55 protein-coding genes and 2 pseudogenes (2 of these 57 running past the window's edge) are annotated in these 56048 nt (G+C 66.8%); 21 read left to right on the top strand and 36 right to left on the bottom strand.

Translation table 11 applies throughout. The features are described 5' to 3' along the window. The 4 genes from E6J58_09595 to E6J58_09580 all read left to right on the top strand — a co-directional run. Positions 1-1371 carry the 3' portion of a hypothetical protein gene (locus E6J58_09595; GenBank protein TMB38477.1) on the top strand. Its footprint begins 1197 nt before the window's first position, so the window shows 1371 of its 2568 coding nt (coding positions 1198-2568); the start codon falls outside the window, past its left edge; it ends in the stop codon at positions 1369-1371. Between the two features lie 206 nt (positions 1372-1577). Further along, on the top strand, positions 1578-2927 hold the full coding sequence (locus E6J58_09590) for a lysophospholipase (GenBank protein TMB38476.1): 1350 nt from the start codon (positions 1578-1580) through the stop codon (positions 2925-2927). A 47-nt stretch (positions 2928-2974) separates the two neighbouring features. Beyond that, positions 2975-3655 carry a hypothetical protein gene (locus tag E6J58_09585; GenBank protein TMB38475.1) on the top strand — a complete coding sequence of 227 codons (681 nt, stop codon included), beginning with the start codon at positions 2975-2977 and terminating at the stop codon, positions 3653-3655. Then, on the top strand, positions 3577-4971 hold the full coding sequence (locus E6J58_09580; protein ID TMB38474.1) for an FHA domain-containing protein: 1395 nt from the start codon (positions 3577-3579) through the stop codon (positions 4969-4971). Before E6J58_09585 ends, E6J58_09580 begins: the two co-directional genes overlap by 79 nt. Positions 4972-5241: 270 nt before the next feature. On the opposite strand, the gene E6J58_09575 is transcribed toward E6J58_09580, so the two are convergent. From E6J58_09575 to E6J58_09560, 4 genes and pseudogenes are all read right to left on the bottom strand, one after another. Further along, entirely contained in the window at positions 5242-5622 is a 381-nt protein-coding gene (locus E6J58_09575) for a hypothetical protein (GenBank protein TMB38473.1), read from the bottom strand. A 4-nt stretch (positions 5623-5626) separates the two neighbouring features. Then, complete coding sequence (locus E6J58_09570; protein TMB38472.1) at positions 5627-6232, bottom strand: hypothetical protein; 606 nt, start codon at positions 6230-6232, stop codon at positions 5627-5629. A gap of 87 nt (positions 6233-6319) precedes the next feature. Continuing rightward, positions 6320-8092 (bottom strand): ABC transporter ATP-binding protein, encoded by a 1773-nt coding sequence (locus E6J58_09565; protein ID TMB38471.1) that lies wholly within the window; start codon positions 8090-8092, stop codon positions 6320-6322. A gap of 132 nt (positions 8093-8224) precedes the next feature. Beyond that, positions 8225-8600: pseudogene (locus tag E6J58_09560) on the bottom strand (VOC family protein). 157 nt (positions 8601-8757) lie between these two features. On the opposite strand from E6J58_09560, the gene E6J58_09555 reads away from it, so the two are divergent. Continuing rightward, positions 8758-10068 carry a formamidase gene (locus tag E6J58_09555; protein ID TMB38470.1) on the top strand — a complete coding sequence of 437 codons (1311 nt, stop codon included), beginning with the start codon at positions 8758-8760 and terminating at the stop codon, positions 10066-10068. Beyond that, entirely contained in the window at positions 10065-10607 is a 543-nt protein-coding gene (locus E6J58_09550) for a hypothetical protein (GenBank protein TMB38469.1), read from the top strand. Before E6J58_09555 ends, E6J58_09550 begins: the two co-directional genes overlap by 4 nt. A 7-nt stretch (positions 10608-10614) precedes the next feature. Here E6J58_09550 and E6J58_09545 read toward each other — a convergent pair whose 3' ends face one another. Genes E6J58_09545 through E6J58_09530 form a run of 4 tightly spaced genes read right to left on the bottom strand, consistent with a single transcriptional unit; the run spans position 10615 to position 14811 of the window. Continuing rightward, positions 10615-12786, bottom strand: a complete 2172-nt coding sequence (locus E6J58_09545) for a hypothetical protein (protein ID TMB38468.1) — start codon at positions 12784-12786, stop codon at positions 10615-10617. Beyond that, positions 12787-13575, bottom strand: coding sequence for a hypothetical protein (locus E6J58_09540; GenBank protein ID TMB38467.1), 789 nt, complete (start codon positions 13573-13575; stop codon positions 12787-12789). Next, complete coding sequence (locus E6J58_09535) at positions 13572-14411, bottom strand: VWA domain-containing protein (GenBank protein TMB38466.1); 840 nt, start codon at positions 14409-14411, stop codon at positions 13572-13574. The genes E6J58_09540 and E6J58_09535 overlap by 4 nt, the downstream gene beginning before the upstream one ends. Beyond that, positions 14398-14811: a hypothetical protein gene (locus tag E6J58_09530; GenBank protein ID TMB38465.1), complete on the bottom strand. Its 414-nt coding sequence runs from the start codon at positions 14809-14811 to the stop codon at positions 14398-14400. Before E6J58_09530 ends, E6J58_09535 begins: the two co-directional genes overlap by 14 nt. A 229-nt stretch (positions 14812-15040) precedes the next feature. Here E6J58_09530 and E6J58_09525 point away from each other — a divergent pair, with 229 nt between their 5' ends. The 3 genes from E6J58_09525 to E6J58_09515 are packed head-to-tail and all read left to right on the top strand — an operon-like array spanning position 15041 to position 20788. After that, positions 15041-19567, top strand: a complete 4527-nt coding sequence (locus tag E6J58_09525; GenBank protein ID TMB38464.1) for a DUF559 domain-containing protein — start codon at positions 15041-15043, stop codon at positions 19565-19567. A 6-nt stretch (positions 19568-19573) separates the two neighbouring features. Continuing rightward, complete coding sequence (locus E6J58_09520; GenBank protein ID TMB38463.1) at positions 19574-20062, top strand: hypothetical protein; 489 nt, start codon at positions 19574-19576, stop codon at positions 20060-20062. Between the two features lie 6 nt (positions 20063-20068). Next, on the top strand, positions 20069-20788 hold the full coding sequence (locus E6J58_09515; GenBank protein TMB38462.1) for a 5-formyltetrahydrofolate cyclo-ligase: 720 nt from the start codon (positions 20069-20071) through the stop codon (positions 20786-20788). On the opposite strand, the gene E6J58_09510 is transcribed toward E6J58_09515, so the two are convergent. Continuing rightward, a complete protein-coding gene (locus E6J58_09510; GenBank protein TMB38461.1) occupies positions 20775-21614 on the bottom strand; it encodes a DMT family transporter in 840 nt (279 codons plus the stop codon). The two genes, E6J58_09515 and E6J58_09510, sit on opposite strands and share 14 nt — an antisense overlap. Positions 21615-21638: 24 nt before the next feature. Between E6J58_09510 and E6J58_09505 the strand changes: the two genes are divergently transcribed. Then, entirely contained in the window at positions 21639-22322 is a 684-nt protein-coding gene (locus tag E6J58_09505; GenBank protein ID TMB38460.1) for an SDR family oxidoreductase, read from the top strand. Between the two features lie 144 nt (positions 22323-22466). Here the strand turns inward: E6J58_09505 and E6J58_09500 are convergent. The 8 genes and pseudogenes from E6J58_09500 to E6J58_09465 all read right to left on the bottom strand — a co-directional run bounded on the left by E6J58_09500 (position 22467) and on the right by E6J58_09465 (position 29981). Beyond that, a pseudogene (locus E6J58_09500) lies at positions 22467-22748 on the bottom strand (MarR family transcriptional regulator). Beyond that, a complete protein-coding gene (locus E6J58_09495; GenBank protein ID TMB38459.1) occupies positions 22745-24565 on the bottom strand; it encodes an MBL fold metallo-hydrolase in 1821 nt (606 codons plus the stop codon). The pseudogene E6J58_09500 and the gene E6J58_09495 overlap by 4 nt, the downstream one beginning before the upstream one ends. Positions 24566-24704: 139 nt before the next feature. Continuing rightward, on the bottom strand, positions 24705-25628 hold the full coding sequence (locus tag E6J58_09490) for a cytochrome c (GenBank protein TMB38458.1): 924 nt from the start codon (positions 25626-25628) through the stop codon (positions 24705-24707). 17 nt (positions 25629-25645) lie between these two features. Continuing rightward, positions 25646-26281, bottom strand: coding sequence for a heme-copper oxidase subunit III (locus E6J58_09485; protein ID TMB38457.1), 636 nt, complete (start codon positions 26279-26281; stop codon positions 25646-25648). Positions 26282-26283: 2 nt separating this feature from the next. Next, on the bottom strand, positions 26284-28095 hold the full coding sequence (locus E6J58_09480) for a cytochrome-c oxidase (GenBank protein TMB38486.1): 1812 nt from the start codon (positions 28093-28095) through the stop codon (positions 26284-26286). Then, positions 28074-28841: a cytochrome C oxidase subunit II gene (locus E6J58_09475; protein ID TMB38456.1), complete on the bottom strand. Its 768-nt coding sequence runs from the start codon at positions 28839-28841 to the stop codon at positions 28074-28076. The genes E6J58_09480 and E6J58_09475 overlap by 22 nt, the downstream gene beginning before the upstream one ends. A 166-nt stretch (positions 28842-29007) precedes the next feature. Beyond that, positions 29008-29343, bottom strand: a complete 336-nt coding sequence (locus tag E6J58_09470; protein TMB38455.1) for a hypothetical protein — start codon at positions 29341-29343, stop codon at positions 29008-29010. Beyond that, on the bottom strand, positions 29340-29981 hold the full coding sequence (locus E6J58_09465) for a hypothetical protein (GenBank protein ID TMB38454.1): 642 nt from the start codon (positions 29979-29981) through the stop codon (positions 29340-29342). The genes E6J58_09470 and E6J58_09465 overlap by 4 nt, the downstream gene beginning before the upstream one ends. Before the next feature lie 71 nt (positions 29982-30052). Between E6J58_09465 and E6J58_09460 the strand changes: the two genes are divergently transcribed. Beyond that, positions 30053-30655, top strand: coding sequence for an SCO family protein (locus E6J58_09460; GenBank protein TMB38453.1), 603 nt, complete (start codon positions 30053-30055; stop codon positions 30653-30655). A gap of 48 nt (positions 30656-30703) precedes the next feature. Here the strand turns inward: E6J58_09460 and E6J58_09455 are convergent, their stop codons facing one another. From E6J58_09455 to E6J58_09430, 6 genes are all read right to left on the bottom strand, one after another. Then, a complete protein-coding gene (locus tag E6J58_09455; protein TMB38452.1) occupies positions 30704-31228 on the bottom strand; it encodes a rhodanese-like domain-containing protein in 525 nt (174 codons plus the stop codon). 18 nt (positions 31229-31246) lie between these two features. Then, positions 31247-32038, bottom strand: a complete 792-nt coding sequence (locus E6J58_09450; protein TMB38451.1) for a hypothetical protein — start codon at positions 32036-32038, stop codon at positions 31247-31249. Positions 32039-32048: 10 nt separating this feature from the next. Beyond that, a complete protein-coding gene (locus E6J58_09445) occupies positions 32049-32498 on the bottom strand; it encodes a hypothetical protein (protein ID TMB38450.1) in 450 nt (149 codons plus the stop codon). Between the two features lie 21 nt (positions 32499-32519). Next, positions 32520-33680 (bottom strand): metallophosphoesterase, encoded by a 1161-nt coding sequence (locus tag E6J58_09440; GenBank protein ID TMB38449.1) that lies wholly within the window; start codon positions 33678-33680, stop codon positions 32520-32522. A 49-nt stretch (positions 33681-33729) separates the two neighbouring features. After that, complete coding sequence (locus E6J58_09435) at positions 33730-34473, bottom strand: DUF2012 domain-containing protein (GenBank protein TMB38448.1); 744 nt, start codon at positions 34471-34473, stop codon at positions 33730-33732. Positions 34474-34628: 155 nt separating this feature from the next. Continuing rightward, the gene (locus E6J58_09430; protein ID TMB38447.1) at positions 34629-35873 is read right to left on the bottom strand and encodes an MFS transporter; all 1245 of its coding nucleotides are present in this window, start codon (positions 35871-35873) and stop codon (positions 34629-34631) included. A gap of 46 nt (positions 35874-35919) precedes the next feature. Between E6J58_09430 and E6J58_09425 the strand changes: the two genes are divergently transcribed. Further along, positions 35920-36144: a hypothetical protein gene (locus tag E6J58_09425; protein ID TMB38446.1), complete on the top strand. Its 225-nt coding sequence runs from the start codon at positions 35920-35922 to the stop codon at positions 36142-36144. An 83-nt stretch (positions 36145-36227) separates the two neighbouring features. Continuing rightward, positions 36228-37100, top strand: coding sequence for a hypothetical protein (locus tag E6J58_09420; GenBank protein ID TMB38445.1), 873 nt, complete (start codon positions 36228-36230; stop codon positions 37098-37100). A 3-nt stretch (positions 37101-37103) separates the two neighbouring features. Here the strand turns inward: E6J58_09420 and E6J58_09415 are convergent, their stop codons facing one another. The 5 genes from E6J58_09415 to E6J58_09395 all read right to left on the bottom strand — a co-directional run bounded on the left by E6J58_09415 (position 37104) and on the right by E6J58_09395 (position 40884). Beyond that, entirely contained in the window at positions 37104-38015 is a 912-nt protein-coding gene (locus tag E6J58_09415; protein TMB38485.1) for a hypothetical protein, read from the bottom strand. Between the two features lie 70 nt (positions 38016-38085). Next, on the bottom strand, positions 38086-38379 hold the full coding sequence (locus E6J58_09410) for a GYD domain-containing protein (protein TMB38444.1): 294 nt from the start codon (positions 38377-38379) through the stop codon (positions 38086-38088). Positions 38380-38439: 60 nt separating this feature from the next. Next, positions 38440-38790 (bottom strand): DUF427 domain-containing protein, encoded by a 351-nt coding sequence (locus E6J58_09405; protein ID TMB38443.1) that lies wholly within the window; start codon positions 38788-38790, stop codon positions 38440-38442. Next, the gene (locus tag E6J58_09400; GenBank protein ID TMB38442.1) at positions 38787-39581 is read right to left on the bottom strand and encodes an acyl-CoA desaturase; all 795 of its coding nucleotides are present in this window, start codon (positions 39579-39581) and stop codon (positions 38787-38789) included. Before E6J58_09400 ends, E6J58_09405 begins: the two co-directional genes overlap by 4 nt. 91 nt (positions 39582-39672) lie before the next feature. After that, complete coding sequence (locus tag E6J58_09395) at positions 39673-40884, bottom strand: VOC family protein (protein TMB38484.1); 1212 nt, start codon at positions 40882-40884, stop codon at positions 39673-39675. A 437-nt stretch (positions 40885-41321) separates the two neighbouring features. Here E6J58_09395 and E6J58_09390 point away from each other — a divergent pair, with 437 nt between their 5' ends. Beyond that, positions 41322-41762 (top strand): VOC family protein, encoded by a 441-nt coding sequence (locus tag E6J58_09390; GenBank protein TMB38441.1) that lies wholly within the window; start codon positions 41322-41324, stop codon positions 41760-41762. 29 nt (positions 41763-41791) lie between these two features. Here the strand turns inward: E6J58_09390 and E6J58_09385 are convergent, their stop codons facing one another. Then, entirely contained in the window at positions 41792-42355 is a 564-nt protein-coding gene (locus E6J58_09385) for a hypothetical protein (GenBank protein TMB38440.1), read from the bottom strand. A gap of 66 nt (positions 42356-42421) precedes the next feature. Between E6J58_09385 and E6J58_09380 the strand changes: the two genes are divergently transcribed. Beyond that, complete coding sequence (locus tag E6J58_09380; protein TMB38439.1) at positions 42422-44179, top strand: serine/threonine protein kinase; 1758 nt, start codon at positions 42422-42424, stop codon at positions 44177-44179. A 17-nt stretch (positions 44180-44196) separates the two neighbouring features. On the opposite strand, the gene E6J58_09375 is transcribed toward E6J58_09380, so the two are convergent. The 3 genes from E6J58_09375 to E6J58_09365 form a co-directional block, all read right to left on the bottom strand. Continuing rightward, the gene (locus tag E6J58_09375; GenBank protein ID TMB38438.1) at positions 44197-45243 is read right to left on the bottom strand and encodes an NAD(P)-dependent alcohol dehydrogenase; all 1047 of its coding nucleotides are present in this window, start codon (positions 45241-45243) and stop codon (positions 44197-44199) included. A gap of 63 nt (positions 45244-45306) precedes the next feature. Then, positions 45307-46260, bottom strand: a complete 954-nt coding sequence (locus tag E6J58_09370; GenBank protein ID TMB38437.1) for an ATP-dependent DNA ligase — start codon at positions 46258-46260, stop codon at positions 45307-45309. Beyond that, positions 46261-46740, bottom strand: a complete 480-nt coding sequence (locus E6J58_09365; protein ID TMB38436.1) for a MarR family transcriptional regulator — start codon at positions 46738-46740, stop codon at positions 46261-46263. A gap of 63 nt (positions 46741-46803) precedes the next feature. On the opposite strand from E6J58_09365, the gene E6J58_09360 reads away from it, so the two are divergent. After that, entirely contained in the window at positions 46804-47265 is a 462-nt protein-coding gene (locus E6J58_09360) for an NAD-dependent epimerase/dehydratase family protein (GenBank protein ID TMB38435.1), read from the top strand. A 14-nt stretch (positions 47266-47279) separates the two neighbouring features. Continuing rightward, complete coding sequence (locus E6J58_09355; protein TMB38434.1) at positions 47280-47792, top strand: DoxX family protein; 513 nt, start codon at positions 47280-47282, stop codon at positions 47790-47792. On the opposite strand, the gene E6J58_09350 is transcribed toward E6J58_09355, so the two are convergent. Beyond that, a complete protein-coding gene (locus E6J58_09350; protein ID TMB38433.1) occupies positions 47761-49704 on the bottom strand; it encodes a PAS domain-containing protein in 1944 nt (647 codons plus the stop codon). The two genes, E6J58_09355 and E6J58_09350, sit on opposite strands and share 32 nt — an antisense overlap. A 219-nt stretch (positions 49705-49923) precedes the next feature. Here E6J58_09350 and E6J58_09345 point away from each other — a divergent pair, with 219 nt between their 5' ends. Continuing rightward, a complete protein-coding gene (locus E6J58_09345) occupies positions 49924-50454 on the top strand; it encodes a hypothetical protein (protein ID TMB38432.1) in 531 nt (176 codons plus the stop codon). Between the two features lie 5 nt (positions 50455-50459). On the opposite strand, the gene E6J58_09340 is transcribed toward E6J58_09345, so the two are convergent. The 3 genes from E6J58_09340 to E6J58_09330 form a co-directional block, all read right to left on the bottom strand. Continuing rightward, entirely contained in the window at positions 50460-50732 is a 273-nt protein-coding gene (locus tag E6J58_09340) for a cytochrome c (GenBank protein ID TMB38483.1), read from the bottom strand. An 86-nt stretch (positions 50733-50818) separates the two neighbouring features. Beyond that, positions 50819-51187 (bottom strand): hypothetical protein, encoded by a 369-nt coding sequence (locus E6J58_09335; protein TMB38431.1) that lies wholly within the window; start codon positions 51185-51187, stop codon positions 50819-50821. After that, a complete protein-coding gene (locus E6J58_09330; GenBank protein ID TMB38430.1) occupies positions 51184-52332 on the bottom strand; it encodes a sulfite oxidase in 1149 nt (382 codons plus the stop codon). The genes E6J58_09335 and E6J58_09330 overlap by 4 nt, the downstream gene beginning before the upstream one ends. Positions 52333-52410: 78 nt before the next feature. On the opposite strand from E6J58_09330, the gene E6J58_09325 reads away from it, so the two are divergent. The 3 genes from E6J58_09325 to E6J58_09315 all read left to right on the top strand — a co-directional run. Beyond that, complete coding sequence (locus E6J58_09325) at positions 52411-53694, top strand: hypothetical protein (GenBank protein ID TMB38429.1); 1284 nt, start codon at positions 52411-52413, stop codon at positions 53692-53694. Positions 53695-53965: 271 nt separating this feature from the next. After that, positions 53966-55975, top strand: a complete 2010-nt coding sequence (locus tag E6J58_09320) for a hypothetical protein (GenBank protein ID TMB38428.1) — start codon at positions 53966-53968, stop codon at positions 55973-55975. A gap of 60 nt (positions 55976-56035) precedes the next feature. Further along, a protein-coding gene (locus tag E6J58_09315; protein TMB38427.1) for a zinc-binding dehydrogenase crosses the window boundary here: on the top strand, positions 56036-56048 show its 5' end (the start). Its footprint extends 1001 nt past the window's final position; only the first 13 of its 1014 coding nucleotides appear in the window; it begins with the start codon at positions 56036-56038; its stop codon lies beyond the right edge, outside the window.

Here is a 56048-nt window from a genome sequence, read left to right as displayed (position 1 = left end):
GTGCTGTCCCTGTCCCGCACCGGAGAGCTGCTGGTCCAACTCGGACTTCGGCGCGAAACCTGGCGAGTGACGGGAACGCTCGCCCGGGTTCCCCTTGCCGGCGGCGCACCACGCGACGTCCTCGACGGCGTGTCCGAGGCAGACTGGGCACCCGACGGCGCCACGTTCGCCATCGTTCGGGACGTCGGCCCGCGCAACCGGATCGAATTCCCCATCGGGACGGTGGTTTTCGAAACTACTGGCTGGGTCAGCAATCTGCGGATCTCACCGCGAGGCGACCGGCTGGCGTTCCTTCATCATTCGGGGACTCGGTCGGGCGGTGGGACGCGATACACGAAGTGGGCGTCGGTGGACGTGATCGACCTCGCCGGGAACCAGCGAACGCTGGTGCCCCACTTCGTCGCGCAGGGTCTCGCCTGGTCTCCGGCGGGCGACGAGATCTGGTTCACGATGGCCGAGCCAGGGAAGCGGGAGGCGCTTCGCGCCGTCACGCTCTCGGGGCGGCAGCGCACGCTCGTGAGCGTGCCTGGTTCGCTCAGGCTTCTGGACATCGATCGCGAGTTGGTGTTGAGCGCACTTCCGCCGGGCGAGAACAAGGAGCGCGAGCTGTCCTGGTTCGACTGGCCGCTCCTCGCTGACCTGTCCAAAGACGGCAAGACCCTGCTCTTCACAGAGGTGACGTCGCCTCACGGAGAGTCGCGTGTATATCTCCGCAAAACGGATGGCTCTCCGCCAGTGCTGTTGGGGGAGGGGACGGGAACGGCTCTATCACCCGACGGGAACTGGGCGTTTGCCGTCTTTGGGCAGCCGAGTCGCCTCGTGCTCCTCCCGACGGGGCCCGGGCAGCCGAAGCCGGTGCCCACCGATCAAATCGAGGCGCTGACCGGCCGGTGGTCTGGGGACGGCAAGCACGTGGTCATCGCCGGGCGGGCGCCCGGATCTGCGGTGCGTCTGTACGTGGGAGGAGAACCGCTCAGGGCCATCACGCCCGAAGGCATGAGCTTGATCTACGCGGTATCCCCCGACGGCTCACTCGTTGCCGCCAGAGATGCAGAGGGTCGGTCTGCGCTCTACCCGCTCGAGGGAGGTGAGCCGGAGCCGCTCCCCGAGCTGGACAAGGGAGACTTCCCGTTCGCCTGGAGCGAAAATGGTCGTACCCTCTACGCCTTCCGGCATGGCGAAGCGCCGTGCACGGTGTACCGGCTCGATCTCGGCACTCGGCGCAAGGAAGTCTGGAAGGTGCTGGGCCCTGCCGATCTTACCGGAGTCCCCTTTAGCGGCAGGGTGCAGATCACGCCCGATGCGAGATCCTATGCATACGGGCACGTCCGCCAGCTCTCCGAGCTGTTCCTGGTGGAGGGCCTGAAATGACGGGCCCGCAAGAAATAGAGGCGCCGTAGCGGCGCCGCGAGGCGCCCCAGAACCATTGCCCTCTGGAACGCGCGCGGGCGTCACGCGGGGGGACCCCGGGGCACGCGATCTGCAGCACTCCGCAATACCGAAGGAGATCCCCGTGAACGGCCGCTCGCCCCGGCGCGTCCGGACATGTGCGCCAGGCCTCTTGCACAGAGAAGAACATGAAGATCAGATCATTCGCAGTCGATGTTCTTGCCGCGATCGCCGCCGTCGGCTGCTGGAGCTGCGGCGGTACAGACTCGTCCTCGGACGGCACCAAGCAGATCGCGTCAGCCCAGATCGCGCATGGCAACCCAAAAGGAGAATGCTCGCCGATCGGCGTCAAGCGGAAGGATTACTTGCTGCACGTCGTGTCCACCCTGCCGCGCTCCATGGGTGAGCGGGCCGAGCTCGACATCCATCGCGTCTCGCCCGTCTACGAGCATGGATGGTGCAGCCATCCCAATGGCGGCGCGGCCCACGCGGTGATCCTCGTCGCCGGCGCCACGACCGAAAGCGTCACCACCTTCGACCTCCAGTACCCCAAGGCTCCCGAGGTCGTGCATCCCCAGACCGACGAGGAGCGGGGCCGCAATGACAAGGCTTACGAATACAGCCTGATGGAGAGCCTGGCCCGCGCCGGCGTCGAGACGTTCGCCGTCAACCTGTTGGGCTACGGGTTGTCGTCCCGCTTCGAGTTGGACGATCCCTGCAGCACCAGTCAGGCCGAGCAGCTGAGACTTCTCGTGCCGAACCCACTGAGCGCGGCTTGCCCCAGTCCCCCGGCTCCGTTCCATTTCACCAATACGAATGCAGCCGGAGACCAGCTCGCCGTGGTCGTCAACCATGTCCTCGAGGAAGTGGACGTCGAAAAGGTTTCCTTCTTCTCCTGGTCGCGCGGTGGCAACGTCGTTGGTGCCTACGCGAGCACGCATGCCTCGAAGGTGGAAAGGTTGATCTTCCTTGCATCAGAGTTCGAGAGCGCAGGGAACCCGCAGTCGTTTGCGCTCCTCGTCGCGGATCGGACGCAAGCGTTCACTCCCTGGAGCGGCCAGCTTTCCAGCGACCCCAAGGTGTGCCCCGGGGAGCGGGACCCGGCGATTCTCGATGCGATCTGGACCTCGGCGCGAATGCGCGATCCTCTCGGCAGCAGTTGGGGTTCATCCGATGCGCTGACCGGCGGCGTGCGGCGCGCTCCAACCTGGGACTTGCTGAACTGGAACCCCACCACCACTGCGAAGGTCCAAGTGCCGACGCTGGTCATGTCCGGCCTGCGGGACAACCAGAATCCGACCGCGAAACAAGAGAAGATCTACAACAATCTCGGAAGCTCCAGCAAAGTGCTCATCAAGATCGACTGTGCGTCGCACAACGCGCTCTGGGAAGGATCGGCATCATCGTCGGGCTGGAAAGGGCCGCACGCCACCCTGCACGACGCAGCAGTTCAGTGGATCACCGCCGGGACCTTCCAGACAGCGACCAAGGGAACGTTCTGGGTCAGTTCCGCGGGAGCGATCACCGGCCCATTCTGATTTCGCTACGCAATCTGGAACAGAAAGCCCTCCACCGTTGTGCAGAGGTGGAGGATTTTCTGCTTCGTGGCGTCTTCGCCGTGATGGCCCGGCCCTTGCTGATGACAGCAGCAGCGGTGATGCCCGCCGTCCCGGCGAGGCGGACCGCGTGGCTCGAATCACGTTGTGACCCAACAGCCAAAGAGGAAATCGACATGAAGCCAATCCTGATGACCATGAGTCTGGTGATCGCCGGCATGATCGTCCCCGGCGTTGCAAATGCAGGGGAGAAAAAGAATCACGACGAGGAATGCTCGGCAGCCACGCTTTACGGCAACTACCTGTTCACCGGGCGCGCAGATGCTCCCGCCTACGCACACACCACCGGCTTGCCCAGCGTCTTCGCCGGGGTGTTCACCTTCGATGGAGAAAGCAAGATGTCCGGGGTGTCCAGTCAAAGCCGCGGCGGCGCGATCGCCGTCAGAAAGAACGTCGCGGCGACGTACACTCTGGATTCCGAGTGCACGGGAACTTCATCGCTCGAGATGGGACCGAGGGTAATTTCATCCGCGTCGATGAAGGCAACATCGCGACCCGTACGATCAAGAAGCAGTAGAGGTCACACACCTGCGCCTTCTGCGTCGCAGGCGAGTCTGTCGTACATTAGAGCATGGAACCGGCGCGAACGATCAGCCGCACCGACGAACGGACGCCGCCAACGGCCGCCGGGCAGCCGCACCTGTTCCTGACGCTCCGCTGCGACCGTCCCGTTGAGCCCGGCGCACGCTTCTGTCTTGACGATGCAGACGTGGTGACGATCGGGCGCGCCGATTCCCTGTCGATCGAGCGCCGTGAAGAGGACCGCGTGACCGTCCTGCGAATCGGAATTCCCGATCCGCGCATGTCCTCGGCGCACGCGCGCCTGCAGAGCGTCCTGGGGAGCTGGGTGGTCGAGGATGCGGGATCCAAGAACGGCACCTGGCTGAACGGAAAGCAGGTCAAAAGCGCGACGCTCGCGGACGGCGCCGTACTCGAGCTCGGCCACAGCTTCTTGCTCTACCGCCAGGCGCTTCCGGCCAGCAACCCCGAGCTTCTCGATGCGCGCGAGCTGCGTCCTGCGGCACCGGGGCTTGCGACGCTGTCGCCGGTGCTCGGCGCGCAGCTGGAGCGCCTCGTGCTCATGGCGCGCTCGGGCGTGCCGATCCTGATCCGGGGGGAGACGGGCACCGGGAAAGAAGTGATCGCGTCCGCCATCCACCACGTCTCCGGCCGCCCGGGCCCCTTCCTCGCCGTCAATTGCGGCGCGCTGCCAGCGACCCTCGTCGAGTCCGAGCTGTTCGGGTATCGCAAAGGCGCCTTCTCGGGTGCGACGGAGGATCGGCCCGGCCTGGTGCGCAGCAGCGAGAAGGGGACGCTGCTGCTCGACGAAATCGGCGACCTGCCGTTCCCCGCGCAGGCAGCGCTTCTGCGCGTCCTCCAGGAAGGGGAGGTGCTTGCAGTCGGCGCCACGCATCCGGTCAAGGTCGACCTCCGCGTGATTGCTTCCACCCACCGCGACCTGGACGCGCTGGTCGACGAGGAGCGCTTCCGATCCGATCTGCTCGCCCGCCTCTCCGGTTTCACTCTCTCGCTGCCGCCGTTGCGGGAGCGGCGCGAAGACTTCGGGCTCCTCATCGCTGCTCTCCTGCGCAAGCTGGCCGGCGAAGCGGCGGATGGCGTGACGTTCTCCCCCGAGGCGGCGCGCGCCTTGCTGCTGCACACGTGGCCCTTGAACGTGCGCGAGCTGGAGAAATGCCTGTCCGGTGCCATCGTGCTTTCGCGAGAAGGCCGCATCGAGCTCGAGCATCTCCCGTCCAGCCTCCAGAGTCGGGAGCCTCAGGCGGGCACAACGCCGCCGCCGTCCAAACAGGATAAAGACCGCAGCCGGCATGAGAATCTGGTCGCGCTACTGCGGCAACACGGCGGCAACGTCACTGCGGTCGCGCGCGCGATGGGCAAGGGGCGCACGCAGGTCCAGCGCTGGCTCCGCCGGCTGGGCATCGATCCGCTCTCGTTCCGCTGCTGAACGCGCACGGTCGCGAGCAGGCGGGCGCTTGGCTGGGTCGGAGTGAGCGGCACCTCGACCGCCTTGCGTACTACCGGGCGCTCGGGGCTATGTCCGCCGCTTGCCCCTCCATCCCCTGCTTCGTCGTTCGCTGCGGATCTCCGCGGTCGAAGGCGTCGTCGCCGAGGTCGTCGGCGCCTGCGCCACCGGCGGCGTCCTCACCGCCTGGTCCATCTATCTGGGACTCGGGCCGGTGCTGCTCGGCCTGCTCGGCGCTCTCCCGTTCGCCGCTCAGCTCCTGCAGTTGCCGGCAGCGATGCTGTCGCGCAGAGCGGGTCCGCGCCGTACTGCCCTGGCGGCGGTAGCGGTATCGCGCCAGACGATGCTTCCGCTCGCCATCCTTCCTTTCCTGCGGTTTTCGCCGTTCGTGAAGGAGATCGTGCTGCTCTGCTGCGCGGGAGCATCCGCGATCCTGGGCGTCGTGGCGAACAGCTCCTGGACCCGGTGGATGGCAGAGCTCGTTCCCCGCCCGCTGCACGGACGGTACTTCGCACGCCGCAACGTCCTCTGCGCGGTCAGCAGCGTGGCAGGGTCGTTCGCGGCCGGCGTCGCCCTCGACGGCGGTGTGAATGCCGCCGCCGCCGGCGCCGTGCTGACGGCGCTCGCGCTCACCGCTTCAGCCGCTGGCCTCTGTACGGTGCTTCTCCTGCGGCTCCAGCATGAGCCTGCGCCGGACGCCGAGACCTCTGCGCCGACCCTGCAAGAGGCGCTGGCGCCGCTGCGAACCGACGTCGCCCGCCGCGCCCTCGCCTTCGAGGTCGCCTGGGGAACGGCCACGGGACTCGCCGCTGCCTTCTATCCACTCCACATCTTTGGCGAGCTGCGTGCCGGGTTTGCGCGCATGGCCGCGTTCGGCAGCGGAGTGGCGGCGCTGCGCACTTTCGCCGCGCCCGTCTGGGCCAGCCTGTTGAAAAGAGCCGGCCCGCGCCGGATCGTCGTCGCTTGCGCGGTGGGTCTCACCCTGTCGCCGGCGCTCTGGATGTTTGCCGGCTGGGGCTTTCTCTGGATGCTTGCGCTGGACGCTGCCCTCTGCGGCGTGCTGATGGCAGGATACGGCGTCATGGTGGGCGCGCTCCCCGTCGGCGGCCGGTTGGGCGCCGGGGCGCGCATACTTTCTTGCCGCGGTTGCGTCGGCTGGCGGACTGGCCACGGGATTGGCATCCACGTGCGGCGCGGCGATCGCGCACTTCCTGACGACGCGCGCAGGGCTCGTGGTGGCCATGCACCTGCTCTTTCTCCTCGGAGCGATCGGCCGGATCCTGGCGGCGGTGCTCGGGCTGCGGATGGTGGAGGACGCGGCGAGCTGAAATCAGGCGGCGCGCGTCTCGGCGACCATTTCCATCGCGGAATGGGCAAAGAGGTCGGGCCGGCGCTGTCTCACTTCGTCGGGCGCGCCACTGTCGACGACCCGCCCTTGCTCCATCACCATCACGGTGTCGAATCGGCGCAGCAGGTGCAGCCGGTGGACCGACGACACGATGCACGCGCCGGCGAACGCGCTCATCACGCGATCGTAGATCTCCGCCTCGGTCGACGCGTCCACGCTGCTGGTCGCTTCGTCCAGCAGGACCAGGCCGACGTCGCTCGCCGCGAGCAGGCCACGGGCCAGCGCGAGCCGCTGCTTCTGGCCTCCCGACAGATTGAGCCCGCGTTCAGAGATGAGGGTGTCGAAGCCCTGAGGCAGCTGCGCGATCACGGAGGTGAGGCCGGCCAGCTCGCAGGCGCGGTCGATGTCAGCCTCCCGATACGGCAGCCCCATGGTGACGTTCTCGCGGACGCTCGACTCGAATACGGCGGGGTCCTGCGGCAACAAGAGGGAAACCGCGCCCAGGTGCTTCAGGTGGGGATGCGGTGTCGCGTCCACCGTGATCGAGACGCGTTCCGCGTCGACCAGGCCGGCCAGCACGCGAAGCAGCGAGCTCTTCCCCGCGCCGCTCTCGCCGATGAGCGCGATCCGCTGCCCGCGGCGGAGCTCCATCGAGATGTCGTCGAGCGCGGGCCGTCCGACACCGGCCGCAGGATGGACATAGCGCACGCCCTCGACGCGGATGTCGCGCCAGGTCCTCGGCACAGCGGCATTGTCGACGGACCGCGCCGGGCTGGCAAAGATGGGGTCGACGTCCCCAACCTCGGTCTTCTGGCGCACGAGATCGTTCCAGTGCATCGCCATCGACGCGACCACGTTCCCGACCTGCTGGGAATACTGGTGCACCACCACCGCGGTCCCGACGCTGATGGTTCCGTGCTGGCGGAAGTCGAGCCAGGCATAGAGGGCCACCAGGCCGGTGCGCATTCCGCTGTTGAGCAGGTCGATTCCGCCCCACTTCACTTCGTTGAAGACGATGTTGCGGCGGAGCGGTGCGAAGACTGCGAGGAGCCGCGACCTGAGCATCATCCGCATCGGCTCCTGGAGCCGCAGCGTCAGCACCGTGGCGATGTTTCCCAGGCAGTCGACGAGGGCGGAGTTGTACCGCCTGTCCGCGCGGTTCTCCTCGCGCACGAGAAGGACCATGAACGCGTCGATCCGCACCACGAAGTACCCGATGGCCGCGTAGCCGGCCAGCGCCGCTGCTCCCGTCGCCCGGGAGATGAGGAAGAGTGCGGCGATGGGTCCGACGATGCTCACCGTGTTCTGCAGATAGATGAACTGCGACTGGGCGAACGAGGCCAGCGAGGTGGTCGCCCGCGTCATCCGGTGCAGCGTGTCGCCGGAATGGTGCTGCTCGTGCCAGCGCACAGGCAGGGCAAGCGCCTTTACGTGGAGCGCGTCGGCGAAGCGCTCGCGCACGACGAGGGCGGTGAATCGCTCGAGGATGCGAGCAGGACCGTGCATCGTCCAGGCGACGCCGACGGCAGCGAGCATCAGGAGCAGGTCGTTGCGCGCCCGGGTGATGCCCTCCATGCCATGCGCCTGGAGCGCGTTGACGGCTTCGCCAAAGAACCAGGGGATGGTCAGCCGGACAATCTGGGCGAGGACGAGGAGGATGACGAAGAGCACCACCTTGTGACGCCGCCCTTCGGCGTGGCGCCAGAGAGTCGCGTAAAGCTTTGCTACGCTGCCGCCAGGAAGCGAATCGCGCATGACCAGTCCACTCTATTGCGATCCGTCGGTTCGTCCGCGATTTCCACCCGCGTCCGTCCCCGAGTGGTCTACTGTCGCACACGGGCGCTAGGATTCTGGAAAGAAAGCTCTCCCGGGGATGAATCCGCGAGCTCAGCCGCCGACCAGGGCGTGGATGTTGCCGACGGGGTCCTTGAACCACGCAGCTTCATCCGCCCCGCTTGGTGGATGTCGCCCTCCGGGTCATCTCCGGCAAGTCGTATTGCTCGAACACCACTCCCTTCGCCTTCAGCCCCTGCACGACTTTCTCCAGGTCGGATCCGACATCCCACGTGACGGCTGTCGCCTGGTTGGTTCCGGCGTATTTCGACTCGTAGACGAGCAAGCGGAATTTCCCCGCCTGGTACACGGGCGGTTCGGGCTCCGGAGAATCCGCGCGCTTCAGGCCGAGCGTGCCTTCGTAGAACTTCTTCGCTGCGTTCAGGTTCCTGACGGCGACGGTGGCCACTCCATCCTTGGTTGCCAGCATGCGAAGGACCTCCTTCGAGGTGCGTCTGAAGTTAAGGAGCACGCCGGCCCGTCGCATGGCTCTGCTTGAACATCTGCTCGCGGCACGGCACGACGTTGACCTGAGTTGACAATCGCGCTCGCGGGGGCGTATGGCCCCGCGTGCAAGGGGGAAAACCATGAAGAGGCTGCTGATCACGGCTGCGCTCGCCGCTGCTGCTGCGGCGTGGCCCTCGTCTGCCAAGACCGTTCGCATCCCGGTGAGCCGAGGGGCCGGAGGCGTCCCCGTGCCGTGCGGCGAGGATCCGCTCCGTACCTGCCACAACCGCTGGCACCCCGACATTCCGGAGGCCGCAGAGGCCAACGCCGGGGACACGGTGATCTTCGAGACCCGCGACGCGTTCGACAATCCCTTCAACCGCACGTCCACGCCGGCGACGGTGGCAGCGGCCAACCTGAACCTGATCCATCCCCTTACCGGCCCGCTATTTGTGAGGGGCGCCCAGCGGGGCGACGTGCTCGCCGTAACGATGATCGATGTCAGTCCCGGTCCCGACAACTTCGGGTACACGGTGGCGGTCCCAGGCTTCGGCTTCCTCCGCGACGTCTTCACCGATCCCGCCATCGCCCACTGGGAGCTGGGCGCCCCACCGGTCAACGGGACACGTTATGCGACCTCTCGCGATCTACCCGGCGTGCGGCTGCCGCTGCATGGGTTTGCCGGCACCATCGGCGTCGAACTGGGCGATCTCGAGATCGAGACCGCCTTCTCCCGCGAGGAGGAGCTTCGGGCGAAGCAGGGATTCGTGCTACCTCCGGAGCCGACAGACGCGGTGCCGAAACACATCTGTGGCCCCCACGGCCGCTTCAGGGACCGCTGCCTGCGCACCATTCCCCCGCGCGAGAACGGCGGGAACACCGACGTCAAGCAGATGGTGAAGGGAACGACGCTGCTCTTCCCCTGCTTCATCGACGGGTGCGGCCTCTCCGTCGGCGACGTGCACTGGGCGCAGGGGGATGGCGAGGTCTCCGGCACCGCCATCGAGATGAACGCGATCGTCACCGTGAAGGTCGACGTTCGCAAGGGCCAGGCGGCGGCCTTCGGCAACTGGCCACGATTCCAAAGCAACACCCCCGGCGTCCTCAAGGATCTCGCCCCGGACCATTTCGTCGCCACCATGGGCATCCCGGTCAAGCCGGCCGGAGTGGTGATGGCGCCGGAGCTGTGGATCGACGTGAACTCCAACCACCTGCTGCGCCCGCTCAGGAACGAGTCGGAGGACGTGACGCTGGCGTCGCGCGACGCGCTGCTCAAGATGATCGCCCTGCTGACCGGGCCGACTTCGCCGGCGCCCTCGCGGCTGACCGCGGAGCAGGCATACCTGCTCTGTAGCGTCGCCTGTGATCTCCACATCAGCAACCTCGTGGACGTGCCCAACTACGTGGTCTCGAACTTCCTCCAGCTCGACATCTTCGAAACGGGTCCATGAGGAGCAGGCTCGTCACCCTGATGCTTTTGGGAGTGGCTGCGGCGTTGTTGCCCGGCCATTCCCCGTACCGCCAGTGGTACGCGTACCGGGCAGCGCACCTGGTGGTAGTGACCGACGAGATGCGCCCCGGGGCGCTGGACGTAGCGAGCGCCGTCGCTTCCGCCATCAAAGCGCGCTGGCCGGAAACGAAGGCGGTCCCGGCTGCGGCCAGGTCGCCCGTCGAGGTGGTCAAGCTCCTGACCAGCGGCCAGCTCCAGGTCGGCTTGCTTCCCGCAGCCATCGCGGTCGAGGCGCTGGAGGGGCGCGGGGAATTCGCCGACTCCGGCAAGGTGCCGTTGCGCGCCGTCGCGGTCGTCGGCGGCGACCTGCTCGTCGTGCTCGAAGGCTTCGCCCGCGAGCGCGCGCGAGAAATCGCGCAGGCGCTGGTCGAATCTCGTGGCCAAGGACCGCTTGCGAAGAAGGCTTCGCTGCGAAGTCCGGCGCCGGTTCCCTTTCATCCCGGCGCGCTCGACTATTACGAGCGCTTGAAGGGCAGTTGACGGCCGCTCACGTCTCCAGCGCGAGCAGCGTCACTTGACCGGACTGCGTTCCTGCCGCGAGCGCCAGCTTTTCCTTGGCGAATGCCAGCGCAGTGATCGCCGTGGCGCCGAGGCTGTGCGTCGCCAGGACCGCTCCGCTCGACGGATTCAGGACCTTCACGGTGCCATCTGCGCACCCGGCCGCGAGCGCCTGGTCGCCCAGGAACAGGAGCGCCTTGACGCCGCGGCCTCCTGCGGTCGCGGTTGCCTGCTTCTGTCCGTTCTTTCCCCAGAGGACGACCTGGCCGGAGTCGTCGGCCGATGCGAACGCCTGTCCCTTCGGCGCGGCCGCCAGCGCGGTCACGGCGGTGCGATGATGCCCGCCCTCGGCGACCTTCTCCGCCTTGGGCGTCAGCCGGTGCACCTGCACGGTGCCGTTGATCCATCCGATCACGAGAAAGGTCGCGTCCTCCGAGAACGCAAGCGCGGTCACGCGCGAGCTCATTCCGGAGATCTGGACCAGCATCTTCTTGGTCATGACTTCGGCCACGTGTACCTGGCCCTGCTGCTGGCCAACCGCCACCTTGGCGCCGTCCGCCGTCATCGCCACCGCGCAGGCGCGGTTCGAGGCGTCCACCGGCAGATCGACCTTCAACCCCGAAACGAGATCGGCCGCGAGAATGCCTTTGTCGGTCACCATCGCTGCCTTCGGATTGCTCGAGGCCGGAGCCGACTGCTCGAACGGCGGCAGTCGGACGGAGCTGACCTTGTAACCGTCGGTATCCAGCTCCCAGATGGCGCACTCGCCAAATTTCGTGACGACGGAGAGCCGCCTGCCATCCGCCGTGCATTGCAATGAGGTCACTGCCGACTTGTGCCCCGGCACCGCGACCTTGGCCTGCTCCAGCACCTGCTGCTCGATGGGTCGGATGACGGTGTGGAAGGCTCTTTTCTTCCGGGGTTTCGTGATGCCGCGGGTGACCAGGAGGCCCCCGCCGGCAGCGACCATCCCCAGTTCCGGCGAAACGCTGGTTCCAATCAGCACTCCCGCCGCCAGCGCCCCCAACGCGATGGTTGCAACCGGGACTGGATTGGGCGCGACCACCTCGACTTCGCTTTCCACCACCACCGGGCCGTCCTTCATCTCCTTCTTCCAGCGCGTCTCCATCTTCTCTCCGGGACGCGTCCACACCACCTTCCACTGGGAGGCGAGGTCCGCCGCCGTTCCGCTCTTCGACGGCTTGTCGCTCCACCTAGGCTTCTCCGGAGCCCTGGGCCCGCCAGCCTTCAGCTGCAGCGGCTTCAGCCCCGCGGACTTCGTGAGGACGGCCTCCAGCCGGGGCAGGTCCTTCACCGGCCGCGGCACCATCGCGGCCAGCACGCCGGCCAGGTACGACACCTCGGCGTTCTTGAGCGCGGCGAGATCGCTCCAGATGGGGCTCTTGCCGGCCTCATTGAAGTCTTCGCGGACGAAGAGCAGGTTGTCGCCTGTGTTGTACTGGTCCCAGAGCTTGCGATCGACCTCCAGCGCCAGCAGCGAGAGGTAGATGACGAGCGCTGAGAACCGGTCCAGATACGGACCGTAGTCCGTCATGCCGCGCTTCGGATGCTGGTAGGCGCGGTGGCCGATCTCGGTGGCCTGCCGCCCGATCAATGCCGGGACCCACATGCCGTCGTAATCGATGAGCAGCAGGTCCCTTCCCCTGACCAGGATGTTCCCGTGCTGCAGATCACCATGCGCGAACTTCCCGACTTCGATGTCCCTCACCAAGGCCCGGAACTTCTCTCGCAGCGCTGCGAGCTCCCTGGGTTTGTCCAGCACGCCTTCGACGAAGCGATCGAGGTTGGGACCCTGCACCCACGCCATCTTCACGATTGGAAACGTGCCGCCTTTGATGCGGAGCCCGTCGGCCAGATAGAAGAACTTGGTGCAATGGGCGGCGCCGTTCTTCTGTAGATGTTTCGAGATTGCCGCGTAGCGCTCGGCGTGGTCGGAGATCGGCCTCAAAAAGCAGCGCACGGCCCAGACGTTCTGGCCCTCGGTCGCTTTGTACGCGACGGCGTTCCCGCCAGTGGCCGGCTTGGGCATGCCGAAGCGGTCCTTCTCGATCTGCGCCTTCTGCAGCCCGTGATCGCCGAGGGATCGTTCCGGGTACTGAAGCGCCTCGTGGTACTCGGTGAGATCGGGCCAAGTGGCCATCTAGATCGCGCCCCTCTCCCCACCGTTCCGCTGCAGCCGGACCAAAGTCATGTCGTCGTTGCGCGTTTTGTCTTCTCGCGCCTGCGCCACCAGCGCTTCGAAGTCTTCCCGCGTCCGGATGCCCTCGATCGCGTCCCAGGCCGGTTCTCCTCTTTCCGCGCGCCGCAGAAGCCAGGCCGCCAGCGCATCGGAAGCGAAGAAGAGGATGTCGTTCGCCTCGAGGACTCCCTCGGTCACGCGAACGTGCGGCAGCGGATCGTCGTCGTTTTTCTTCATCGAGCCCACCAGGAACGGGCTCGAGCCGAACTCTTCCGAGCGCGTCAGTGGAAAGGCCTTCGCGAGCGCCCGATTCGGCGGCGCTCCCGTGACATGCAGCAGACAGCAATCGCCGATGGCCACCGCGCGCCAGCCGCGATTCACCGCGTTCAGCGAGGCGCCGACGAACGCGGCATACGCCCCGCGACGCGCTTTCTCGGCGGCGTACCAGGCCATGGGGCGACCGCGGATCTTCCGCCGCCACAGCCGTCGAATCGCTCCCAGATGCTTGAAGAAGTCCGGACCGTGCGAGCGCCCGCGGACGAAGCTCTCGACCAGCAGCGCCGCCCACAGCGCCGAGAAGCTGCTCTCCGTGGCTCCATCGGCGACCGCGACGCGGCAACGCGTGGGCGAATCCGAGCCGCGGACTGCCCACGCGTCTTCGTACTCCGATCGGGCGTTCCCCGCCTTCTGGCAGGAGAACGCCTCGATCGAGAACGGCGCCGCGCTGACCGGGTGCAGAGCGTCAATCACCGGAGGTTCGCGGGACGGGTTCCGATGTCGAGGAACTGGATCACCTGCATCGGCTGCGCGTTGAAGATGAACCCGCGCGCTCCGTCACCGGCCGGCATTCCCAGCTCCTTGGCCCGGCCGATCATGAAGGGCGTCAGGCTGCTGGACATCTCGAAGAGCTGCTTGGCGAACTTGTCCGGCAGGCCCTCGTCGCTGGCGGGAAGCTCGATGGGGTTCGCTGCCGCCGAAGAGAGGTGGATGTTGAAGACCAGCGCCGCGCCGTCGTCGCTTCCCAGCGAGCAGAGCGCCTTCGCCTCCGGGACCGGATCGCCGTCGGTCGCTTCGCCGTCGGTGATGTTGATCACGATGGGGGGAAAGCCCTTGGGGTGCTCCGCCACCCATCTCTGCACGATCTCCGCGGCCATCTTGAAGGCGGAGCTCATCGGCGTACCGCCCACGTGCCTGGGCTCGAACCAGAGCGGGAATTTCACCGTCTGCTCCACCAGGCCGCCCGCGCCGTCGTCGGCCTTCTTGGTGCGATCCTCGATGCGCAGCGGGTTGTTGGCGAGGTCGCTGATCGGGATCAGGTCCTTGCCGGTCAGCGCCCCGTCGAACGCCGACTTCACGACGGTGTCCTGGCCGTACCCGATCACTCCCACGTGGAAGTAGTCGTACATCGAGTCGCCTTTGGCGCAGCGGATGGAGAGGTTGTGGATGAGCTTGTTGATGATGGTGGCCAGCTCGTCGGCCTTGCGCCGATCGCTGCTGCCACCGAACGGATCTTCCATCGAGGCCGACTGATCCAGAAGGAAGATGAAGCACCCCGGGTTCTTGCGGCTGATCTCAGCGCTGTACATGCTTGCTCCTCGTTTTCGCCTTTTTGGGGCGGCGTTTGACCTTGACCTTGGTGGACTTGATCTTCTTGGAAGAGACCAGGACCTGGTTCTTCCTCGCAGGGACGTAGACCTGGCTCTTCCTGGCAGGGACGGAGACCTGGTTGTTTCGCTCGACGTTCGCAGTGAGGCGTTTCGCCTGGATGATCGCGGGAAGCGTCGTCCCGAATTGCTCGCCGAGCGGCCCGTGGCGGAGGAACCAGCCGATCAACCCCAGCGCGATGAGCGCGATCCCCGCGTGAAACAGCTCGAACGTTCCACCGAGCTTCGTTCCTCCGCACGCAGGACACGCGGCGCCCGATCCCCTTTGCGGAAACCAGGTCAGACGACATGCGCGGCACTGCAGGAGGCTTCTCGTCAGCATCGGGTGGTCCGGGCCACACTAGTACGGCTGCTCGCGCCGTCCACTGCGCGGCTTGCGCACATTCGCAGCTACTGCGAGAGGGTGTGCCGCGCTCGTTCCCCCGAGTAGGAGCAGCGCCTCCACTTCTTCCGTCGGGGGCGATTGATTCCTAGCGGAGCGGCCCGCTTCGAGGGCAAGCTGTCCTCTTCGAGCACTCGCTTCGAACGTCGAGTTCCAGCCGCGAGGGGATATGTCGGACGCGAAGTCGCATCATCTTGGCCGGGAGCGGATCGCGCGGGTGTTCCGCTACCTCAAGGCGCTCAACGAGCACCGCAACCCGGCCAAGCGGGACTTGTCGGAGCAGCCCTGGACGCTCTGGTTCCGCCACCTTCCAGACCATCCCTCCATCCAGCGGCGCTTCTCCAACGGGCAAGAAGAGACCGACTTCGTCCTCAAGGTCGGGCGGCCCACGTTCGCGCAGGCGCCGCAGCCGCCGATGCCGATCGCGGATTGGCTCGAGGGCGACTGGGAAGATCCCGAGGGAGAGGTCGCGGTCTCCGAGACCAAGGCGAACGGCACCGAACCCCTCCGCTTCGACGCCGAGCCTCGACGCGTCGAAGCCTACGAGCGCTGGAAGACGCAGCATCAGAACTGGGCGAACGTCGAGCGGCCCGCGCGCGCGGCGATGAAGATCTTCGAGCAGCTCTACGAGCTCTACGGCCGGATCGAGCGCGAGGCCGAGCACATCGAGCTCGTGCTGGGTAACGGAATCCTGAGCTGGAAGCGGGGAGAGGAAGGCGAAGCCAGCATCTATCACCCCATCCTGTTGCAGCGCATCCAGCTCGCCTTCGATCCGAGCGTCCCCGAGTTCACGCTCATCGAAACCGGGAAGGAAGTGGAGCTGTATTCCGCCCTCTTCCGCTCCATGCCGGACATCGAGCCCAAGGTCCTCGCGCGCTGCCGCGAGGAGCTGGATCGCGGAGGGTTCCATCCCCTGGGCGGCAACGATACGCTGGAGTTTCTCCGCCGGTTCGTCGTGCAGCTCTCGCCGCGCGGGCAGTTCGCCGAAGGGCCGCCGGAGAAGGAGGCCGAGGACCCGAAGATCGGCCGCGCGCCGGTGCTCTTCCTCCGCACGCGGACCCTGGGCTTCGCCACCGCCATCGAGGGAACGCTCGACGATCTCGACAGCCGGCAGGACCTGCCGCTGGCGCTTCTCAAGATCGTCGGTCTCGACCCCCCGTCCGCCGAGGACGAGAAGGCGGAGACCTTCGAGCCGCGAGACGAGCCCGAGGACGTGCTGCTCAGCAAGCCGGCGAACCCCGAGCAGATCCGGATCGCGGTGCGCCTGGAGCGCGAAGGATGCGTGCTCGTCCAGGGGCCTCCGGGAACCGGAAAGACGCACACCATCGCGAACCTCATCGGTCACCTGCTCGCCCAAGGCCAGAGCGTCCTGGTCACGAGCCACACCACCAAGGCGCTGCGCGTCCTGCGCGATCACGTCGTCGAGAAGCTGCGGCCGCTGACCGTGAGCGTGCTGGAGAGCGACATCGAGAGCCGCAACCAGCTCGAGGGCTCGGTCTCCACCATCATCGAGCGCCTCACCACCGGGAATCCGAAGAAGCTCGAGGCGGAGGCGGAGCAGCTCGCAGCGCAGCGCAAGGAGCTCCTCGCCCAGTTGCGCAAGCACCGCCAGGACCTCTTCAACGCGCGGGCCGACGAGTACCGCGACGTGATCTTCCTGAAGACGAAGCTCTCGCCGATGGAAGCGGCCCGCAAGGTCGCGAACGAGGCGCAGCCTCACGCCTGGATTCCGGCTCCCATCCAGCCGGGCGCGCCGCTGCCGCTGTCGGCGGCGGAGATCGCGGAGCTGTACGCGAGCACCGAGGCGCTTAGCCGGGAAGACGAGGCGGAGCTGGCGCGGCCGCTGCCGCAGCTGAAGTCGCTGCTCTCCCCGGAAGAATTCGACAAGGTCGCGGAGGAGCACGCTCATCTGTCCAGGGCGAGCCGGAGCTATCGGAAGGAGCTGTGGAAGACGGCGCTGGATGGTTCGGCTACGGCGCCGCTGGACAAGCTCCTCGCCAAGGCGGTGAAGGCGGTCGAGGTCCTCGACGGGGACCGGCGCTGGAAGCTGGCCGCGATCGCCGCCGGCAACGAGGGGGGAAAGCAGCGGGTCGAGTGGGATGAGCTGGTCGGGATGATCGACCAGCTGATGGAAGAGAAGGCCAACGCGAAAGACAACGTCCTCCGCCACGCTCCCGCTCTCTCCGCAAGCATCCCGCTCGAGGAGCAGCTGCAGGTCGCGGAGGAGATTCTTGCCTACTTCAAGAAGAACAAGAGCGTCGGCAAGCTGGCGCTGCTGACGCACGGGGCGTGGAAGCGCTTCATCGGCGAGAACAAGGTTGCGTCCGGCGAGCCGAAGAGCGCCGCTCACTTCCAGGCGTTGCGGGAACAGATCCAGCTCGCGATCATGCGGCGCAATCTCGGGGGACGGTGGGACCGACAGATGGTGCCGCAGGGCGCTCCCGGCTGGGCGTCGCTCTCGGAGGAGCCCCAGGAGGGTGCCCCCGAGTTTGCGGAGGAGATCCGCCGCTGCCTCGCCTGGCACGCCGAAGAATGGCAGCCGGTCGAGAACGAGCTCAAGGAGCGCGGGTTTCTCTGGCGCGAGTTTTTCGGGGAGCAAGGCGGCGAGGGACACCTGCAGCGGCTCAAGGAGATGGTCAGCGTCCAGTTGCCGCAGGCCTTCCAGGCGCGCAAGGACATGGCTCGCTTCAGCGAGGTGGACGGACAGCTCCAGGAGCTTCGGGGCGCGTTGACGGTGCCGCAGGAAGGACCGCCGGCGCCGGTGCTGGCGAAGCTGTTGCGCGCCGCAGAGCGACTGGACGCGAAGGACTATCGCGAGGCGCACCAGCGGCTCGGAGCGCTCGACGGCCAGCGGAAGACGGCGGCGACGCGGCGCGAGCTTCTCGCCGCCCTGCAGGCGGTGGCGCCGGTCTGGGCGCAGGCGGTCCAGGAACGCCGTGCGCCGCACGACAAGTCGTCTGCTCCCGGAGACGCTCATGCGGCCTGGTTGTGGCGGCAGCTGCACGACGAGCTGGAGCGCAGGGGGAAGGTCTCGCTGCCGGCGCTGCAGAAGGAGATCGACCGGCTCGGACCAGAGCTGAGGAGAGTGACGGCCGAGCTGATCGAGCGCCGCGCGTGGGGAGCGCAGGTGCGGAGGACCACGTCCCAGCAGCAGCAGGCACTGGTCGGATGGCTCGACATGGTGCGCCGGATCGGCAAGGGGATGGGCAAGCGCGTTCCCCGCCTGATCGTCGAGGCCAGCCAGAAGATGACCGAGTGCCGCTCGGCGGTGCCGGTGTGGATCATGCCGCTGGCGCGAGCGGTGGAAACGTTCGAGCCCACCACGCGCTTCGACGTCGTGATCACGGACGAGGCGAGCCAGGCCGACGTGATGGCGCTGATCCCCTTCTACATGGCGCGCCGGGTGGTGGTGGTGGGAGACCACGAGCAGGTGAGCCCGTCGGCGGTAGGCCAGGACGTCGCCGTGGTCCAGCAGCTCATCGACGAGCATCTGGAAGACATTCCCAACTCGGTGCTCTACGACGGCCAGATCTCCGTCTACGATCTTGCACGGCAGTCGTGCGGAGGCGCCATCTGCCTCACCGAGCACTTCCGTTGCGTCCCGGAGATCATCGAGTTCAGCAACCACCTCTGCTACGGCGGCAGGATCCGCCCCCTGCGCGACCCGAGCAAGGCCACCTTGAAGCCGCACATCATTGCGCTCCGGGTGGAAAGCGGCCGCTCGGTGAACGAGACCAACAAGGCGGAAGCGATGGCCATCGCCTCGCTGATCCGGGCCGCCATCGATCAGCCCGAGTACAAGAACAAGAGCTTCGGGGTGGTCTCGCTGGTGGGAGACGACCAGGCGCTGGAGATCGAGCGGCTCCTGCTGCATCACCTGCCGCCGGCGGAGTACGAGTCCCGCAGGGTCCTGTGCGGCAACGCGGCGCAGTTCCAGGGCGACGAGCGGGACGTCATGTTCCTCTCCGTTGTGGACAGCGCCGCCGACGGTCCGCTCCGCCTGCGCAGCGAGCCGATGTTCAAGCAGCGTTTCAACGTCGCGGCGAGCCGGGCGCGAGACCAGATGTGGGTGATCCACTCGCTCGATCCGGCCGACCTGAAACCCAAGGACCTGCGGCGCCGGCTGATCCAGCACGCCGAGGACCCGGAGGCGGTCAGGCTCCTGCTGAAGCAATCCGAGGACGCCTCGGAAACGCCGCTCGAGCACGAGGTGCACAACCGCCTCTTCGAGGCCGGCTATCGCGTGCTGCCGCACTGGCGGGTCGGGTACTACACCATCGACCTGGTCGTCGAGGGTGGAGGGCGCCGCCTGGCCATCGAGTGCGACGGTGACAAGCCGGCGGCGGAGGAGCAATTGCGCGAGGACATGGCGAGGCAGGCCATCCTCGAGCGGCTCGGCTGGAGCTTCCTCCGCGTGCGCGGCAGCGAGTTCTTCCTGAACCCCGAAAGGGCGATGAAACCCGTGCTCGCAAGATTGAGCGAGCTGAAGATCCGCCCTGAAAGCGGCAACGCCGAGGCACCACAGAACGGGAAGGACGTCCTCGAGCGGCTTGGCCGGCGCGCGGCAGAGTACCGGCAGCACTGGCTGAGCGCCGCCAAGGCGCAGCTGGCGCGAGCCGGGAACGGCGTGCAGGAACGTGGGCGCAAACCGGGGCGAGCAGCGAAGAAGAAGCGAAAGCCGTCCGCCCGGAAATAGGCTGCAATGCTGGCCTGGGTCTCCCGTCTGGTCTTTTTCGTCGCGGGAACCTTCAGCGCGCGGACGTACGCGCGCGATTTCGTGCGCAACTACATCCGGCGGTTGGTGCGGGAACGCCTGCAAACCGGCTTGATCATCACCGCCATCCAATTTGCCCTTCTGGCGGCAACGGCGTACGGCGTCCACCGGCTGGGCAATCCGCTCGGTGGGCGCCTGCTCGGATCCGCCCTCGTCTGGGTTCTCATCGCCTACAACGTGATCCGGTTCTTCACGAGCACCGTTCCCGACATCGTGGAAGCGCGTCGGCATCTCTCCGGGCCGTGGGGATACGTCGTGCGGGACTTGCTCGGGATCTCGATTGCCAAGGCGCTGGTGGAGATGGAGTTGTTCGTCCTCGCCGTCTGCCTCATCCTGGGGTTGTACGTGCGGTTCGGCGCGAGCAGCACTTTCCATCTGCTCGAGCCGTGGATGCTCGCGGTTCGACGCTGGCGGTGACGGCCCTTGGACGATCGCAAGCAGGCCATCCGCGATCGCATCTGGTCGCTTCTGGAGGAGCGGCGCGTAGCCGCGTTCCCCGGAGCGCGCGGACGGATTCCAAACTTCGTCGGGGCGTCGGCGGCAGCGGATCGTCTTGCCGGCCTCGACGAGTGGCGCAGCGCGCGGACCATCAAGTGCAACCCCGATGCTCCGCAGCGCTACGTCCGGCTCCGCGCGCTGCGTGAAGGCAAGATCGTGTACATGGCCGTGCCGCGCCTCCGGCAGGAGCGGTGCTTCTGGGAGCTGGACCCGCGTCGCCTGCGCGATCTTCGTGCTGCGGCATCGATCGGAGGAGCCGCCAAAGCGGGCCGCCCCGTCGATCCCCGTGATCTGCCGCACATCGATCTCGTGGTTGCCGGATCCGTCGCCGTGTCCCGCCCGGGCGCGCGCCTCGGCAAGGGCGGCGGCTACTCCGATCTGGAGTATGCCCTCTGCCGCACGGTGGGCTGCATCGACGATCGCACGCGCATCGCGACGACCGTGCATCCGCTGCAGATCCTGCGCGGCGCAGTGCCCGAGACGGACCACGACTTTCGCGTCGACCTGATCGTCACGGCGGACCTCGTGTTGCGCCCGCGACGCTCGCGGCCGCAGCCTCGCGGGATCATCGCCGCACATCTGACCGAGGAGATCCGCGAGAACGTCCCCGTCTTGCGCGCGCTCTCCCTTGTCAGCGGGTCGTGATCATCACGATCGCGGCCGCCGCGCATGCGAACCCGACGGACTGCACCGGCTGCAACCGCTCGCGGAACACCACCCTGGCGAGCAGCACGGTGCTGGCGGGATAGAGCGACGCGAGCGTCGCGACGAGGCCGAGCGGTCCCTCCCTGACGGCGATGAGATAGAGCGCGTTCGCCACCATGTCGATCACGCCGCAGGCGACGACTACAGGGAGCACACTGCGCGGAATGGCGATGGGAACCTTGGCCATGCCTGCCGCCGCAGCGAGCGCCGCGGTGGACGCGGCCCGGGCGATCAGAAGCGGCCATACCCCCGAGGCGCTACCGGCGCGCGCGAGACAGACGAAGAACGCGCCGATCACCACGCCGCAGGCGAGCCCGATGGCGAGCGAACGATCGCGCCGACCGCCTCCGCCAGTGGCATCCTGATGGCGGCTGATCAGCGCCACGGACGCGATGGCCACCGCGATGCCGGCGATGGCGAGGGGGCGCGGCCGCTCTCCGAGGCCGAAGGCCACCACGACCGGAATGGCAATGGAGCAGACGGCGGTCACGGGCGCGATCACGCTGACGCGCCCGACGGCAAACCCGTAGTAGAGGATGGCGACGCCGAGACCACCGGTCAGGCCGGCGCCGATACTCCAGGCCGCTTCGACGGCGGAGGGCAACGCAGCCGGAAAGATCGGCAGCGCGAGCAACGCCACGCCGAAGCCGATGCCCTGCGCCCAGACAGTCGCAGCGAGCGTGGGCGCGCGACGTGCCGCGAAGCCGCCGAGGAAGTCAGCGGTTCCGTAGAAGACGGCCGACAGCAGGGCCAGGGTGAGTGCCACGCCACGTCCTCGCGATGCAAACTGATGCCCGAGCCGATGCTGCAGATTCGCACCGTGCCTGGCAACGGAGCGGCCATCGTGGCATCGATCGGGTCATGCCGACCGCTCTCGTCACCGGAGCATCTCGCGGGATCGGGCTCGCCGTTGCTCGCGATCTCGCAAAGGACCACGACGTCATCCTTGCAGTGCGCGATCCCGGCAAGGCGCCCGCCGGCGGTACTCGCGGCGCGCGTGAAAGAGCCGATCGACGTTCTGGTCAACAACGCAGGCGTGTACACCGGGTCGCCCCGCGACATCTGGGCGGTGAACGTGCGCGGGCCGCTTCTGCTGACCCGGGCGCTTGCCGGCAAGCTGGCGAAAGGCGCGCGGGTCGTGATGGTGACGAGTGGGCTCGGCGGCCTCTCGAACCAGGCCGAGCCGCTGCGGCACAAGCTGCAGGATCCGCAGCTGACGATCGAGGACATCCTCGCTCTCTGCGAGCGGCCACCCGGAGGATATGGACCGAGCAAAGCCGCGTTGAACGCGCTGACGCGGCTGTTTGCCGGCGAGCTTCCCAACGCGCGCGTGAACGCCGCCTGCCCTGGATGGGTGCGGACGGACATGGGCGGCCCCGGCGCGCCTCGCTCGGTGGAGCAAGGCGCGGCTTCGGTGCTCTGGGCTTGCCGCCTGGCCGCGGACGGACCGACGGGCGGGACCCTTCAACGGTGACGGCAGCGCGTTCCGGAGCTGGGCGAAGGTCGTCTTCCCCAGCTCCTCTTCCGCTGCCGCTTGCGCCTTCTCCCAGGCCTCACGTACTTCGAGCAGCAGCCGCGACCCCGCAGGCGTGAGGGTCACCAGGCGTCCAGCGTTGCCAGCCGCGCGGCCGGCGCGCACCCAGCCGATCTGCTCCATTCTTTTCAAGTCGCGGCTGAGCGTCGACTTTTCCGCCTCGAGCACGCGCGCGAGGTCGACCGCCCGCGCGCCGCCGGTTGCCGCAATCGCGGAGAGCAGATTGAGCTGGGCCGCGCTGACGCCATGAGGGGCGAGCGCCGCGTCGTAGATGCGGGTGATCACGCGCCCGAGACGGCGGACGCGCACCGACAGGCACTCCGACGCGATCAGTCGCCCAATCTGCCCGGCATCCACCTTCTTCATCGCGCCTCCCCCGCCGGACCGGCAACCGGTGGCAGAGGGGCATTCGCCCACTGCGAATAGATGATGAACCGGAACGGGTCGACCGGACTGTATCGTTCGATGAGCATCGAGAGCGCTTTCGTGCGCGCGCGTTGGAGTTTTTCGCTGGAGGGATGACGAAGCAACCCCATCTCGGCGACCTTCAATCCCAGGGGCCCATCGCCGCGCCCCAGCAGGTCTTCGACGACGCGCACGAATGGAGCTTCGCTGCGCTGGCCCATCTCGTCGAGCAACGCGGCCCACTCCGAGCGCGTGACGGACTCCATTCCCTCGCCGTCGGCCTGCCAGTAGCCGGCGTTCTGCTGATGGAGCCGCTCGAGGAAATGGTCCCGAACGAGCAGATAGGGCAGCACCGCCTTCGGCGTCTCGCGCAGCGAGAGCGGCAGGTAATTGTCGTGCAGGATGTCCGCGATCGGGCGGCTGCGGAGAACGTCTGGAAGGTAGCGATCATGAAGATCGCGTAGCGCCGTCTCCAGGCCTGGCGCGGCCTCCATGTTGAAATACCGCGTCAGCGGTGGATGCCCATGGATCAACCTGCGCGGCGCGAGCGCGCGCACCTTCGCGAGCGCTTCGAGATACCCATCCGGCGAGCCTTCCGAGAGGAAGGGCGGCCCGACGTAAGGCATGAAGGCGTCACCGACGAAAAGCAACCCTTGCCGGGCAAGATGGACGAAGAGCGCATCGCTCGTCTCGCCACCGCTGACGGGAATGAGCTGAATCTCGAGATTTCCAAGCCGCAGCGATTCGTTCGACGAAACGGTCCGGTCCACGCGGATGTCCAGGGGAACGGCCCGGCTGCCGAAGAACCAGCTGAAGGTCCGCTGCGAGCTGCGCATCCGCTTCAGCTCGTCTACGGAATTCGCCCGCGCGATCACGACCGTGCCGGGCTCGCGGATCGCAGCCACGCCTCCGACGTGGTCCCAGTGGGAGTGCGTCAGGACGACGAAGCGGATCGGCGCGTCCGTCACCTGGCGCAGCGCCTTCTTCGCGGCAGCGGCAGTCTCCGCCGTCGTCCCCGTGTCGATGGCGATGACCCCGGCCCCATCGACGAGGAAGGCGATGTTCCCGAAATCGAATCCTTCGGCGATATAGACGCCATCCGCCTCGCGCACGAGCCTGGGATTCGTGAATCGGAATCCCTCTTCGGATCCGACGGAGAAGTTGCTCGCGACCTCGCCGTCTTCGAGGGAACGGAGTCCCGCTCGTTGCTGCATCTCTCGAGAACGGCCTTCCTCGCCTTCGGTACGGTACGCCCGCGCCAATCCACGGTAGATCGCCCGATCGAGATCGCCGGGGAAGCTCTCGCGGATGTCGAGCGATGCTTCCAAATCAGCCACCGCCTGCTTTGCCTTGCCGAAGCGCTCGGGCAGATCGGCGAAGACCAGGCCGCGCAAGAGACGCCCGGCGCCGGGATCGGCGCTCGCTCCGCGGTCGAGCTTGCGGATCGCGTCCTCGACCCAGGAGACGCGGCTGAGCAGGGGGATCTGTCCTGCGGAACGTGCCTGGAGAAGACCTTCCAGTGAAAGGAGGATGGGGCGATGCGGCTGTTCACGCGCCAGCTTCTGGAAGTACTCGTACCCGTCCCGCTCGTGGCGCGCAGCGACGAATTCCTGCGCGGCAATGATCGCGATCAGTGGCTCCGCGTTCGGCCAGGCGGCTGCCTGGGCGAACGATCCCAGCTCGCGATTTTGGGCAAGCAGCGGTGGAGGCCTGTGCGCGGTCGAGCATGCCGCACCGAAGAGGGAAATGCCGAGAAGCGCTGCGGACCCGACAGTCATCGGGCGTCTCCTGCCGGATCTCGCTCCGGCCACACTAGGTTGTATGTACAACCTCGCAAACCAGAAGGATGCCCGACCAGAACGAAGGTTTCACATCTGGGCAGGCCCTAGCGGCCGTCCGATCCCGTCGTGAGGTACGTCAATTCGGCGGTGGGTTCCACGTGGCGTCGCTCGCCTGCCAATCCGCCCGTAGTCGGCGTGGCGCATCCGTCCCCTTCAGTTTGACGAGCGAGTCGACGAAGTGGACGAGCGCCCAGAGATCCTCCTCGGGCAGCGCGCCCCGCCAGGTGGGCATCGCGGTGCCGCCCACGCCGGACACGATCACGCGGTAGAGGTCTTCGAGCTGGTGATCGGGCCGTACCGAGCGCAGCTCGGTGCGCGAAAAGTCGGGCGGGAGCAGCTTTACCCCGTACTCGCTCTTCGTCAGCTCGGACCCGTACATGTCCGTGCGGAACTGCGTGTTGCCCTTTCCCGTGAGCTGCTTCGAGATTTCGTAGATGTACCGCTTGGGAGCGAACGAGGGGTGGCACGAGAGGCACTGGGCCACCCCGTGGTACACGGCCCGCCCCCGGTCGACGGCCGCTGCCTGGTTCTGCCAAGGGTCTGGCGTCGGGACGATTGGCTCGCCGGGCTCCTCGTCCTTCCACCGCGGCGAGAAGGTCTTCACATACTGGATGATGGCGAGGAGGTTCTTCTCGGGGACCCCGTCCCATGCGCGCATCGCGGTCCCGTGCAGACCGAAGCGGACGACGCGCACCAGATCGTCGTCGTTCGGCAGCGTGCCGCCGGGGACGGCGCCGAACTTGAAGGATCCGAGGGTGAAATCGCGTGGCGGAGGCCGTACTCCAAGCGCGGCGGGGCCCTTGCCGTCGCCCTTGTCGCCGTGGCAGGCCCGGCAGTGGAGAACGTAGGCGCGTTCGCCCTCGGTGAGCACCGAGGCGGGGATCGTTTTTCCCCCCAGCTTCATCGGCTCCTTGAATCCCTGCGTTCTGTACCCCTTGCATCCCGCGAGGACGGCGCTGGCGACCGCACAGCCAACGAGGAGGAGGGCCTTGCATGACATGTCCGATCCTCCGGTGGTCAAAGCAGATAAACCGCAACGTAGAGCGCCACCCAGACCACGCCCACGAAGTGCCAGAACATGCCCCAGAGCCGCACGGCGCTCCGCGTCGTCCCTCGCGGCGGCTGGGCGCGGATCGCGAGCGCACCGAGCGCGACGAGGCCGACGACGACGTGCAGCGCGTGAAAGGCAGTGAGGGCATAGAACACTGACGCGTATGGACCACCGGTCGGGAGGAGCCCGGCGCGCCAGAGTCCGACCCAGACCACCGCCTGCAGCGCGAGAAAAAGAGCGCCGAAAGCGGCGCCCAGGCCAAGGCCGATCGCAGCCCGGCGCTGCCGCCCGAGCGCATGAGCTCGAACGGCGACCGCGACCGCCGCACTCGAGCCGGCGATCACCACCGTGTTCAAACCCGGGATGAGGATCGGAAGCGCCGGCTGGTCGGGCGGCGGCCACATCGGCGCGCGGACCCGCACCACGGCATATGCGAAGAACAGCGCCGCGAACATCATCGCCCAGGAACCGAGAAAGATGATCATCCCGACATAGGAAGTGATCTCGTCCTCGCTCCGGCGCAGCCGGTAGCGCCGCAGCTCGGGGACCTCGGACGCCGGCAGGTCGGCGGCGGGACTGCGCTCGAGATTCGTGCCCAGCACGCTCAGCCTCGCGCGGCGGCCAGCGCGGGCTCGCCGCTCCCCGGGAGCACCTCCGACTGCCCGGCGAAATCGCGGCCGGTGAGGCGCCGCACTTCAGGGTTCGAGAACTCGTGCGGGCCGCGGACGACCTCGGGGATGCGATCGAAGTTATGGAATGGCGGAGGCGAGCCGGTCGCCGTCCACTCGAGCGTCGTCACCTGCCAGGGGTTCTCGCCGGCACGAACCGTCTTGCCGAAGAGCGTCTTGAAGAAGTTCCAGACGAAGATGAACTGGCCTGCGAAGAGCGCGAACGCGAAGAAGCTCGTCCACCGGTTCAGTCCCCGGAGCCCCTGGATGAAGGTGTACTGGAACGGATCGAACAGGCGCCGCTGCTGGCCGGCATAGCCGGCGACGAGCTGGCCGGCGAAGACGAGCGTGATGCCGATGAACGTGAACCAGAAGTGGGCCTTCCCCAGCCGCTCGTCGAGCTTTTTGCCGAAGATCTTCGGGAACCAGAAGTAGACCCCGGTCATCGCCGCGATGAACGAGGCGGCGGCCATGGTGAAGTGGAAGTGGCCCACCACGAACATCGTGTCGTGCAGGTACAGGTCCATCGAGATGTCGGCCAGGAACAGCCCGGTGAGGCCGCCCACCCCGAAGACGAACACTGTCGCGAGCGCGAAGAGCATGGGCGTGTCGAACCGGATCGACGCGCGCCACAACGTCATCACCCAGTTCAGGACGATCAACATCGATGGCGCGCTGATGAGCAGCGTAAAGAGCATGAACCCTTCGCCGAGCAGCGGGCTCATCCCGGTCATGAACATGTGGTGACCGTAGACCATCGCGGAGAGGACGGTCACGATCACCATCGCCCAGACCGTCCCCTTGTACCAATGGTGCGGCTTGCGGGCGAAGAAGGGGATGACGTCGCCGAGGATGCCCCAGGCGGGGAGGATGAGGATGTAGACCTCGGGGTGGCCGAAGATCCAGAACAGGTGCTGGAAAAGGATGGGGTCGCCGCCTCCACGCACCGCCGACGCGCCCGCGACGAAGAACTGGGTCCCGAAATTCCGGTCGAGGAGCAGGAGCAGGGCCGCGGATCCGAGCACCGGCACGAAGAGCGCGTTGAGGATCGCGGTGAGCCAGAGGCCCCACATCGTGAGCGGCAGCCGCATGTACCCCATTCCGGGCGCGCGCATGCGAATCACCGTGGTGACGTAGTTGATCGCGCCCATCGTCGAGGAAACGCCGGTAACGAAGATCGCCGCAACGACCAGCGTCTGACCGAGACCGGGCGTGCCGACGTTGGTCGAGAGAGGCGGATAGGTGGTCCAGCCCGCGCCCGCCGAGCCGAGATCGGCGAGGAAGGAGCCGAGGACGAGCAACTGCGAGAGGAGGAAGGTCCAGAACGAGTACATGTTGAGCTTCGGGAACGCCATGTCCCGCGCGCCGATCATGAGCGGGATGAGGAAGTTGCCGAAGCAGCCGATGAGCACCGGCGTGACGGCGAAGAAGATCATGATCAGGCCATGGGTCGTGAAGATCTGCTGGTAGGTCGCCGGGCCGATGACCCCGCCGTTCTCGCGGAGGAAAAGCTGGCCGAGCACCGGCACCGGACGGTACGGGAACGCCCATTGCCAGCGGATCAGCATCGCGAGGGTCCCGCCAAGGAGCAGGAAGAGGAGACCTGCCCAGAGGAATTGCTTCGCGATCACCTTGTGATCGATGGAGAACACGTACTGGCGCCAGAAGGACGTAGGCGGCGGATGGATCGGCTGCGCCGCCTCGGCGAGCGCTTGTGCGCGCGTGCTCACGGCTCGAACCTCCTCCATTCCCAGCCCCACTGGGCCTCCTTGTCCTCCGGGTCGTACGCGCGGCGAGCGTCTTCCGCCGCCGCGGCGAGCCACTCGCGAAAGGCGTCAGCAGCGAGCACGGTGAGGACGGCGCGCATCTTGTAGTGGTTGGGCCCGCAGTGCTGCGCGCAGGCAATCTCGTACTCCCCGGGGGTCTTCGCCTGGAAGGTCAGACGGGTGATCGTCCCGGGCACCGCGTCCTGCTTCACCCGCAAATTCGGCAGGTACAGCGAGTGAATCACGTCGGTGGAGGCGAGCTGGAGGATCACGGGGACTCCGACGGGAACCCGGATGTCGTCGGTCGTCACGACGTCATCCTGCGTTCCAAATCTTCCGTCGGCGCCGGGGTAGCGGGCGTCCCACGACCACTGATGCGCGTTCACCTCGATGCGGACGGCGCCCGGCGACGCCTCGGCACGTTTGAAGTTCCAGAAGTACCGGTGCATGTCGGCGAGCGTGTGGACGAAAAGGTTCCCGTCCACCCCGAACAGGACCACGGCAACGGCACCCACCACCAACGCGATGGAGCCGCGGGTCCCGTGCGAGTACAGCGCGGGACCGCCCCGGTGTTTCACGAACGACCAGATCATCGCCGCCGCGACTACGGCGAAGATCACCGTGATGGCGGCAAGCGTGAAATGGATGAGCTCGTCGACGCGGAAGCCGTCCACCGACACGTCGTGCGGCAGTCCGTAGCCGTGCTCCGGTACGGGCGCCGCGGTCACCGCCCGCCTCCCCGGATTGCGTACACGGCCAGCGCGACGACGGCGTACGGGACGGCGATCATCGCGCCGAGCAGCAGCGCGAGCTGAGGCGTCCCGTCCCGCGAGCAGGCCGGGCAGGCGAGAGCGACGGCCGGGACGCTTGCGATGGCGAAAAGAAGGGCGAGGGTCATGGCATGTGCCTCGCGGCGGAATCGAGCATCAAGAGCAGCCCATAGACCGCTGGCGCAATGAGCGGGCCGAGCACCGTGACTTTCAGGATCCGGGTCTCGTAGCGCAGGTGCATGTAGAAGAGCGCGATGAGCGCGGCCTTCGCCAAGGCAATCGCGATCAGCGCGACGATTGCCGCCCGGTGAGGGATCCCCGCGCTCCGCACCACACCGATCTCCACCAGCGTGAGCGCGACGAGCACGCCGAACGCGGCGAGGTACGGGGTCCGCTGCCTCGCCTCCGGAACGTGGGTCACCGAGGAAACCTCGGGCTGGAGGATCTCCTTTTCGGTCATGCGCCGCTCAACGAAGGGAGGAGATAGACGAACGAGAACACGAACACCCAGACGAAGTCGACGAAGCACCAGTACAAACCGAGAAGCTCGATCTGACGTTCATTGACGCGGCCGCGAAGGTACCCGACGAGGATCGCGAGGATGTAGGCGACGCCGATCAGGACGTGGAGACCGTGGTAGCCGGTGATGACGTAGAACGTGCTCGCCCGAGGCGACTGGCCGAAGACCAGCCCCTCGCGCAGGAGCCCGGGCGCCCAGATCCCGAACCACTCCTGGAACTGACCGACGAGGAAAAGGGCGCCGCCGAACGCCGTCAGACCGAGCAGGATGGCTGCCTGTCTGCGCTTCCGGTCGGCGGCCGCCGCCCAGCCGAGGACGTTCGTCAGGCTCGTGCAGACGAGGATGAAGGTCAGCGCCGCGGTGAACAGGATCCCGAGCTCCGGCTCCCCGGCCTGCCGCCACGGGCGGTGGCCCGCGTAGAGGATGCCTTCGGCGATGAGCAGGCCGCCAAAAGAAAAGGCATCGGAGATGAGGAAGATCCACATCCCGATCTTCCCGGGTGTCGCGGTGCCGTATTGGGCATCCGGCGGCCACGCCGCCGTCGGGTGCCCGTGCTCGTGGGCGACCGTGCTGCTCAAGCCTCACCTCCGACTTCCCTGCCCTCGAGGCTTCCGGTATCTGATCGTCGGTTTCGAAAGCGATGGGTGCAATGCCAACCGCCGCCCGATCCGGGTTTCGCGATCGCATCCAGGCATGGGTAGGCGCTGCGGTCGGGCGCCCGCTCACCTGGGTCGTGCTCATCGCGCTCATCGCCGCGTGGCCGATCTCCTGGGCTCTCCGTACGCCGGTGCCTCCCAGGCTGCCCGTCCTCGGGACCGTCCCGCCTTTCGAGCTCACTGCGGCGAACGGCGGCCGGTTCGGCTCCAAGGACCTCATCGGGCGCGTCTGGCTGGCGAGCTTCATTTTTACGCGGTGTCAGACCGTCTGCCCCGTCATCACCCGGCAGATGGCGCGGATCCAGGCCCGCACGCGGAACCTCGAGCCTGCCTTCCACCTCGTGTCGATCACCGTCGATCCCGGGTTCGACGATCCCTCCCGGCTCGCTGCCTACGCGCGTGAGCATCGCGCCAGTCCCCGGATGTGGACCTTCCTCACCGGACCGGTCGATACCGTCCGCGACGCCGTTTCCCGAGGAACGGATCTGGTGCTCGTGGACAGTCAAGGGCGAATCCGGGCGCGCTATGACCCGGAAGACGCCGGCTCGGTGGAGCGCGTGGTGCGCGATGCCGCCTTGCTGGTGAACCGCGGGTGAGTGCAGCGCATCGGGGGACATCGCACGCGGCTCCTTCTTCGATCTTGCCTACCTCTCGATCGGTCCGCCGAGGCCGTGGACCACCTCGGGCGCCTGACCCGGCGCGCCTGCCACTTTCACTTTGGTCTCGGCATTCCAGCCGATCATTCCGAAGCGCAGGACGTAGGGCTCGTAGCCGAGCGCGGCGAGCCCGCCCAGCGCCATCGACTCCATGTGCCCGGACGGGCAGACGAGGAGGATCGGATCCCCGGCCGCGGGCAGCTTCTCCAGGCTCGCCGGGCGGAAGAGAACGTCGAGCGGGATGTTCATCGCCCCGGGCACGTGGCCCTTTTCGTATTCGTCAGGGGGCCGGACATCAACCACGCGATACTTGCTCTTCCCCGTCCGGATGCCCTCGGATACCTCGGAGGCAGAGACGACGCGGGTCATTCCCTTGGTGCGCAGGAAGAAGTCCGCGAGGTGCTTGCGGGCATCGGCACCGCCCGGTGGAGCGCCTGCAGGCGAACCGGGCTCGTCGGCGAGAGCGCCGCACACCAGCCCGAGTGCTCCCAGGATCACGGCGAGATTGCGCATCGTCGCCACCTCCTACACTCACCGCTGGCCGCGGTTGTTCGCCAGGCGGACCCCGAGAACCCCCTCGCGGCTGGCGAGCAGCGCGAAGCTGATGAACGGGTCGTCGCTCAGCGCCGGGGTGAGCTCGAACCGGCTGACGCGCTGTCCGGCGAACCACACCTCGAGGTCTTTGAGGTGGAGCGGCTCGGACGTCCCGGTGCGGTTCGGGTGCCGGATCTTGAGCTGCGGGTGGATGACCTCGCCGCGGCGGATCCGGCCGCGCTCGACCAGTTCGGGGATACGGATCTCCGGCGGGTGGATGTCATTTCCGGCCGTGCGTGCGCGCGGAGGGGCGGTAGCGGAGCAGCCCTCGGGATCCTCCGCGATGGTGATGCGCCGGCGGATCGCCCACGCGCCATGGCGGTTGCACTCTGCCGTGACGGTCACCTCGGAGTCCCCGTCGTCCATGCGGGCCTGGAAGCCGACGTAGACGACACCGTTGGCGGGCGTGAACCGGAACGTCCCCATCGAGGGGACCGGTTCCCTGTCGTTCACCACTTCCACCTTCGTCACGTGATGGTCGGCCGTCATGGGATGCGACATCTCGACGACGATCGGGACCTTGTGCGCGTTGCGGGTTTTCGCCGGGATGCGAAGCAAGGGAAGGTGCTCGCGCTCGAGCGGTGAGAGGAGCGCCGGGTCCCCGCCGAGCAAGCGCCTCCCGGACGATGCCGCCCGCGCCCCGCCGATGCAGAGGCCGGCGACCGAGGCGAGCCCGAGGACGTCTCGCCTGGAAAGAACGCGCGCGCGAAAGATGGGCTGGCGAGCCATCGTTGGCCGTTCAGTGCCTGCCAGGATCCAGTTTGGAGCCGCGGTTCGACCAGTAGATGTACGCCTCGAGCGCCTTCATCGCGGCCGAGTCCGTATCCAGCTTCTCTCCCTCGGCGGGCTTCTCGATGCACCAGTTGATCATGTCGCGCAGGGTGGCGAACTGCCCGACCTGCTCCTGAAACTTCGGGAACTCGTAGGGGTGCGTATCGGTCGCGAATGGATGGCACATGGCGCATGCCGTCCCCGTCCTGCTGAGCCTCACGTTCAGCTTCTTCTGCGCGCCGTCGTCTCCGTGGAAGAGCAGGTCCCCGACGCGCACCTGTTCCATGAACACTTCCTCGAATGCCTTGAGCTGCTGGGGAGTGTGCTTGGCCTTGTGAGCACGAGCAGACGTGACGATCAGGAGCGAGCCGACGAGGATGCCCGCCGCGACGAGACCGTTTCGGATCATTTTCTTCATGGCCGTCTCCTCTCGCGTGGGCTACTTGTACGCGCCGTAGTAGGGCCATTCCTGGTCCGCGATGCGGGGGTGAACGATCTGGTTGCCGTTGTCCCCGCACCCCGAGTCGACGGCGGCATCGGCGAAGATGTCCTTCCGCCACATCATGTATTCGTTCTCGACCCTGTTCGCGGCGGTCAGCGTGAGCCGCCCCCAGCCAACGCCGTCGAAGTGGTCGCCGGGGTCCACGCGGACCTTGCACTTGGTGAGCGCCGGGACGCCCTCGGGCGCGTAGGGCCAGGTCCAGGAGGTGGCGAGCATTCCGATGGACCGCATCTTGCCGAGCTCGTTGTAGAGCACCTGGTGCGTGTGGCCATGGACGTTGGTCACGTTCGCGTAGGGCCTGAGCACCTCGTGGACCTCCCGCCAGTCGCGGACCCAGAAGTTCCACGGCGGGTAGTACTCATAGAGCGGGTTGTGGCTGAAGATCACGATTGGCTTGCTCTTGTCCCAGCTGGAGAGCGTCTGGTTCAGCCACTGGAGCTGGTCCCGCCCCACGCCAGCCCAGGCCCCGGCGACGCTGCCGTCGAGCGTCGCCATGTGCCCCATGCGCTCCTTGGGGCTCATCTTCTTCGCCGTCCAGTAGTCCGGGCCCCTGCTCACCGTGTCGAGCCCGACGAACCGCACGCCCTTGTGATCGAACGTCCAGTTGGGCTGGCCGAACAGGTTGGTCCACTTCTGGCCCAGGTCGAGGTACCAGTCGTGCTCGCCGGGGATGAAGACCTTCTTGATCTTCACCTCCTTCAGGATCTCGTTTCCGAGGTCGAGCTCGACAGGATCGCCGAGCTGGGCGAGGTCACCTCCGTGGATGAGGAAGTCCGCGGGCGGATTCATGGCCTGGACCTCCTTCACGGCTCGCACCGCCTTGTCCACGAAGCGTTGGTTGACCTCCTTCGGGTAGAGGTGGTTGTCCGAGATCCAGGCGAACTTGAACGATGTCGCCTGTCCTCCCGCTTGGGCCAGCGTAAAATCGAGCGTGCCGATGAGCGGGAACCACCCGTAGGTGGCCGCTCCGGCGGCACCCGTGAGCAGCGACTTGTGGAGGAAAGTCCGGCGCGTGATCCGCAGCGATCCGCCCGGTCGCTCGCCCGTGCCTTGTAGCGTCTTGTGCAGCTCGATCCTCTCTCGCTGATTCTCGTCCATGGTCTTCCCTCCCCACGCCTTGCGGGCACGGGCACCGAGCTCGACAGCCTCACTTCCTCTTCAGCTCGATATTCTGCTCCGTCGCGTTCTTCAGCTCGATGGTCTGCTGCGTGGCTTCCTTCGGCTTCACCGTCACCGGCACTTCGGTCACGTCCGCCGCCTCCTGCCAGGCGACGAGTGTGTACGAGCCCGGCGGCACGTCCGGGATGGAAAAGCTGCCGTCCTTCCCTGTCACGGCGTGGTACGGGTGCTCGGCTGCATACACCCAGGCGAGCATCCAGCCGTGCACGTCGCACTCGATCCGCATCATCCCCGCCTTCCGGATCGGTTTCTCGATCCGCATCCCCTTGGTCGGCATCGCCTGGTTGAAGACCGTCTGCTTGCCGAGGAAGCCATGCGTGTTGTGCATGACGGGGTCTGAGTTGACGACGACGATCGATCCCACCGGAATCGCCTGTACGTGCGGGTCGAACTGGCAGTTGAGGTTGTTGATCTCCGGGTTCTTGGGCGGCTTCGCGAGCCCCTTCCCTTTCTGGATGTCCTTCAGGTACACGACCGCGCTCTGGACGCCTTTGCCGCCCCCTACGACGATCAACGGCTCCTCGCGGATGCCCCCGCAGGTCTCGGGATCCTTGGTCGGAATGATCTTCCGGGTTGCGATGTCACCCTGGTAGACGACCTTCCCGTTGATCGTGCCGCCTTCGGTCACCTGCACCGACTCGTACGCCGCCGCCGGGAGCGAGAGCAGAGTCGTGAGAACGAAGGCTGGCGAGATGCTTCCAGCGAAAAGCATCGACCGCGAACGTCGTGTGGGCATGGCGCGCTCCGAGTGGTGCAATCGCCCGCGTGAACCCGTCTCCGTTCCCCAGGAGCAAACGGAGAATAATTCGCGTTTTAGTCCTGTCGGGGTTCGACCGTCAACCCCACCACGGGTCGACTGTGCCGGCGTCAGCCCGTCGAGCTCGCTTCCACCACGACCGGCGCCGTCGGCATCGGCGCGGCACGCGCCACCCGGCGCTCCACCAGCCAGAAGAGGGGCGGCACGAGCGCAGCGACGGCCATCGCGAGGATCCCCAGCGCCGGCATCCCCACGAGCGTACCGTCCTCTCCGGTGGAGAGCACGACGCTCGAGAACACCGCTCCGGCCGACGTCGAGAGGTGCTGGATCGCGCTCATCAGCGACATGAAGCTCGCCCGCTCCTGGGGCACGGGCACCTTGCTGATCAGGGTCTGGTATGGCGCCATGCGGAAGTTCATCCCCACCATGAAGAGGACGAACAGCGGGGTGATGGGGACTCTCACGTCGTAGCTGACGAACGACAGCCAGGAGACGAGCAGGAACATGGCGGTGCCGAGGGTCGCCAGCCGGGTAGACCCGTACCGATCGACAAGGGCGCCGATGATCCGCAGGACCACGAACGAGAGCGCGCCTCCGATCATGTAGATCCACTTCAGGTCCCTGGCCGGGAAGCGCAGGTTGAAGACCAGGTATGGCGTGATGACAGGGATGACGAGGAACGCCGACGACATCACCACCATCGTCGCGACGATCGAGAGCTGCACGGTCCGGCGCGAGAGCAGGCCGAGAAACCCGGTGCGGCGTGCGCTGTCCCCGATGGCGAGGTGACCTCTCAGGGGCGGCAGCAACGCGATTGCGATGGGCAGGAGAACGAGGCCCAGTCCCGCGACGGAAAAGAACGGCAGCCGCCACCCGCCCCAGCGCGCCAGCTCGAGGCCGACGGGGACGCCGAGCACGGCCGCGACGGAGAAGGACCCCATCACGGCGCCGAGCGCCTTGCCGCGGCGCTCCGCCGGGATGACGTCGGCGACGATCGAGAGCGACAGCGAGGTCGCCGGCCCGCCGAAAAAACCGGCCAGAATGCGGGCGAAGACGATGCTCCCGAACCCCACCGAGAAACCGCCGAGCGCGGTGGCCATGACGAGTCCGGCGACCGCGACGCCGAGGGCCTTTCTGCGATCGAATCGATCGAGGAAGAACGAGCAGGCGATGCCCGAGATCGCCGCCGCGGCGGTGTAGCTCCCGCCGATGACGCCGATTCGCGACGCAGGAATGCCCAGCGGTCCGGCGAAGAACGGTCCCAGCGGCAGCACCATCATGAAGTCGAGGATGTTGACGAACTGGACGGCGCCGATGAGAAAGATGACTGTGCGTTCGCTGGGGTGCCGGGCCATGCGACGTGGGATGCTGGTATGAACGGTTGGATGCCTGGGTGAGCCGATGGACCTGCGGGTCGAATGTTACTCAGGCTACCGCGGCGAAGAGACGCCGCGCCACTTCACGCTCGGCGAGCGCCGCGTCGAGGTGACGGAAGTCATCGATCGATGGTTCGGCCCGGACCATCGGTACTTCAAGGTTCGAGGCGACGACGGCGCGCAGTACATCCTGCGTCATGACCATGAGTCGCAACGCTGGGAGCTGATCCTCTTCACGCGCGAGGCGTGAGGGCCGTTCGCCGAGCAGGCAAGCGGCGCACGTCGCGTGGCGCTGGGCGGGTCCGTGCGCATACTGAGATGCCGGAGAATCCGATGAAACCAGTGCGGCGCACCGTCCTCGTCTCGCTTCTGATCGTTGCCGGAGTGATCGGGTACCTCGCCATCGACGGAATGATCAAGAGCACCGTCGAGAAGCAGAGCACCACCTCCCTCAAGCTGACCACGACGCTGAACCGCGCGCATCTGTCGATCCTGGGCGGCAAGCTCAACCTGGACCGGCTCGGCATCGCCTCGCCGTCGGGCTTCTCCGCAGCGCAGATGTTCGAGATGGGCGACGTCGATCTGGCAGTCAGATACGGGGAGCTGCGCAAGGATCCCATCCGTGTGCAATCGCTGACCCTCCGTCAGCCCAGGCTGGTCATCGAGCAGCACAACGGGGCGCTGAACTTCAAGACGGCAATGGATCGGCTGCCGGCGCACGAGAGCTCGTCGGAAAAACCGGTGAAGCTCATCATCGACGACCTCCAGGTGCAGGACGCGCAGGTGGTGATCCACCCCGGTCTGCCCGGCGTGCGGCAGGAGATCAATGTGGCGGTGCCGTCGCTCGCGATGAAGAACGTCGGAAGCGGCCGGGGCTCGCAGAACGGGGCGGCGATCAAGGACGTGACGATGGTGGTGATCACGGCGCTCGCCGCAAAAGCGGCGGAGTCCGGTTCGCTTCCACCCGAGCTGAAGGCGCTCCTCGCCCTGAACGTCGGGCAGGTCGCCGGAAAGCTTGGGGCCGAAGCGCAGAAGCAGATTGCCGCCGCCATCCCGGGCGAGTTGGGCAACCGGCTTTCCAAGGTAGCGGCGGACCCGGCGGCGCTGGCGAAGGATCCCGGCAAAGCGCTCCAGGGAGAGGTCAGCGGGATTCTCGGCGGCAAGAAGAATGACGCAGCCGCCGGTCGGGCTGCGCCAAAGCGATAAGCCTTAGCGGCGCGAGTCGGCGGGCGCGTTCGGGTGCCGTTGCAGAGCGAGCTTCAACGCCGGCGAGCGGCGGACGAGCTCCTGCTTCAGCAAATGTGAAATCAGCGCAGGCGGACACGCCGCCCAGCGGGAGATGTTCTGCACCAGCAGTGTCGAGCTGTATATGCGGCCGCAGAGGAGCGCCGCGGTCTTGCCGTCGACGGGCAAACCGGCAAGCGATGTGAGGCAGCGGCCCTCGGTCTTGACGATCACCTCGACGCGCTCCTCGCCTTCAGCCGTCGAAAACCGCGCGCGCAGGAGCTCTCGCGCAGCCCGCCGGGTCTGCTCGGGCACGTCGCGCGACACGACCAGCTTGTGCTGCTCGAGGAGTCGCCGGCCGCCGTGGAGGCGGCGCAGCAAGGCGATCGAGAGCTGTGGATTGCGCAGGAGGGCCCGGCGCACGCCCGCGTCCGCGGCGATGGCGGCGCGCGCAGCGAGGGCTTCGAGACCTGCCGGGGTCCGGTGATGGCTCGCCACGAGCCGCGCCTGCGGCAGACCGAAGCGCGGGTTGTCGATCAACGCGTGGATGACGGCCGGCAGCGGATCGAAGCAGAGCGCCGACAACTCAGGCTCGTCCGCGAGCTTCGCCCGCGTGGCGCGTTCTTCTGGAGGAAGTTGGCGCAGGGATGATTGGTAGACCTCGCGGTGGACGCCGGCCGGCTCGTCCGCTGCCACAGGCTCGTCCTCGTCGGGGACCTCGGGCGGCGACACCGCACCGAGCGTCACGAGTCTCTCGAGCGCCTCCTCGACGCGCTCCGGCGACAGACCCGTGCCGACCGAGATTCCATGAAGGTCCGTCAGTCCATCGAGCCGGGACGCGATGAAACCCTCTTCCGGCGTGAGCGGCAGGCTGCGCAGATCGACGCCGGGATTCAGCGAAGGCTTCCACGGCGCCGGCTGTGCATGATCTCGCTTCGTCAAAAGCAAGGTCCCTGCGTCGATCTCCTCACGGCAGCCCGGAGACGATCCTGCGGTACTCCTCCTCGTTGAACGCCCGCATCGTCTCGCTGCGCACGTTGCCTTGAGAGCCGACGGCGAGCGCGAACTTCGCCACCACCTCGTCGTTCGGCGCCTCGACGAACGCGATTGCATCGTACCGGCCCTGCACGAGATGGAACGACCTCACTTCGCCGCCCATCGACTTCAAGGCTTGCCTGGCCTTCTCGAGCCGGCTAGGGCCCTCCTTGATCGCCTTGATCCCCTGATCCGTGTACTTCAGCAGCGTCACGTACGTCGCCATGTGGCACCTCCTGCATCCCGACGGGCAACATACGCCGATCGAAGCGGGAGTGGAGCTTCTTCACAGCTCCTCGATGCGGTCGACGCGGTCCGGGTAGAAGGCGAGGTGATCCTTGATCGCCGCGACGCCTGGATACGGTTCCTCGTAGGTCCAGACGGCGTTCTCCGCCACGCGCCCGTCCGCCCGGATCGTGAAGTAGGAAGCGTCGCTCTTGAAAGGGCAGTGAGTCCTGTGGTCGGTCCGCTCCAGCAGCGACATGTCGGCGTCGTCGCGCGGGACGTATTGGACCGGCGGCAGGGTCGCCTCCCTGAGCGTGAGCGCCCGCGTCGTGTCGGCGACGACGCGCCCGTTGAAGACGACGCGCACACGCTTCGGGTTGGGCTCGATCGTGATCCGGTGCTGTCTCGTCATGCCGCCGAGATTCTCGTAGCCTGGAAGGACGCTGTTGGTGCGGGTGCCGGATAGATGGCCTTCTGCGGCGTCGCGATCTCGATCACCCCCGCCCAGGCGAGGAGCTTCATGACCTGCCAGGTCGGGTCGATCTCGAACCACCTCGCCGCGAAGTTCGGGCTCATCGGGTACTTGTGGTGATTGTTCTGGAAGAGCTCGCCCATGGTCACGACGTCGAGCGGCAGCGTGTTGCGCGAGCCGTCGCCGTTGTCGAAGCTGCGGTAGCCGTACCTGTGACCGCACCAGTTGACGATCGCCCCGTGGATGGGACCCAGCACCCACTGCACGGGCAACAAGGTCCACTGCCACCAATGCGTCGCGAGGAAGAAGTACGGGACGGCGTACAGCGCGCCCCAGGCGACGCGCATCAACCACGACTGTCCGAGCGTCTCGTCGATCAGCTTCCACTCCGGGTATCCGCCTGCAAACCGCGGCTCGGGCTCTTCGCGCCGGTAGGCATAGGCGTCATAGCGGCCCTTGGTGTGAAGCATCATCTCCAGGGCGTTGCGGAATAACCGGGGTGAGTGAGGGTCGCGCTCGGTATCGGAAAAGGCATGATGCTGCCGGTGCAGGATCGCGTACCCGCGCGGCGATAGATACGACGGGCCCTGGACCAGGTAGGTGAGCAGATGGAGCCCGCGTTCGGTCCGGGGCTTCATCGTGTACATCCGGTGTGCGGCGTACCGGTGCTGGAACAGGCTCTGAAAGAACACGCTGGCCAGCCAATGTCCGAAGAAGAACACGTAGAGCATGCAGAGCCTCCTTGGCTCCTTCCATTCCGCATGTCGCATGTCACGCGATGGTCACTGCACGCCGCGCTGCGGCATTTGGACGCGAACCGGTTTACGTCCGGGCGCTCAGTCGGCAGTCGGCTCGACGGCGCAGAGCGAGTAGGCGGACGCCGCTCCGTCGTCCGCGATGAGACACTCCTCCCCGCGCACGCGCCAGGACAGCGGACGTGGATGCACGAGGATGCTGATGTCCTTGCCCCGCGTCGAGCGATAGCGCACATGCGACCGCGCATCGAGCGCGGCCACCGCAGACTCGAGATCGAAGTCCACAGGGAGATCCAGCGTGCGCGTGTCGCTCGCCCGCGCCGAGACCGCGCCCGTCTTCAAGTCTACGATCGTGATGATCCGTCGCATGGCTCCTCCATGGCGGCCGCCGTTTCAGCGCAAGCCGAAGAAGCAAGACGGACGTCGAACCGATCTTAACCGGTAACCGCGCGTTCTGCGCTTCCAATCGCGCGCCACCTCGAGAACCGAGTGCCTCTGTGGCGGGCTGGTTGGCGCTGCTTCTGCATTGGGAACGGCTTGAGGATCGCGATCGCCGCGCCGGTGGGATCCTGCAGAACGCCGAACGTCGGCCGACGTTCGGGATGTCCTCGGGACCCGCGCAGATTGTTCCGCCGAGCTTCCTCGCGCGGGCGAGCGTCGCGTCGGCGTCGTCGAGGGCGACATAAGGCAGCCAGTTCGGCCGCTCGCCGCCCACATCCGTCACTCCGCCGCGGTCGACGCCGCCCTGCGAGATGATGTGGTACGTGACGTCCGGCCCGACCAGAGAGCGGTGCGCGAACCCGAAGACCTTCTCGTAGAACGCGAGCGCTTTCTTCGGATCGCTGGTGTGCAGCTCATTCCAGCACCAGCCACCGCGGGGCGCCAGCGCGTCGGGGGGGATCACCCTCGTTGCTCCTGAAGCGGCGTAGATCATCTCATAGGTGGAGTCGCCCATCGGGAACGGCTGGACCTTCCATCCCCAGCACCTCGCCGTAGAACGCCTGGGCCTTCTTGGCATCCTTCGACGAGCTCGAACCAGACGAATTTTCCAGGAAGCAGCTTGCGATCGGCCATCTGTGGCTCCTTTCTGAAGCCATGGACTCCGCGACGCGCCCGAAATCATCGGTCTATCGGTGTGGTAGCTTCCATCCTGCAGGTGGAGGCCGATGTGCAGCTGCCCGTGGTCGAGGAGTTGAAGCGCCGGCGCGTATTTCGCGCGCTCGTTGCTTACGGAATCGCAGCATTCGCCGTGCTTCAGATTGTCGAGCCGATCAGCCATGCCTTGCACCTGCCCGACGCGACGAGAAACTTGGCGTAAGCGCCGTGCTCGAAGGGAGTGTGCGGAGATCCGGGAACCGCGTGCGCGTCACTGCCCAGCTGGTGAAGGCCGCAGACGGGGACCCCGCATTCGAATGGCTAGACCGCGCATATGACGTGCACGATCCCGGCTTGAGTTACGTCAAGTACGACCCATTGCTACGCGGTCTGCGCGACGATCAGCGCTATCACGCCCTGCTCACCAGGATGAATTTCCCGGTGGAATGATGTGCTGGATCGGTTGAACGAACCACTTGTCAGTACGCGAGCCGCGGGTACCAGCCCGTGCCGCGCCCGTCGGGAGATCAAGCAGAGCGGCCAGATGGAGTCGACGTGACGCCCACCTAGTCTCCCGGGTGCGGCGCGTAGAGCAGCTCCGGGTTGTGCAGCGCATCGGCCATGATTGCCTCCAGCCCAGGTCGCCGTCATACACTCCGCTCAGGCGGCCGGAAGAAGAGGCAGGCTGACCCCGTGCAGAAGAACCCGCGCAAAGGCTTTCACTCGGTAACTCCTCGTCTCGTCGTTGCGGACGCGGAGGCGCTCATCGCGTTCCTCCGCACCGTATTCGACGCCAAGGGCGAGCACCAAGGCGACCGCCCCGCGGAGATCCGCATTGGCGACTCTCTCATCATGGTGACACCCGCCGGCGCCCGCGAGCGGTTCCCGGCGTTTCTCTATGTGTACGTCGACGACGCCGACGCAGTGTATGAGCGCGCGCTCTCGGCCGGCGCGGTCTCCCTCGAGGAGCCGCTCGATACCCCTTACGGCGACCGCCGAGCGATGGTGCGCGACCCGTTCGGCAACGTCTGGCAGATCGCCCACGTCATCCTGGCGAGCTGACACGGCGCCAACTTGCGCGTCAACGGCGGTTACGTGACGGCGATCAATTGAACGGCACGGCGCTTGATCGCGCGCAGCCACATCCTCCGGATGAAACCGCTCCCGGGACGGATGACGGTCCAGTACCTGGCAAAGCGGCGCCGCGCTGATGCGTCGGTGGCGTGCACGCGCGTCTCGGTCGAAACCAGCCACGCGCCGTCGCCTGCATCGTCGATTTGGAAGTTCATCACCGCTTTCGCGACGCCGGGAGCAACGAGCTCCTTGAACTGCTCCGGCGTCGACGGTTTCTTCACCCCGCGTGGAGCGATCACGACGGTTCCGACGACGATCTCGCGTTCGGGGTCCTCCGCCAGCAGCAAGAATCCGGTCCGCGTGGCGACGTCGAGGAGCGGCTCATGACTGGGAGCGTTGAGGATGCCCTCGGGACCTGCTCTCCCGAAGCGCCGGATCCAGGTCAGCGTGCGAAACAGCGTGATTTCGCCGGCGGTCACTTCCTTGAAGGACCGGTAGATCCGAATCCTCGGCGCGCGGATGCGGATGCGATGAACCTCGTTGAACTCGTACGCCGGAGCGAATTCTTCGAGCCTGCTCATGCCTGTTGGGTGGGCGCTCATCGGCCATAAACTGGTGCCAATGAGCCCCGGTGTCATGATCGTTGAATGGACGCCGCGTCCTGTCCATCGTGCTCTGCTCCACTGACCGGAAATCGCTGCGGCGGGTGCGGTGCTGCCGCGCGTGCCGGAGCGTTCCGCGTGTTGTCCATGCTGGCGCAGTCTCCGCACGGCAGGACCTACCGCGCCGAAGGACCCACCGGGATGGTCGCGCTCAAGGAGATGGTCTTCGCTCTCGTCCCGACGGCCCAGCAGCTCGACGCATTCGAGCGCGAAGCGCGGCTCCTGCGGTCGGTCTCGCACCCACAGATCCCGCGCCTGATCGACTCCTTTCGCGAAGGCGATGGTCCATCCCTGCGCCTCTATCTCGCGCAGGAGCTGGTCGACGGCGGACCCCTCTCCAGCCGAATCGGCATCGACGAGGCCGAAGCGCGCGTCATCGCGCGGCAGCTCCTGACCATCCTGCGCTACCTGCACGAGCGCGGCATCGTGCACCGCGACGTCAAGCCTGCGAACATCCTCCGCCGTCCCGACGGCACGCTCGCGCTGGTCGACTTCGGCGCCGCTCGCGCTGTGGAGGGCGTGACCCATGGCGCAACCTTGGTCGGCACTTTTGGATACATGCCGCCCGAGCAACTCGGCGGCACCGTCGATGCTACTGCGGACCTGTACGCACTGGGAGCCACCCTCGTCCATCTGGTCGGCCGCAAGGCGCCCGAGGACATCCTCGGACCGGACCTGGAGCTTCGGCTCGATCATCTGAACGTCTCGCCGGCCTTTCGCGCATTCCTCGGTCGGTTGACCGCGCGAAAACGCGCCTCTCGCCCCGCCTCTGCCGTCGAGGCGCTGCTCGCCCTCGAGGCACCGGCGCCCGGGTCTCGTCCCATCCGGCCGAGGCTCCTCCCCTGGATCGCGATGCAGAAGACGATGAACGCGCTGACGGCAAGTCCAGGTGCAAACGCCGAGCGCGTCCAGCGTGCGCAGCTCGAGGCGTTCGAGCGCGAGCTGACTGAACCGTCCAAGCCCGCGCCACCTCCGCCTCCTCCCAAATCGGACCACCGCGACGTCTCCATGGGCCGGCTCCTGAGCGGAGCCAAGTTGCGCGAGCTCGACCCGGGGTTGCCCTCCTGCTACCAGCGCGCGGGCATCGAGCTCGCCCGCGTCCGGACCTGGCCCGGCCTCAAGGCGATGCAATTGAAGCTCGTGCTGCATTCACAGGAGGTCGCCTGCGACTGGCTGCCCCTCGAGGTGACCGCGTTTGCGGACGGCCGCCGTGCTCTCCATTCGTCGGGGACGATGGGTGAGACCCCCCGGGAGGGCTGGCGCGACATTCTGTACAACTTCGAGCTGCCGGAAGGCGTCGATGTGGTCCGGCTCGACCTGGCGAGCCCGACCCGCCCGCTGGAGTCATGGCGCATTGACCTGGGGCGCCGCGAGGTCCGTCGGGTCGGGTACGCGCTTGCGGGACGCGTCGAGGTCGCGTCGGCAAGGATTTCGACCGCGAGCGGGTGCGCCAGGCTCGAGCGCGGCGCAGTAGAGAGACTCTGGATCGAACAGGAGCCCCGAAAGCGGCTCCACGCGAGAGCGGCGTTCGCGACGCGCAAGGACACGAAGGAACCGTGCGCGCACCAGTCGCACTTCGCGCTGCTCGACTCGCGCGACACCTCGAGCTCCACGGCACGACTCGACTCCGACCGCACCGTGACGTTCACCTTGCCGCTCCCGGACGGGCGCAATCGGCTTCGCGTCGGCCTGGGGGAGACTCGCGCAGCCGAGCGCGAGGCCCTCGGCGCGGTCACACCCTGATTCGGGCGTCCCGGGCTCTAATTGAGGCTGGCGAGATCGATGACGAACCGATAGCGCACGTCGTTGCGGATCATCCGCTCGTACGCTTCGTTCACCTTCTGGATGGGGATGATCTCCACGTCGGCGCCGATTTCGTGGCGTGCGCAGTAATCGAGCATCTCCTGCGTCTCGGGAATGCCCCCGATGGCGGACCCAGCCAACCGCCTGTTTCCCCGGATCAGCGACATCGCGGCCACGGGAGTCGGCTCGGGCGGAACGCCGACCACCACCATCGCACCTTGGGGGCGCAGCATTCCCAGATACCGGTTGTAGTCGTGCGGGGCCGAGATGGTGTCGATCAGAAGGTCGAAACGGCGGGCCAGTTTCTGAAAGGTGGCCTCGTCCCGAGTGGATTCGAACGCCTGGGCCCCGAGGCGGCGCGCATCGGCTTCCTTCGATCGCGACGTGCTCAGCATCGTCACCTCGGCCCCCATCGAGGCGGCGAGCTTGACCGCCATGTGGCCCAGACCACCGAGGCCCACCACACCCACGCGGTCTCCCTTCTTGCAGTTCCATTGGCGCAGCGGCGAATACGTGGTGATGCCGGCGCAGAGGAGCGGCGCTGCGCGTGCCGGATCGAGGCCAGCCGGGACCTTCAGTGCGTATCGATCCGCCACGACGATCTGCGACGAGTAACCGCCGTACGTGGGCGTGGTTCGGTCCATCTCCGTGCCGTTGTAGGTGAAGGCCGCGCCCTTCTCGCAGAACTGCTCGAGCCCACGGCGGCAGGGATCGCACTCCCGGCAGGAGTCGACGAAACATCCGACGCCAGCGGTGTCGCCCACCTCGAACTTGGTGACTTGCTTGCCGACCTGCTTGACCCGGCCAACGATCTCGTGCCCGGGAACCATCGGAAAGAGAGCGCCGGTCCACTCGTCGCGCACCTGGTGGATGTCGGAATGGCAGATCCCGCAGAAGAGGATCTCGATGAGCACGTCGTTCGGCCCAGGCTCGCGGCGCTCGATGATGAATGGCGCCAGCCGACTCGTCTTGGAAGCAGCAGCATACGCAGGGGTCTTCACCATCGTTCCTCCTCGGATTCGGGGTTCGATGCCGACCGCTTGCGTGGGATGCTGCCGGTCGCGCGGCTAGGAGCGGAAACGATCGAACGTCTCGAAGACGAGGCCTGACGCCTCGAACGCCGCATCGACGGCGACGAGGAAGCGCTCGGTGTCGCTCGGAGCGGCGGCGAGCTCGGCGAGCGGATCGGGCCGATCGAGGAGGCGATCGACGTCGCCGATCCCGAACGCGTCCGGATCGGTCTGCTCCATCTCGGTCCAGCTGAGCGGCGTCGCCACCGGGGCGCGCGGCCGTGCACGGAGCGAATACGGCGCGATCACGGTGGCCATGGGGTTGTTCCTCAACCAGTCGACGAAGACGCGCTCGCCTCGCAAGGCGACGCGAAACACGACGGTGAGATCTTCTCCGTGCCTGGCGGCGAGCAGCACGGCGAATTTCTGCAGCGTGATGGCAATCGTATCGCTCGAAGCCGACGGGTGGATCGGCGATACGACGTGATAGCCCTTGGAGCCCGTGGCGATCGGCACGCTGGCGAGGCCGTGCTCGGCGAGCGCATCGCGGACGACGTAGGCGGCGCGCCGGACGCGAGCGAATTGGCCCGGCGGCGGATCGAGATCGATGACGAGGCGATCGGGGTGGAAGAGATCGGCGGCACGCGACGTCGGCACGTGGAGCTCGATCGCTCCCTGGTTCGCAAGATAGGCGAGGTCTTCGGGTTGCCGCAGGATGGGATAGACGGTGACGTCCTGGTTCTTGCCACCCTTGCCCGGATGCTTCTTTGACGCCGCGGGGCTGCGCGGCACGGGAAAGCGCTCGATCGACTGCGGGTAATGAGGCGGGACGTTCTTCTGGAAGAACCCGGGACCGGCGAGCCCCCTCGGGTAGCGGCGAATGGAGAGAGGACGACCGGAGACGTGCGGAAGCGCGCGCGGTGCGATCTGCTCGTAGTACGCGACGACGTCGGCCTTGCTCCGGCCGATCTCCGGGAAGACGATCCGGTCGGGGTTCGAGACTTCCACCATTCAGTCCCCGGCCAGCTTCTCGGTGGCCTCTCGCCCAGCGTCTACGGTGCGGCGGAGAAAGTCGGCGAGCACCTCCAGCTCGGCGTCGTCATATCCAGCGCAGATCTCGTTCATCGAGGAATTCATCCCCGCGTAGAGCCGCACGAGCTCGGCGTTCCGGTCGCGCAGCGCCCGGACGACGACAGCGCGGCGGTCGGAAGGATCGCGTTCCCGGACGACCCAGCCGCCGCGCTCCAGCCTGTCCAGGATGCCGGTCATGGTTGCGGGGTGCAGCGCGGCGCGCTGTGCGAGGGCGCTCGGGCTGAGCGGACCATGGCGCGCGACGAGGTCGAGGCAGTCGAGATCGACGTCGTTGAGTCCGGCATGTGCGCCCACCTGATGGTTGAGCAGCGACAGCTGGATGCTCAGCGCCCGCAGCGACTGCTTGATCGAGGCGGTCAGGCGCCGGCGGTCCGAATCGGTTGACGATATGGAACCCATACGTTACTTGTACCGTACCTTCTGATGTACGGAGGATATCATGAACCAGCCAGGGAGCGAGGGATGAGGCTCACGATCTTCGCAGCGACCGGAGGAATCGGTCGGCAAGTCCTCGAGCAGGCCGTCGGAGCGGGGCACGAGGTCACGGCAGTCGTACGGAATCCGGCGAAGCTGCCCCGGGCAGTACGCGCCGTAACCTCGGACCTGGCGGCTCCGGACCCCACGGCGCTCGAGTCCGCGGTCAAAGGAGCCGACGCAGTGCTCTCCGGCCTCGGGCCACGGTCCGCTTCGGAGGCCGGGATCGCGTGGCAGGGCACGCGGTCGATCGTCGAAGCGATGAAGGCAACCGGCGTACGCCGCATCATCGTGGTCAGCGCCGCGCCCATCGGGACCGTTCCGTCCCCGGGCCGCCCGAACCCGCCGAAGCGCGACCCGGGCGACGGGTTCTTCATGCGGAACCTGTTCAGTCCGTTGATCAGAGCGGCGCTCAGGAAGCATCAACGAACCATCGGAATCGCTGACTGACGAGGAAACCAGCCATGACGAAGAGAGACAGGATCGTTTATTGGACGACGACGGGGATTGTCTGCGCCGTGATGGTCTTCAGCATCCTCAACTTCACCGTGTTCGACCACTTCCCGTTCCCTGAAGGAGGCTTCGTTCATCTGGGCCTGCCCAATTACTTCAAGGTGGAACTGACGATCGCCAAGATACTGGGCGTCTCGGCGCTTCTGATCCCGGGGGTGCCGGCGAAGATCAAAGAATTCGCCTATTTTGGTTTCGGGATCACCCTGCTCTCCGCCGCGATTGCGCACTTTTCCAGAGGTGACGCGAGAATCAGCATCCTGTTCGTCCTCGATCCGCTGATCTTCTTCGTCCTGCTGACGGTATCGTATTTCTATTTTACCGCTCGAGGCGGAGGCGCTGCTCGATCTGCGGCAAGAGATTCAGGTCGCCTTGGACGCGACCAGGCCGAGCGCGCGGAGCGTTTCGTGGGCCAAGGGCTTGGCCGGGGCGAACCTACGCGATCAGCTCTGCGATCAACGCCGTGAGCTCGCCGGGCTCGATTGGCTTCGGCAGGTGCGCCTGGAACCCCGATCCGAGCGCCTCCCCCCGATCCTCCGCGCGCGCAAACGCCGTCAGCGCCACGGCAGGGACCTTCGCGCCGCTCTGCCCTTCCAGAGATCGTACCCTGCGGATCAAGCTGTAGCCGTCTCCGTCCGGCATCCCGATGTCGCTGACCAGGACATCGGGTCGCTCGCGCTCGAATGCTTCGAGCGCCTCGTTGGCGGACGCAGCGGTGCTCACCTCGGCTCCGGCCTCCTGCAGGATGATGCTCAGGAGCTCCCGGGCATCGTCATCGTCGTCCACCACCAGCAGCCTCGCCCCTCGCAGGGGCGCCAGCCGCGTCCGCGCCGACCCCTCGCCGGGATGTGGCGCCGCGGCGGCGACGGTTCCGGTTTCGTTCAGCGTCGGCAGCTCGACGGTGAACGTCGCGCCCTGACGCTCGCCCGGACTCTGCGCCCGCACGGCGCCACCGTGTAGCTCGACGATGTGGCGCACGATGGCCAATCCGAGCCCGAGCCCCCCGGTCGAACGTTCGCCCTGCCGGAATCGATCGAAGATATGGGGGAGCAGCTCCTGCTTGATCCCGGCGCCGTGGTCGGAAACCGTGATGCGCGCGAGTGACCCGGAGCGCTCCAGGCGGATGGCGACGCGTCCGTGCGCCGGGCTGAACTTGATCGCATTCGAGAGCAGGTTCCAGACGACCTGCTGCAGCCGATCGGGATCGGCGAGGAGCGGACCTGCGTCCGGATCGAGGGAGGCGTCCAGCTGAATCTCCTTCGCATCCGCCACGCCCTGGACGGCCTCGATGGCGGCCTCGATGATGGCCACCGGGTCGACCTGCCGGCGATCGATCCGCAGCTTGCCCGTGACGATGCGGGAGACGTCGAGGAGGTCCTCGATGAGCTGCGCGAGAAGCTTCGTGTTCCGCTCGATCACCTCGAGCCCGCGAGCGGCGCGGACCGCATCCCGGAATCCGACGCGCAGCAGGCGCGCCCATCCGAGCATCGCCGTCAGCGGCGTGCGCAGCTCGTGCGAGACCATCGCCAGGAAATGGTCCTTGGCCTTGTCCGCCTCCCGCAGCTCGCGGCGCGACTGTTCCAGGTCGTGCACGACCCGTTCGTAGGCGCGCATGTCGCGCAGGATCCCGATGGCCCCGATGAGCATCCCGTCGGGATCCCGCAGGGCGGAAGCGTTGAGGGTGGTCGGAATGACCTCGCCCGAGGCGCTGCGAGGATTCAGCCGCACGTTGCGGGTGACGCCGCGCTCCACCACCTCGCGCAGCGCGGCGATGAACTCGCGTGTCTCCTCGGCGGAGATGATGCGCGACAACGACTGCTCGATCACCTCATCGGGACGGAACCCAAGAAGATCGAAGACGGCGTCGTTCGCTTGAAGGATCTTCCCGCGCAGATCGCTGACGAAGACCGGGTCCGGGGCATTCTTGATCAGGCTCTCGGCGTACGCGCGGGCCTTGTCCAGCTCCCGCATGTCGCGGAGGATCCCGATGACGCCGATGGCGTGTCCTTCGCCGTCGCGGAGCGCGGAGGCGTTCAACGCCGTCGGGATCACTTCGCCCGAAGCGCTGCCGGGGTTGAGGCGGAGATTCCGCGTCACGCCGCGGTCCACCACCTCCCGGACGGCGGCGACGAATTCCTGGGCCTCGGGCGGGCTGAGGAAGCGCGAAACCGATTGCTCGAGAACCTCGTCGCGGCGAAGGCCGAGGAGCTGCGAGACCGCCGCGTTCGCCTCGAGGATCTTCCCGCGCAGATCGCAGACGAACACGGGGTCGGGCGCGTTTGCGACGATGACGTCCGCCGCAAGAGTGGTGCGCACGCTGTCGTCGAACGGCGACTCTCGGCCCAGGCTGCCAAAAACCACGGACTGGAACGTATTCATTGCATCGGAACGTGCGCAGCTTACGGGAGACTGCCCGCCGACCGCGCGGTCGGGGGCTGACTTCCCACTGCGCTCGTCTGATCATCGTGCGAGACGGCCCGCGGCGACGGCGCCCGGACGACCTCCCGTTTGCCGGAGCGCGTTACAGCAGCGCTGAAAAAAGGCATTGCCCTTCAGGGCGAGACCGTAGTATTGCGGCGGTCTCGAGGGGGTGGATTCATGCGATGCAGACTCGTCGCGGCCGCGGCGATCTCCGTAGTGACAGTCGGTCTGGTCCCAGTGGCCGCGCGCGCCGACGACATCGCCACCAGCGTCGACGCGCCTGCAAACGGTGCGGATGGCGAGTGCGTGAGCATCCGGGCCCCGATCGTGACGACGTTTTTCATCGAAGGCTGCACGAGCCCGTTCGGGCTCTGCACCGAAGGAACGATTCCCTCCGGGCCGCTGGCAGGGACGACGCAGTTCAGCGTGCTTTCACTCGGCCCGGGCGACTCGCCAGAGCTCCTGCTCTACGGTGGGGAGCTGGTCATCACCACGCCCGACGGTACCTTGACCATTCAGGACAGCGGTGTGCTCAACACGCTCGACGGCACCTTCTTCGAGATCGAGCAGACGGTGGAAGGCACCGGCTCATTTGCGGATCACGACGGTACGCTCTTCGCACAGGGTACGAGCACGCCAACCGGATTCGAGGGAACGCTGTCCGGACAGATCTGCCGCGTATCGAAAGACGTGTACGACCTCCCTTGACGGGATCACCGCTCCGGCTTGCCGTCCTTGAGCTCGCGCACGTACCACGCCAGCGCCCACCGCTCTTCCTCGGACAGATTGGTGAACTTCACCATCGCCGTCCCCGGGACTCCCTTTCCCAGCGTGTCGAAGATCTGCCGCACGCTGGAACCTTGCTTGAACGGCTCCGTGCTGAAGTTCCGCGGCCTCGGGTCCAGCTTCGCCGCCGCCGACCCATCTCCCGCGCCGGTCTCGCCGTGGCAAGCGACGCAGTAGATGCCGTAGGTGCGCTTCCCCATCTCGAGCAGCACCGGCGACCGCTTCGGCGGCCTGGCTGCCCGCGCGGGCGACGTCACGGCGAGCACCACGAGCGGCAACGTCCAGATCACTTGCCGGGAACCGATCCCGGTGGGGCTGGCGCTCGCACGACACGCAGCGGCGGCAAGTCGGGCGTCCAGTAGCGCGCGAAGTAAGCGGTCATCGCCTTCGCCTCCTCGTCGGTCGCGGGCGACCCGAACTTGCGCATCTTGTCCACCGTCTTCTGCCACTGCCCCTCCGTCAACCGCTGCGAGGTGACGTACTCGGCGGAGTGACAGAGCAGGCACTTTCCCTGCACCAGCGGACGCGCCGGGTCGTCGGGAAGTTGGCCATCGAGGAGCGCCGCCGTCGCCTTGTCGTCCGCCGCCGCTGCGGATGCGATGACCCATGCGGCGCCGCCGAGCGAGAGGCCGGCTGCGATGAGGATGCGGATCATGCTCGCACCTCCACTTTCAGCCGCTCGATCGCATTGTACAGATAGCCGGACGGGTTCCACACTGGCGTCTCCGGCTGCGTGGCGCCGGCGTTGTCCGTCGCACGACACGCGACTTCGTAGCTGCCGGGCTCCGTCTTCCAGGCATGACGGAAGACCCGAAAACCGTACGCGCTGGCCGGACCGTCGAGCTTCGCCGCGGTCCAGGTCTTGCTGCCGTCGAAGCTCAGCTCGACCCGCTCTATCCCCGCCTCGCCGGAGAAGGCCACTCCGGCAAGCTGATGGACGCCCGGCGCGAGCCGATCGCCGTCGCTCAGGGATCCGAGCAGCGACTTCACGTTGAGCTTCGTCATCGGCTTCATCTGGTCGGCGGGAATGGGGGCACCCGGAGCGCCCGGCGTTGCCGGAAATCGATAGGCCGTGTCGTAGTAGAAGGCCTTCGGCTCGTCGGCGCGCACCTCGATGTCGACCAGCGCCCGCACCCAGTCGTCGCCGACCCAGCCCGGCACCACAAGACGGATCGGCTGTCCTCGGGTCGGCGCCAGCGGCTTGCCGTTCATCTTCAGTGCCAGGAGCGTGTCCGGATGAAGCGCCTTCTCCACGGGGATGGCACGGATGAATGCCGGCGTCGTGTTCATGGTCGGGCGCTCCGCACCTTGAAGCTGGATGAAAGCGGCGTCCTTCTTGAGCCCGCCGAAGGCGAGCACATCCTTGAAGCGGACTCCCGTCCACTCCGCGTTGCCCATGGCTCCGTACCGCCACTGGACGCCCGGCACATGCGGCGTGAACAGCGCGCGACCGTTCCCCGCGCATTGCAGCACCGCCTCCACGGTGACCTGGGGCATGCGCTGCAGATCGGCCAGGGAAAGCGACAGCTCCTTCTCCAACAGGCCGTGCACTTTCAGGCGCCACTTCGCGACGTCGATCTTCGGCAGGTCGAAGTGGTTGCGCAGGTAGAACCGCTCGACCGGGGTGATCCGCGTGGTGAACGTCGAGCGCACCGACTCGTAGTTGGGCGGCCGTTCCGTCATGCGGATGAGGTCCGCCCTCCCCTTGGCATGCGCGAGAGTCGGAACCTTCACCCAGCAGGCGAAGGCGGCGGCACCGGACAGCGACGATTTCAGGAATTGCCTGCGATCCAGCGTCATGGCTGGCCTCGGCTACCTGCGGAGGTCGTCTGATTCCAGACGCCCCAAATAGCGCGACTTCGCCCTGCAGATCAAACTATGCTCCTCGGCATGCGGGCGTCCGCGGTCATCTGCGCCATCGTCATCTGCGGCTGCGGTTCCAACGCCGACCGGGTGCCCACCTGGCACCGCGACGTCCGCCCCATCGTCACGCAGAGTTGCAGCGGCTGTCACAGCACCGGGTCCATCGCGCCTTTTCCGTTCGAGTCCTATGCCGATCTCTTCGGCCGGCAGCAGCTCATTCGCGAGCAGGTCACGTCCCGCCGGATGCCGCCCTGGCCACCGGCGCCGGGGTGCACGGAGTACGACGACGATCGCTCCCTCTCCGAGAAGGACCGCACCACGCTCCTCACCTGGCTCGACCACGGAGCGCCGGAGGGCAATCCGGCCGATGCGACACCCGTCTCCTCCCCACCGCCCGGTGGCCTGTCGCGCGTCGACCGCGACCTGAGAGTCGCGGCGCCGTACACGCCGGTGCAGGTTCCCGACGAGTACCGTTGCTTCCTGCTCGACTGGCCGGAATCCGCAAGACGCTACGTCACCGGCTTCGTCGCGAAGCCGGGAAACGCTGCCATCGTCCATCACGTGCTGGTCTTTGTCGCTCCTCCCGGCCAGGTCTCGCAGTTCCAGGCGCTCGACGATGCGGACCCTTTGCCCGGATACACGTGCTTCGGCGGCCCTGGCGGTGTCGTGCCGACGCTCGGCGGCTGGGTCCCGGGGAGCCGCGGCGGCGACTTTCCGGCGGGCACCGGGGTGCCCATCGATCCCGGCTCGAAGATCATCCTGCAGGTCCACTACAACCGGCCGAGGGACGGAGCCTCCGACCAGACTTCGCTCCAGCTCAAGCTCGACGATGCCGTGCAGCGGCAGGCCTTCGTTCTCCCTTGGGCGGATCCATCCTGGCTGAGCTCGCACACGATGAACGTTCCCGCTGGGCAGCCGGACGTCAGTCACGCATTCACATTCGCGCCGGGTTCCTATCTCGGCTTGATTACGAGCGGCGCCATCCCCGCCGGCCCGTTCACCGTCTACGGCGCCGCCACGCACCAGCACCTTCGCGGCACCCACAACCGCCTCGAGATCCAGCGCGCCGGAGGGAGCCACGAGTGCCTCCTGGACATTCCTCGCTGGGACTTCCACTGGCAGGGCTCGTACGCCCTGAAGACCCCGACGCGGGTGCAGATGAACGACAGCCTCTCCATCGAGTGCCACTGGGACAACAGCGCGGCGCACCAGCCCGACGGCCGTGCTCCGCGCGATCTCAACTGGGGCGAAGGCACCGACGACGAGATGTGCATCGGCTTCCTCTACATCACGCAGTGACGGCCCACGCCGGCAGCACCTCGATTCCGCGCGGGCGGCAAAAATGCGCGCCGACCTAGGTCGCAGCCCACGCGACCTCTGAAGCGCTCTGCGATGGGTCTGCTCAACGCCACAAGCTGTTGGTCTCGCGCCCGATCCCGCCTTTGACGCGGTACATCCATCCGGATCGCGACGAGCCGCGTCTTGATCTTTTCCCGCTGCGCTCGCTTCGCTTCCGCGCGCAACGGGGGGCGATCCGCCATCCGAAAACGGCCACTCGAAGGAGGGAGCGATGGCTTCTGACGGCAAGAGATATCCCGGTTCGCGTGAAGAAGATGCGTGGCTGAGCGACGAGCAGCTCGATCATGTCGCGCCCGCGGAGAGCGAGCCGTTCCAGGCGCCGATCCCGACGCGGATGATCTCCAACGGCGAGTACATGCCGCATCCGCAAACGGAGAAGCAGAAACATGTCGAGGCCCGGATCAAGGAGCTCGCCGACAAGGCATCCAAAAAGCTCGGGGTCAGCCGGCGCGATTTCCTCTCAGGCTCGGGAGGCATGGCGGCGTCGCTGCTCGCCATCAACGACGTGTTCGGAACAAAGTTCTTCAAGGTCAGCCCGGTCGAGATGTTCGAGCCGGCGGCGTTCAGGGAGAACGGGGCGCCGGCGAACCTGTTCGTTTTCGACGATCAGACGCACATCGTCCGGTCGAGCACCAACAACCCGCAGGGGCTGCGGGCGCTGGCGCAGGGGCCGGGGTCGGTCTCGACAGGGGCCGGGTTCTTCCCGAGCCCGACGAGACCGTTCGGCAATCCCAACAACGGCACGGGCGGAAACCCGGGCGGCGTCGATGAGTTGGGCAGCCCGTGGACCCCGTGGAATCCCGGGCAGCTCGGCCCCGACTCCCCGCCCAACCCCGGACCGCCCACCACCGACGCCGGCGAGTTCCACCTCGGCCAGTACATCAACCGGATGTACCTGCAGGCGCAGACCAGCGTGTCGATCATCAGCAACGCGAACATCGCCCTCTTCACACCGCCGGGCGGAGGCGTTCCGGGCCCAGCGAGGAAGATCACCGAGAGCCTCGGCAGTGAAATCCTGACGGGGTGGCAGACGGCGCAGTGCCGGGACTTCATCAATGCGCTCGCCGGCTCCACACGTGCCCTCGCGCACGCGCAGATCTATCCGGGCGCGGGCAACCTCGTCGACCCGGACTTCGGCGACTACACGCAGTGGCAGATCGAGAACATGCACCCCGACTCGTGGAAGGGCTACAACATCGCCTTTGCCGCGAGCGGCGCGCCCGGCGCCCAGTTCGGCAGGTGGCGCCTCGACGACGAGGACATCGCGTATCCCACCTACGGGATCATCGACGCCAACAAGGATCAGCTGAAGAAGCACCCGGGCTTCAACAACATCTGCATCCACAAGGGATTGTCAGCGTCGGTCGGTCCGAATGGAACGCAGCCCGGCGGAAGCAACAACATTCCGCAATTCGGCAACCCGGACGACATGGTGAAGGCGGCTTCGGATTGGCCTCAGTTCAACTTCATCATCTACCACTCGTGCATCCGGCCGTCGTTCTGGGTCCTGCAGGCATTGCAGGACATCAAGAACACTGCCTTGGCGATGCCGCCGACGACGCTGACGGACAGCCGCGGCCACACCGTGCCGAACATCCGCTGGACCACGCAGTTCGCGCAGATCGCGGCCGGCAAGTACGTGCAAGGGGCGGAGCCGTTCTCGAACTCGCCGGCGAGCACGCGGCGGCTCCCCAATGTCTACGCGGAGCTTGGCACCACGATGGCGTCGATGATCGTGACCTTCCCGACGGTCTGGGCCCACCTCATCGGCCAGCTGCTCTACTACATGGGCGAGAACAACATCGTCTTCGGGTCCGATTCTCTCTGGTATGGCGGACCGCAGTGGCAGATCGACGCGCTGTGGCGGTTCCAGATGCCGGACGAGCTCCAGCACAAGTGGGGGTATCCGGAAGTGACGGAATCGGCGAAGCGGAAGATCCTTGGTCTGAACAGCGCGCGCCTGTATGGACTCCCCGCGGCTGCCAAGCCCCTCGGCACTGACGAAGGCGTCTACAAGCAGGGCAGGCTGGCGAACTACGCTCTCTACATGCAGTCGGGGAGCGCCATCGACAACGCCCTGAGAGGCCCCGGTTACCCGACCCCGATCGTTCCGGTGGCCCTGCTCCCCGACGACAAGCTGACGAAGATGAAGAAGCAGTACGCCGAAATGGGCGGCGGGAGGGACAACACCCGCTTCGGCTGGATGCGCACGAAAGGGTAGTTCGCCGCATCGCCATGGTGGGCGGTGCATCTCCACAGGATCCAAGGAGAGGAGCCCACCATGGCGAAGATGA

It is taken from the genome of Deltaproteobacteria bacterium (genome assembly GCA_005879535.1).
Taxonomy (GTDB): domain Bacteria; phylum Myxococcota; class Myxococcia; order Myxococcales; family 40CM-4-68-19; genus 40CM-4-68-19.
The sequence above is the reverse complement of the archived record's forward strand: the minus strand, read 5'-3'. Positions and strand labels throughout refer to the sequence as shown.

Excerpts from the sequence above, each read along its gene's own strand:
- E6J58_09365 (TMB38436.1), bottom strand. The coding sequence starts at position 46,740 with ATGGGTTCCATATCGTCAACCGATTCGGACCGCCGGCGCCTGACCGCC.
- E6J58_09570 (TMB38472.1), bottom strand. The coding sequence starts at position 6,232 with ATGGCCACCACGAGCCCTGCGCGCGTCGTCAGGAAGTGCGCGATCGCC.
- E6J58_09535 (TMB38466.1), bottom strand. The coding sequence starts at position 14,411 with ATGTACAGCGCTGAGATCAGCCGCAAGAACCCGGGGTGCTTCATCTTC.
- E6J58_09520 (TMB38463.1), top strand. The coding sequence starts at position 19,574 with ATGCTGGCCTGGGTCTCCCGTCTGGTCTTTTTCGTCGCGGGAACCTTC.
- E6J58_09545 (TMB38468.1), bottom strand. The coding sequence starts at position 12,786 with ATGGCCACTTGGCCCGATCTCACCGAGTACCACGAGGCGCTTCAGTAC.
- E6J58_09340 (TMB38483.1), bottom strand. The coding sequence starts at position 50,732 with ATGGGGAAGCGCACCTACGGCATCTACTGCGTCGCTTGCCACGGCGAG.
- E6J58_09550 (TMB38469.1), top strand. The coding sequence starts at position 10,065 with ATGAGGAGCAGGCTCGTCACCCTGATGCTTTTGGGAGTGGCTGCGGCG.
- E6J58_09385 (TMB38440.1), bottom strand. The coding sequence starts at position 42,355 with ATGAGCAGGCTCGAAGAATTCGCTCCGGCGTACGAGTTCAACGAGGTT.
- E6J58_09380 (TMB38439.1), top strand. The coding sequence starts at position 42,422 with ATGGACGCCGCGTCCTGTCCATCGTGCTCTGCTCCACTGACCGGAAAT.
- E6J58_09455 (TMB38452.1), bottom strand. The coding sequence starts at position 31,228 with ATGCGCAATCTCGCCGTGATCCTGGGAGCACTCGGGCTGGTGTGCGGC.
- E6J58_09395 (TMB38484.1), bottom strand. The coding sequence starts at position 40,884 with ATGGCTGATCGGCTCGACAATCTGAAGCACGGCGAATGCTGCGATTCC.
- E6J58_09580 (TMB38474.1), top strand. The coding sequence starts at position 3,577 with ATGGAACCGGCGCGAACGATCAGCCGCACCGACGAACGGACGCCGCCA.
- E6J58_09350 (TMB38433.1), bottom strand. The coding sequence starts at position 49,704 with ATGAATACGTTCCAGTCCGTGGTTTTTGGCAGCCTGGGCCGAGAGTCG.
- E6J58_09425 (TMB38446.1), top strand. The coding sequence starts at position 35,920 with ATGGACCTGCGGGTCGAATGTTACTCAGGCTACCGCGGCGAAGAGACG.
- E6J58_09460 (TMB38453.1), top strand. The coding sequence starts at position 30,053 with ATGCCAACCGCCGCCCGATCCGGGTTTCGCGATCGCATCCAGGCATGG.
- E6J58_09355 (TMB38434.1), top strand. The coding sequence starts at position 47,280 with ATGACGAAGAGAGACAGGATCGTTTATTGGACGACGACGGGGATTGTC.
- E6J58_09590 (TMB38476.1), top strand. The coding sequence starts at position 1,578 with ATGAAGATCAGATCATTCGCAGTCGATGTTCTTGCCGCGATCGCCGCC.
- E6J58_09390 (TMB38441.1), top strand. The coding sequence starts at position 41,322 with ATGATTGCCTCCAGCCCAGGTCGCCGTCATACACTCCGCTCAGGCGGC.
- E6J58_09435 (TMB38448.1), bottom strand. The coding sequence starts at position 34,473 with ATGCTTTTCGCTGGAAGCATCTCGCCAGCCTTCGTTCTCACGACTCTG.
- E6J58_09495 (TMB38459.1), bottom strand. The coding sequence starts at position 24,565 with ATGACTGTCGGGTCCGCAGCGCTTCTCGGCATTTCCCTCTTCGGTGCG.
- E6J58_09405 (TMB38443.1), bottom strand. The coding sequence starts at position 38,790 with ATGACGAGACAGCACCGGATCACGATCGAGCCCAACCCGAAGCGTGTG.
- E6J58_09360 (TMB38435.1), top strand. The coding sequence starts at position 46,804 with ATGAGGCTCACGATCTTCGCAGCGACCGGAGGAATCGGTCGGCAAGTC.
- E6J58_09325 (TMB38429.1), top strand. The coding sequence starts at position 52,411 with ATGCTCCTCGGCATGCGGGCGTCCGCGGTCATCTGCGCCATCGTCATC.
- E6J58_09330 (TMB38430.1), bottom strand. The coding sequence starts at position 52,332 with ATGACGCTGGATCGCAGGCAATTCCTGAAATCGTCGCTGTCCGGTGCC.
- E6J58_09555 (TMB38470.1), top strand. The coding sequence starts at position 8,758 with ATGAAGAGGCTGCTGATCACGGCTGCGCTCGCCGCTGCTGCTGCGGCG.
- E6J58_09410 (TMB38444.1), bottom strand. The coding sequence starts at position 38,379 with ATGGCGACGTACGTGACGCTGCTGAAGTACACGGATCAGGGGATCAAG.
- E6J58_09320 (TMB38428.1), top strand. The coding sequence starts at position 53,966 with ATGGCTTCTGACGGCAAGAGATATCCCGGTTCGCGTGAAGAAGATGCG.
- E6J58_09505 (TMB38460.1), top strand. The coding sequence starts at position 21,639 with ATGCCCGAGCCGATGCTGCAGATTCGCACCGTGCCTGGCAACGGAGCG.
- E6J58_09370 (TMB38437.1), bottom strand. The coding sequence starts at position 46,260 with ATGGTGGAAGTCTCGAACCCCGACCGGATCGTCTTCCCGGAGATCGGC.
- E6J58_09375 (TMB38438.1), bottom strand. The coding sequence starts at position 45,243 with ATGGTGAAGACCCCTGCGTATGCTGCTGCTTCCAAGACGAGTCGGCTG.
- E6J58_09445 (TMB38450.1), bottom strand. The coding sequence starts at position 32,498 with ATGAAGAAAATGATCCGAAACGGTCTCGTCGCGGCGGGCATCCTCGTC.
- E6J58_09565 (TMB38471.1), bottom strand. The coding sequence starts at position 8,092 with ATGCGCGATTCGCTTCCTGGCGGCAGCGTAGCAAAGCTTTACGCGACT.
- E6J58_09345 (TMB38432.1), top strand. The coding sequence starts at position 49,924 with ATGCGATGCAGACTCGTCGCGGCCGCGGCGATCTCCGTAGTGACAGTC.
- E6J58_09490 (TMB38458.1), bottom strand. The coding sequence starts at position 25,628 with ATGTCATGCAAGGCCCTCCTCCTCGTTGGCTGTGCGGTCGCCAGCGCC.
- E6J58_09430 (TMB38447.1), bottom strand. The coding sequence starts at position 35,873 with ATGGCCCGGCACCCCAGCGAACGCACAGTCATCTTTCTCATCGGCGCC.
- E6J58_09335 (TMB38431.1), bottom strand. The coding sequence starts at position 51,187 with ATGATCCGCATCCTCATCGCAGCCGGCCTCTCGCTCGGCGGCGCCGCA.
- E6J58_09470 (TMB38455.1), bottom strand. The coding sequence starts at position 29,343 with ATGACCGAAAAGGAGATCCTCCAGCCCGAGGTTTCCTCGGTGACCCAC.
- E6J58_09440 (TMB38449.1), bottom strand. The coding sequence starts at position 33,680 with ATGGACGAGAATCAGCGAGAGAGGATCGAGCTGCACAAGACGCTACAA.
- E6J58_09400 (TMB38442.1), bottom strand. The coding sequence starts at position 39,581 with ATGCTCTACGTGTTCTTCTTCGGACATTGGCTGGCCAGCGTGTTCTTT.
- E6J58_09450 (TMB38451.1), bottom strand. The coding sequence starts at position 32,038 with ATGGCTCGCCAGCCCATCTTTCGCGCGCGCGTTCTTTCCAGGCGAGAC.
- E6J58_09420 (TMB38445.1), top strand. The coding sequence starts at position 36,228 with ATGAAACCAGTGCGGCGCACCGTCCTCGTCTCGCTTCTGATCGTTGCC.
- E6J58_09530 (TMB38465.1), bottom strand. The coding sequence starts at position 14,811 with ATGCTGACGAGAAGCCTCCTGCAGTGCCGCGCATGTCGTCTGACCTGG.
- E6J58_09525 (TMB38464.1), top strand. The coding sequence starts at position 15,041 with ATGTCGGACGCGAAGTCGCATCATCTTGGCCGGGAGCGGATCGCGCGG.
- E6J58_09480 (TMB38486.1), bottom strand. The coding sequence starts at position 28,095 with ATGGAGGAGGTTCGAGCCGTGAGCACGCGCGCACAAGCGCTCGCCGAG.